Here is a 57,671-nt window from a genome sequence, read left to right on the forward strand (position 1 = left end):
TCTTCCACTTCTGGTGCCCACCCGTTAGAAAATATTTCTGTTCCTTTCCGGTAAACGAGGCCAGGTAAAGAAGTTAAAAGGGAAGGGGGGCCCCACTTAGTTAGGCCCGTAACAGGGTACCGAGGCGATGCTTCTTCCAATAGAGCAGAAAGAAATCGGGCCCAAGCGAGTTCTCCTTCCCCACGGATAATGAGATCTACCTGGGGATTAGCTTTAAGGAAGGCTTCGCTTTCAAAGGACACCTCCGGCCCTCCGAATACTATAAGTATCTCCGGCCGCACTTTTTTTAAGATGGCCGCCACCTCCAGGCTGGGTTTGATGTTCCATATATAGCAGGAGAAAGCCACTACCTCCGGGTGGCGGCGGTATATTTCTGCGGCTATGCTGGTAGGAAGGTCATTAATGGTAAATTCTAGGAGCTCTTGCTCTATAGGGTAAGAACGGCCTACAGCCCACAAGTAGCGAAGGGCCAGGGAAGAATGAATATATTTGGCGTTGAGGGTGGCAAGGATTACGCGCATAAAGAAACCTCTTTTCCTGCTAAGGGGTGATTTCCATTACTTCCAGGTTGTCCAAACAATCTTTGATAAGTTCTTCCACATTAAGCTTTCCTTCGGCCTCTTCCACTTTGTCTAGGCGGGGCTTGGTAGCCGGATGCCGGGGTACGAAGAGGGTGCAGCAGTCTTCATAGGGCTGAATGGAAATATCATAAGTTCCTATTTTGCGGGCAAGTTGCATGATCTCGGTTTTGTCCCAGGAGATAAGGGGACGGAGCACGGGGAGGCTTACGACTTTATTGATCACCGCTATACTTTCTAGGGTTTGGCTGGCTACTTGTCCCAGGCTTTCACCGGTAAGGAGGGCCAGAGCCCCTTCGCGTTCGGCGACCTTCTCTGCTATGCGGAACATCATCCTGCGCATGATGGTTACATACAACTCTTCAGGGCAATTGGCACGTATGGCCTTTTGGATAGCCGTAAAGGGTGCTATGATGAGCCGCAAGCTTCCCCCGTAGCGGGCCAGCACCCGGCACAGGTCGATAACTTTTTCTTTAGAGCGTTCACTGGTGAAGGGGAAGCTATAAAAATGAAGGCCTGAAATTTTTAGCCCCCTTTTTAGGCCCAGCCAGCCGGCCACCGGGCTATCCAGGCCTCCTGAGATGAGAAGGACTCCCCGGCCTGTGATGCCCACGGGAAGCCCTCCCGGTCCCGGGATGACCTGGGAATACAGGTAGGCCGCTTCATCCCGTATTTCTATATGTATCACCCGGTCCGGATTATGAACGTCTACGGGCTGGCCCGTGTTCGCCAGAAGGTAGCCTCCCACCAGGCGGTTTACCTCCGGGGACTGGTAAGGAAAGCCTTTATTAGATCTCCTCGTTTCGACTTTAAAGGTACGGCCGGGGGTGTTTCTAAGGAGATAGAGGGCCTTTTCCCGGAAAGCCCCAATGTCAAGGGGCGTCTCTATTACAGGGCTTAAGGAAACTATACCGAAGACACGTGTAAGCCTTTCTACTACCTCTTCGGCGTCCCCGTCAAATTTTACGAATATGCGACCAAAGGTATGTTCGATACGGCAAGAAGGAAGACCGGACAGAGCTTGACGGATGTTATTAAGGAGGCATTTTTCAAAGTCCCCGCGGTTTTTACCTTTTAGGCTTATCTCACCGTACCGGACCAGGACCGCAGTGTACACCCTTTATGTCCCCTTTCTTATTTTTCCTCGCACTTCTTTAAGCAGCTAAAGCCAGGGGCTGGCGGCTTTCAACCCCTCCAGGGAATCTAAAGCCTGCGCAGCTCTTCTACACACTCCTTGATAGTGCGGATGGCTTCTTCTATCTCTTCCTCCGTGGTAAGCCTGGAGAGGCTTATGCGTATGGCCCCTTCCAAATGACTTGAAGGCAAGCCCAGGGCTTTAAGTACATGGCTTGCTTCCTGCCTGCGGGAATGGCAGGCCGAACTTGTGGACACGTAAATACCCTTTTCTTCCAGCATGTGGACCAAGACTTCCGCTTTAACTCCGGGAAAAGAAATGTTAAGTATATGGGGTGCTCCGGCCCGGGGTTCCGGCCCGTTTAAATGGGCTCCGGGGATACCCTCCAGCAACCCTTCGGCAAGCCTTATCTTTAGCTGCGCCATCCTCTGGACGCTATCAGGTAAATTCTTCCTGGCTAGGGTGGCGGCCACGCCAAAACCTGCTATGCCCGGCACGTTTTCGGTTCCTGCCCTTAAATTCCTCTCCTGGTCTCCTCCCACAAGGAAGGGTTCGATACGCACTCCCTGGCGCAAGTACAAGGCTCCTACTCCCTTGGGGCCGTGGATTTTGTGGGCGCTTAAAGACACAGCGGCCAACCTTAACTTTTTTAGAGGCAGGGGAATCTTGCCGTATCCTTGAACATGGTCTACGTGAAACAGGGCAGGGCTCCGGGAGGCCACTATTTTTGCTATTTCCTCCAGGGGCTGAAGGCTGCCAACCTCGTTGTTTACGCTCATTACGCTCACCAAAATAGTATCTTCCCGCAAAGACCGCTCTAAAGATTCTAGGCGGACAATCCCCTGTTTATCCACAGGTAAGTAGGTCACGCTAAAACCTTCCTCTTCGAGACGGCGGCAGGCCTCGAGCACGGAAGCGTGCTCTATGGCCGTGGTAATAATGTGTCGCCCCCGGCGCTTTAAAGCGTGGGCCAGCCCCCTTAAAGCCCAATTGTTGGCTTCCGTACCGCCGGAGGTGAAGTAAACCTCCTCCGGCTGGGCCCCCAGAAGTTTTGCCACCTCTTCCCGGGCATTTCGCAGTATCCGTTCTGCCTCTACCCCCATACTGTGCAGGGAAGAAGGGTTGCCGTAAGTTTTTTCCATGGCCTCGCGGACGGCTTCGGCAACTTCCGGAAGAACCATGGTGGTGGCACTGTTATCTAGGTATATCACCTTTCTCATGGCAGCTCTCCCGCAGGCTAAATTTTGTAGTTCGATTCTTTCATCTAGTATACTATTTTTTTCACCTTGTAACCACTTAACGACCGGGATTCCCTGTCCCTCTCCCCGTGGCCAATTAGGCTGTAGCCAACCGGACCGGGCACGCATATCCATAAAGTAAAGCTTACTCGGCTGGTGGGAGTGTTCGCTTTATGTATCAAGTAGAGAAAGCCTTCGACCGTTACCGCCAGGAATTGATGGAGTTTCCCGGGGTGGTTGGAGTCGGTATAGGTAATAAATTGGTGCGCGGGCAGGATACCCGGCGGCCTGCCTTGGTGGTGCTGGTCAAGGAAAAGCTCCCCCTTTCTTCCCTTAAAAGGGGAGAGAGGATACCCAGAGTGCTGGGGAAGGCAGAGACAGACGTGTTAGAAGTGGGAGAGCTTCGCCTTTTGGGGAGGACCGATTACCAGCGGCCGGCCCAGCCGGGCATGAGCATCGGCCACTACCGGATCACAGCCGGAACCCTCGGCGCCGTGGTAAAGGACCGCCAAACCCAGGAACCTCTGATTTTGTCTAACAATCACGTTCTGGCCAATATTACCAACGGGCACGACGGGCGGGCGGCCATAGGAGACCCTATACTCCAGCCCGGCCCTTACGATGGAGGTAATAGAGATAATCATGTAATAGGCTATCTTGAGCGCTTTATCCCCCTTTATCCGGAGGTGGAGGAAGTAACCTGCGATAAGGCCCTGCGGCTGGAACGGATATTGAATGCCTTTCTTCAGTTATGGAGGACGGACTACCGCTTAACATTCCAAAAATTAAGGGCCACACCTAACAGGGTGGATGCTGCGGTGGCCCGCCCCGTAAAGCAGGGGGCTGTTGTTCCAGAAATTTTAGAACTGGGGCTTGTCCGGGGAGTGAGGGAGCCCCAGGTAGGGATGGAAGTGGTAAAGAGCGGCCGTTCTAGCGGCGTCACCCGTTCCAAGGTCCAGGTAATCCAGGCTACAGTTAGAGTTTTTCTAGATGAAGGGCTAAAAGGTATTTTTGAGGACCAGTTCATCACCGGCCCCCTGGCTAAGCCCGGGGACAGCGGTTCCCTGGTCCTGGACAAAGAAAATTATGCGGTGGGATTGCTCTTTGCCGGCTCCGATAAAACGTCAGTAAGCAATCGGATTAGTAATGTGCTGGAGACCCTCCAGGTTGAATTTTGAAATCTGGCGGCTTTTTATACGGGCGGATTTTTTACATGGTGAGCTGGCCCCCGGGCACATCGATTATTTTCATTATCTTTTCTTCTTCGCCGGTTAAAGCATTAAAGTAGATCAAGTACCGTTCTGCGTCGAGCTTAGTAGAGACTTCGTAGGTCAGGACCTCCCGTCCACCTCCGGTGGGAATAAGGGCCAAGCGGACGCCTTCTACCTTAAGATGAGGCTTCACCTTGGCCGTAACCTCCTTTGCAGTTAGCCGGGGTGCTGGGAGGTCCCGGTCATGGTGGGCCATAAAGAAGGGTGTGGCATCAAACCCGACTATTTCCCCGTTATCTAAGGCTACTTTCACCTTAACCTGATCCGGGTACAGGATGATATCCTTCTGCTTGGCTGCAAAGGTGAAGATCTGGGTGGAGCCTTGGGTTATGGTGTAAGTGGGCACCATATCAGGGAAGCCCTGGGACTTTAGGAAGGCCGTGGCCCGCTCCTGGGCAGCTTTAACGTCTATAGCAGGTGCGCCTACAGTTCGGGGATTTAAGAAGGAGATGATATGCCCTCCCTGCCTGCTCACATCTATGCGGGCCTGCCTATCCGGCTTTTTTTCGTCCACCAAGGATATACCAAAACATGGGATGCGGCCGTTGACCGGGTTTACGCCGGTTATGCGGTAAGTTGTTCCGCTGGCATCGTTGGCAAATTTTAAAGCATTTTTTTCAGCTGTGGGTTGGTCAACAGGGGTGGCGACCAAGCCCCAAGGCCGGGCTTTTTCCAGATGGTCGGAGAAGGGACCGTCATAATTTAGGCTGGGCAAACTTTGCAGGTGTCGGTCCGTGTTAACGAACCCCTCTAAAGGATGAGGAGTAGATTGCACCGGCCTTGCGCTCAGCCAGGCTATGGTGCGAGGGAGGGAAGGCATGTGGAGAGAATAAAAGCTACTCCACCTTATAGCTCGGGTAGCCACCTGGCCTTCTATGCTGTGTAAATCGGCCGCCAGTTTCCCCATCTCCTGACGCAGGCGGCTCAAATTTTGGATTTCTTCCTGGGAAAGGGACTGGCCTCGAGCCACTTTTTGGGCGAGGTATTGGCAATAGTCGGCCGTCTGGGCCAGAAATTTTCTGGTACCTACCAGGTTTATACCCGGGGTGGGCAACTGGCTTATAGAGCTTTGGGCGCCGGCTGCCTGGTTGGAGGCCTGCGTAAGGAGGGCAGCCGTTTGAGCTTGGGAGCTTGAGACCAGGGCTTTACCCAGGCTTACTTCGCTCTGCTCGACCTGGCTTAAGAGATTGTAAAAGTCGCGCTGGCCCGACCCTTCTACCGCATGTACTAAGGCCATGCGGTTAGCTCTTTCCCATAATCCCCAGCTTATAGCTGCAAGAAGCGACAACAACAGAACCCAGGATGTCCATTTTCTGTATTTCATGTACTTAGGCCCCCCTTTTTCGTTTACCGGGCGAAAATGTGGTTGCCAATTTGGGTTATAATGGTCCGGGTCCAAACCCAAGGGCTTACTGGCTTGGCCGGATTCCAGAAGAAAAGGGCACCATAAGTGGGATCCCAGCCGTTCAGGGCATCTATAGCCGCGCTGGTGGCCGTAGTGAGGTCAGTGACCTGCCAGATCAGGCCGTTATGGACGCTTTCGAAGGCCCAAGGTTCATAAATTACTCCGCTTATGGTAGGAGGGAAAAGGGGAGAGCGCACGCGGTTTAAGACTACAGCTCCGACCGCCACCTGCCCTTCATAAGGTTCACCCATGGCCTCTGCAGCTATAAGGCGGGCCAGTAAATTTATTTCGTCGCTGGTCGCTGTGGGCACTCCTGCCTGGGTAGGCTGGGTACGCTTTCCCGGTATTTGGCCTCCGGCCCATAGAGCACCTATTATAAGCAGTACGGCCAATCCAAGGGTCAAAATATACCTCCACCGCTTTAGCATGTTTTTAAGCCCTCCCTTTAATCCCTATTCCTTGCTGCTTTTATAGTGTGGCTGGAAGGGAGGGCTTTTATCCTTAAAAAGACAAGTATAAAAAGACCGGGCGTTTTAGCGTCCACGCCCGGTCGCACGCTGAGTCTCCTCCCCTGATTTTTCCTCCGGCTTTTCCTTGGGTTTAGTTTCTTTAGAACTCAAAAGAAGGTTAAATAAAGTATTGAGCAATGCGGGGTTTTTCCCCAGGCTTGTAGCCAGTTCGGCAGGGTTAAAACCTATCTCCTTTCCTTCCGCACCCTCTAGTACTGTTTTTAGAGCCTGCTTTAGGACCTGGCTTCCCTTGCTTTGTGCGGCACTTCCTCCATGCAGGAGTATGATTATTCCCAGAAGATCGATAAGCCCCAACAACCCCGCAAGTTCCGGTACGCTTAAGTTTTGCAGTTCTTTGGGGTTAAGGAGTTGCAATAACCCGGTTAAATCTGTATTCTCCAGAGTCTTCCCCTCCCTTTGGAGCTACCCCTGTTCTCCTTTTAATACACAATATATGCGAAGAAGGGTTTTTTCTGCACCAACCCCTGCCTCCTTACATATTTTGAAAACAAAGGTACGTTTAAGGGTTAAAGGGGTGGGAAAATGCCCGGCGAGCTAGTACACCCTAGTTTCTTAAATCTCATCCGGAGCCTGAAGCCTTATGTAGGGTATACGATGCTACAATATATAGAACTGGCTGAAGACTTGTTGGAACTTTTAAGCACAGAGAAGGCGCAGAAGGTCCAAAGCGGTTTTTTATCCCTCAGGGAGGAGAGGAAGTCGGCGCAGGTTAATGAGGGTGCGGCAGACGAAGGTACGGAAAATGAAGGCCTGCAGAGCCAAAATATGTGGACGGACAGTAAATTTTACGTTCGTGAACCTTATATACTGTTTTTGATTCTTATTCTGCTTATACTTTCCTTTCATTGAAAGTTTCTTTTCATTGATTAAGATTTTGGGCGAGGTGCTTCAAACTTAAAAGGCGACGCCTTAACTTGCTGCCTTGGCGTCGCCCTTGCTTTCGCTTTCTGCTTTGGCCTTTTCTTTATATTCTTTGCTGCGGTAATCGGTGGTATGGAAACCGGAACCTTTATAGATCACGCTTATTTTTCCGGTTATTAACCGTTTGACCGGACCACCGCAGGTAGGGCAGGTTGCCAGGGGTGGTTCGGTAATGCGCTGCTCTGTTTCAAAGGTCCCGCACTTATCACATTTGTACTCGTAAATCGGCACTGCCCCTCACCTCCGCGTAAGTGATCGCTAAAATCATTTATAATTCTTGACTCAGGAGGTTGTCAAGTGCAAAAACCTGGCGTATCCCCAGTTTTCGCTGGCGAAAGTCCGGCCTAGCTTGAAAGCGAAGGATTAAGCCTAAGTGATAGCTGATTCAAAGTCTATCCATGAAAGTCGTTGGGGCGAGCAAAGTTCAACTAGCCTTACCAGTGAAACTGGGGATAGCTCAGGTGCAAAAACCCGTTGACGGGTTACCGGCTCCAGCCTATAATCAAGTGGGAAACAGAACGCGTAAGGGGAAGAGAGTGTGAGAAGGGGTAGCAGGATTTTGCTTTTTTTGTTTCTGGCCCTCGGTGTAGCCGCAAGCTTAAAGATAGCGGTAGAAAGGGTAAAGATGGAAAGGGCCAACCGGTCGGTTGTACTGGCGGTTAATTACCAGGATATAGCTAAGCTTTCTTGGTGGACAGGCCTTGAGGAAGAAGAGGTCTTGGAACGTTTTAAGGCCCAGGGGGTGAACGGTGTTCTTTTTAAGGAGCAGACCCTTGGAGAACTTGTACCACGGTATTTAAGAGTTTACGGCCATGATGAAGTTACCCGCCTTTTTCCCGAGGCCGCACCTAGGTTTAGATCCGGTTTTCTGTATTTTGTAGGGGACCGGGCTGTTTTAGAAAGGGTGAAGTTCCATCTAGACAATAAGCTTCCCGTCCCCTCCGAGGTCGTCCGGGATGCTTCCACCGGGCAAATTTTAGCCCTGGGAGTACCCGATTCAAGCCTAGGGGAGATAGAAAAATTAGGGCTGGGCTTTCCTATGGATAAGTTAGATATGGCTATAGAAAAAGGGCTTTATATATTGCCCCAGCTTAAGGAGTGGCCTGTAAAACGGGCGAATTCCCTAGCGGCTATTTTAAACTCCATAGAAAAGTACAGCCCTTACACCGCGGCCTTGCTTTTTAATGACAGGGTGATCCCGGGTTACCCCGGAGCGCTGGCTACTCTGGCCGAGGAAGTAAAGAAAATGGGCGTCCCCCTCGGAATGATTGAATTTTTTTCCCAACAAGGTTTAAAGCAACTGGCACTTCTAGTGGATAAACAGGTAGTACGCGTACATTCCTTGGGGGAGGCGGCCAATATCTCCTGGGAGGAAGGAGTGGACAGGCTAACTTTAGCGGCCAGCGATAGAAATGTCCGCATTCTCATTCTCCCCCTTTTCTTCCAGGGTCCTCCCTCGTCCTGGCTGGACGCCAATCTAAAATATGTGGAGGCCGTGAGTTCTTCTTTAGCTAGAGAAGGGCTGGAGGGTGGGAAAGCTTCGCCCTTCCCAGGGTTTCCTACTTCTAGGCTTTTGTGGACTCTCGTCGTTTTAGGTGTATTAGCCGGAGGAGTATTGTTTTTAAGCGAGCTGGGATTTTCCCGTTTGGCCTGGGCGTTGGGAGTGCTGGGCTTTGGGGGGTGGCTTTTGGCTTTAGTTTGTGGCTACGCCACCCTGGCGCGCAAAATTATGGCCTTAGGCTCGGCTGTTATTTTTCCCACCCTGTCTGTGTGGCTGGCCTTTAAAGACGCCCGTCGGCCTTTGGGCTTAGCACCTTCCTTTAAATTAGTTTTACAGAGCACCTTGCTTTCTTTGGCCGGGGGGTTACTCCTGGCCGGACTTTTAAGCGATACGGTCTTTTTCCTTAAACTAGACCAGTTTATGGGTGTAAAGGTTGCCTTCGTGTTACCCTTGCTACTCTTCACGGCAGCCGCTGTCTACCATGAAGAAAAGGAAAATTTTGGGGCGGTATGGCGGAAATGGTTCGGCCAGAATTTGACGGTATTTATCTTTTTGCTTATTATTTTGGGGAGCTTGGTAGCCTTTCTCTACGTTAACCGCAGCGGCAATGAAAGTGTGGGCCTACTTCCACTGGAAGGGCAGGTGCGCATGGTCCTTGAACGGCTGCTATTAGTGAGGCCGCGTACCAAAGAATTTCTATTGGGCTACCCGGTGTTTTTACTCGCCTTAAGCTTTGGATACAAGCATAAATACCTACCCTTATGGCTTCTGGCCTTGGCAGGCCAGGTGTCCTTAGTGAATACCTTAGCCCATCTCCATACACCACTACTCATCTCTCTTTTACGCATTTTTAACGGGCTGTGGTTGGGGCTCCTTTTGGGGATAGTCTTGCTGGCTTCGGTTAAGGGAGCAAAAGCGATGATGAGAAGGTCTTAGGGGGCTGGGCCATGGCCAAAGTGGTCATTTCGGGTTATTACGGGTTCGGCAACCTGGGGGACGAGGCCATCCTTTACAGCATGGTCCAAAGCCTAAAAAATCTAGACCCCGGCTTGGAAATCGTGGTCCTCTCCCATGACCCCGCTGGAACAGAGAAAATATTGCCGGTCAAGGCTGTAGACAGGTGGCGGCTCCCGGAAGTTGTGCGGACTTTGCGCCGGGCGGATCTTTTGATAAGCGGGGGAGGGAGCTTGTTTCAAGATACCACCAGCGCCCGGAGCCTGCTATATTATCTGGGTATATTGGAGCTTGCCCGGGTGTTGGGCCGGCCCAGGATGGTCTATGCCCAGGGATTAGGGCCCCTAAAAAGGAGTTGGGCACGGTACCTTACGGCTAAGGTGCTAAACCGTGTCCAGCTTATAACCTTGCGGGACAGCCAATCCCACGCCCTGCTTCAAGAACTCGGCGTAAGGCAACCGGAAGTGAAGGTGACGGCGGACCCGGTTTTAGGGCTTAAGGTCGGTGATTTTAATCCGGAGGCGGGCCGCGGCAAGCTTTTGCGGCTGGGCCTTAAGGTAGGCTCTAAGCCCCTGGCCGGATTTTCTTTACGCCTGTGGCCCCTCCCAGAAGCTGCTTTGTATGCCCTGGCCCGGGCAGCCGATTACCTTATAGATCAAGGTTTTGAAGTTTTGTTCTTACCCTTCCACTTTCCGCGGGATGTAGAAGCCTGCTGGCAGGTACAGAGGCTTATGGAGCACCCAGCGGCGGTGATTAAGGAGAAACTCAGCCTGGAAGACGTTGTAGGGATAATCGGTTCTCTGGACCTCCTGGTGGGTATGCGCTTGCACGCTTTGATTTTGGCCGCGGTCCTGGGGGTGCCTTTTGTAGGGCTATCTTACGATCCTAAAGTAGAAGCCTTCTGCCGGCAGGTGGAAGGGCCCTGGATAGGTTTAAATCTTCTGGGTTGTGAGGACCTTGTAGCTATATTTAAGCGGGTATTATATGACCTGCCTTCCTTAAGGGAATCCTTGCGCCAGGCAGTAGACGAACTGCGGCCCCTGGCCCAGTCCAATGCTGTGCTGGCCCTAAAGCTTCTGTACGGTGAAACGGTACAAGGCAGGTAGCAGGCATGGAAAGCGAGATTAGAGGGGGGAGCTTGGGGCGTTTAGCCCGGGCTACCTTCACAGTATTTATACTAAATTTTGCCAGCCGGTTGCTGGGCTTTATCCGGGATGCGGTAATAGCCGGCAAGTTTGGGGCGGGACCCGAAACCGACGCCTACATGGTAGCTTATACCATACCTTATTTTTTGCAGACGGTTTTGGGCATGGCTTTTGTTACCGTCCTGGTTCCGGCCTTGACGGCCTACCTTGTCAAAGGAGAGCGGGAGGAAGCCTGGAAGGTAGCCAGCGCTTTAATTAATTGGACGGGCCTAATCCTGGTCGTCTTGGCTGTAGTGGGCGGCATACTGGCTCCCTTTTTGGTGGATCTTCTTGCCCCGGGTTTTCCCGCAAACGTCGAAGGGCTAGCCGTCCGGCTTACCAGGATTTTGTTTTTTTCCCTTCCTATCATGGGGACGGGTATGGTAGTTAGCGGGATTTTAAACTCGGGCTACCGTTTTACATCCCCGGCTTTAGCTCCGGCAGTAAGTAATATCATCATAATAGCTTCTGCCCTGTCTTTGGCCGGTTCCTTCGGCATTTACGGCTTGGCCCTAGGTACGGTGGCCAGTTTCCTGGCCTTCCTTTTTGTGCAGGTCCCCGAGCTTTCGCGGTTGGGTTTCCGTTATTTTTACCTTTTGCATTCCCGGCACCCCATGGTAAGGCGGGTGGGAATTTATTTGCCCCCCGTTATCTTTAGCTTAGCCGTAAACCAGGTTTACCAGGCCACCAACCGTTTTTTCGCTTCTCATCTAGCGCCAGGCAGTATCACGGCCCTTGACCTGGGCTTGAGGTTGGTAAGCGTGCCCTTGGGTGTTTTCGCCGCCGCGGTTTCCACTGCAGTTTTTCCCGCCCTTTCCGAAGAGGCCGCCAGGGGGAGAACACGGGAGATGGCTACTCTTACCTGTCGTGGTATATCTCTGGTGGCTTTTATGGTTTTACCCACGGCGGTAGCCTTCATAGTCCTGCGGGAGCCTCTGGTACGGCTTGTTTTCGAAAGAGGGGCCTTCGGGACGCACGCCACTTTGATGACTGCAGAGGTAGTTTTTTACGCTTCTTGGGGTCTTCTCGCCCAGGTCGCCCAGCCTATATTGCTGCGCACTTTTTATGCCTTGGGAGAGGTGGTGGTTCCGGCGGTAACGGGCCTGGCCTCCGTGGGGCTTAACGCCGTATTTAGCCTCCTTCTTGCCCCGGCTTTGGGGCACGGCGGCCTGGCCTTGTCCAACTCACTGGCGGCGAGTTTCTATGTTCTAGCTTTATATACCGCCCTTAAAATACGGCTTCCCTTTTTAGAGACCGGCGCCTTGTTAAAAAGAGGTGGTTCCGTAGGTCTAGCTTCTATTTTTATGGGGATTTTACTTTTTATACTTAGCAAGGCTTTATATGTTTTCGAGCCTTCCCAGGCCACTTGGGTTTTAGGCCTTAAGTTAGGCTTTTTGGCCGGGGCTTCCTTTATAATTTTCCTTGCCCTTGCCTCGGTATTTAAAGTTGAGGAAATAAGATTGTTGAGGGAGGTTGTGGGCCGGCGCTTTAGGGGGTTAATGAGATAAGGTGTTTTAAGCAGAAATTTTGCTTTCCGGGGAGGAAGTCTTCTTCAGGTAGCGAATACATACTTGTACTTGCCAAACTTGTGCTCATTAGATGCCTTTGCGGAAGCTTTTGTGGTGAACTACGGTAGCCTTGACGAAAGAACCCGGTTGCGTTAAATGAAAATAAGGAAGGGGAACCCTTGGTAGGGATGGATATTAAAACTATCCAGGAAATTTTACCTCACCGCTATCCTTTTTTGCTGGTGGACCGCATTTTAGAGATGGAGCCCGGTCGGCGGGCGGTGGGTCTAAAAAGCGTTACTGCCAACGAATGGTTTTTCCCGGGGCATTTTCCGGGTTACCCTGTCATGCCGGGAGTTCTTATTGTTGAGGCCCTGGCTCAGGTGGGGGCTGTAGCCTTGCTCAGCCAGCCGGGCTTTAAGGGGAAGATACCTTTTTTGGGAGGATTGGATAAGGTGCGTTTCCGCCGCCAGGTAGTTCCGGGTGACGTATTGAGGCTAGAGGTGGAGGTCCTCAAGTTCAAGGGGAAGGCAGGTAAGGCCCGGGGACGGGCTTGGGTGGGAGAAGAACTAGTGGCAGAAGGAGAGTTCCTTTTTGCCTTGGGGGACAGGGAGGAGCGGCCGTGAATTGGTGGGCTATAGTCCTGGCGTTTTTAATAAGTTTAATGCTTACCCCGGTGGTTAAAAAGCTGGCACCCCGGTTGGGAGCCCTGGACCGGCCCGATGCCAGGAAAGTCCATACCGGAGTGATACCCCGGCTAGGGGGCCTAGCCATTTTTGTAGGTTTTATAGCCGGTTACTTAGCTGTGGGAGGAGGAGAGCCTGCCTTCCGGGGCATGCTCTGGGGAGCAAGCCTGATATTTCTTGTGGGGCTGGCCGATGATATTCGCTCGTTGAACCCGCGCTGGAAGCTGGCCGGCCAGGTGGCGGCGGCCTTGCTCGTGGTGATTATGGGTGTGAGGGTGGAGTTCCTTACCAACCCTTTTAACGGGCTTTTATTTTTGGGACCCTTAGCCATCCCGGTGACCCTCCTGTGGCTAGTGGGCGTGACCAACGCCCTCAACCTGGTGGATGGCCTGGACGGCTTGGCCGGAGGTACGGCTTTCATTGCAGCGGTTACCATGTCTATAATAGCCTGGCTTCAGCAAGAAGTTGCTGTTGCCCTTTTAGCCCTGGTGTTGGCTGCCTCAATTTTGGGCTTTCTTCCTTACAATTTCCACCCGGCGAGCATCTTTATGGGCGATAGCGGTTCCATGTTTTTAGGCTTTACTTTAGCCTCTTTAGCTGTGCTGGGTCTAACTAAGACGGCCACGGTGATTTCTCTTTTTGTACCCGTGGTTATCCTGGGTTTACCTATACTGGACACTTTTTTAGCTATCGTGCGCCGCATTTTAAACCACCGCCCCCTTTTTCAGCCCGACAAAGGGCACTTGCACCATTGCTTGATGGCCCAGGGGCTCTCTCAGCGCCAGGCGGTCCTTATTATCTATGTTGTAAACATAATATTGGGGGCTAGTGCCATCCTGCTTACGCGGCTTGCCACCGACCAGGCGATGGTGATCCTTATTCTCTTAACATTTTTCGCCTTGTGGGGTGGCAATAAATTAGGAGTTACAGGTTACCGTTTCAAGCCATCTAAAACGCGGCGCAATGCGTTTCCTTTTTAAAGCCTTTTATATGCTGCCAAAGGGCAGGAGCCGGTGCTCTTTCCCTGTATTTTTTTCTTGTTAAGGGGACACTCTACATTAAAGACGTGGAATTTCAGGGAGGGAGCGCCTTGCGCGAGGTCATTTTAGAGGGCTTAGCTATACTGGCCTTTATTGTAGCAGGCATCGGCCTGCTCTTTTATCTGCACGACCGGGAGCTTCTTTAAAAACTTAAGGCGAGGAGGTTAGGCCCTTTGGCAGGTAGCCTAGAGGTAATTTTCCAGACCCTTTTAGCCTTTGCGGCCATCCTTATCTATACCCGCATTTTAGGAAAGCAGCAGGTTGGCCAGCTTACTTTTTTCGAGTACATCAACGGTATAACCTTTGGAAGTATAGCGGCCGCCTTGGCCACGGATATAGACCCCGACCGTACCTGGCTGCATTTCCTGGGTTTGACTCTTTTTGCTGCCCTGACTTGGGGAGCAGGTTATGTTGCCCTTATAAGCCGACCCACGCGTAAGCTTATTTCCGGTGAGCCCACGGTGGTCATCCATAACGGGAAAATCTTAGAGCAGAACATGCGCAAGATGCGCTACAATGTAGATGAATTGGCCATGCAGCTCAGGCAGAAGAATGTCTTCGATATAGCCGACGTAGAGTACGCTATTTTAGAGCCTGACGGTAATTTGAGCGTGCTTCTTAAGTCCCAAAAAAGGCCCCTAACCCCGGCGGATCTTAAACTACCTACCCGGTACGAAGGAGTGCCTACGGAGCTCGTTGTAGACGGGGAGATCCTGTTTGAAAATCTTAAACAAGTCAACCTTGATGAAAAATGGCTGGAGCAGCAGCTCAAAGCCCAAGGGGTAGAAGATATCAGCCAGGTTGATTACGCCGTATTGCGGAGCAACGGCTCCTTGTACGTCAACCTTAAGAAGGATCAGCTTACGATGCCGGTCGATATAACCGATGCCCCCAAAGCCCCTTGAAATAGGCGTTTTTTACTTAGGCTCCTCCATCACTGGTCCCCCAGGTTTGGCGGTAAAGCCCTTGAACATTGATATAAAATTTTGCGGAGTTAAAGGGGGGAGGCTTTTGAGTATTAAGTTTGGTACGGATGGCTGGCGGGCCATCATTGCCGACGAGTTTACTTTTTCCAACGTTCGCAAAGTCGTACAGGCTATAGCTGATTACTTATCGGAGGAGACGACCAATCGTCGGGTGGTGATAGGGTACGACCACCGTTTTCTGGCGGAGAATTTTGCTTCTGCCGCGGCTGAAGTCCTGGCCGGCAACGGATTTACTGTTTACCTTCCGGAGAGGGCGGTACCTACCCCGGTCACGGCCTTTGCAGTCAAAAGTTTAGGGGCTGCCGGGGCCATAATGTTTACGGCCAGCCACAACCCGCCCGAGTACCATGGCTTAAAGTTTATTCCCAGCTATGCCGGCCCGGCAGTTCCGGAAATCACAAACAAAATAGAGGAAAGGATAGCCCCAAATTTAGAGGTTAAGCAGGTTGATCTCAATGCGGCCCGCAAGGAAGGGTTAATCCAGCCTTTTGATCCCCGGGAAGATTATCTTAAGCATTTACAAGAACTGTTGGATACGGAGACCCTCGGGCGTTCCGGGTTAAAGATTGTAGTGGATCCTTTGTACGGAGCGGGTATAGGGTATCTCGAAAGCCTGCTTTCCCAGGCAGGGTGCCAGGTGGAAACCCTGCACAACTGGCGGGATCCCCTGTTCGGGGGGAAGCTACCAGATCCTAGCGCTAGGGGATTAGACGAGCTGGCGGAAAGGGTGCGCGTTCAGGGCGCCCATTTGGGGCTAGCTTTAGATGGCGATGCGGACCGCTTTGGAGTCGTCGATGCTGACGGTACATATCTTACGGCTAACCAGGTTCTTTTTTTGGTACTGGCTCATTTAGTCGAGACCAGGGGCCAAAGGGGCGGGGTGGGCCGGACGGTGGCCACCACCCATTTATTAGACCGGCTGGCCGGGGCATACGGCTTAGAAGTGGTGGAAACTCCGGTGGGATTTAAATATATAGGTCAGGCCTTATTGCATAAAGGCTGTATCCTGGGAGGAGAGGAGAGCGGTGGCTTAAGTATCAGGGGGCATATACCCGAAAAAGACGGGATCCTGGCCACGGCCCTGGTAGCAGAAATAAGGGCTAAGTTCGGTAGGCCTTTAAAAGAATACCTTGCTCAGCTTATGCAGCGGTACGGTCCCCTGGTGAGCGAAAGGCTCGATGTACACGTTTCACCTGAGGTAAAGGAAAAGGTTTTAAAGGAACTTACCTCCTATGAGCCTGCCAGGCTGGGGGGCCAACCCGTAGTTGACCGCATAACTATAGATGGGGTTAAGTTCTTGCTGGCTGATGGTAGCTGGGCTTTAATAAGGCCCTCGGGTACAGAGCCTTTGTTCCGCATATATGTCGAAGCCCCGCAGCAGGAGACCCTGCAGAAAATAAGGGAAGACCTAAAATCAGGTTTAGAAATTTAGGGCCGGACTTCAAGGTCCGGCCAAAAGTTTATGACTTGAAATAGGAAGCGTATTCCTCCGCGGAGAGGTCCCGGTAGCAACTGGGGCATAGGGCTCCTTTACGGGGGACTTCTACCGGTATTTCTCCCAGCACCCGTGTTATAAGACCGATGGGAGCTCCGCAGCGCAAGCAGGCATCAGCCGCCGGTTCCATACTCTTTCACCACCTTTATTTTTAATATGTTAAGCTGAAGTCCAGGGCATACCCCGGACAGGCTGGGAAGTGTTGTCAGGGATCCGTCTTCCGGCATAAGATGAAGTGCGGGAAAATGGAGGGGATGCCCTGTGGCTTTAGCAGCGTGGTATTTGGTAATCGCTTTTCTATTTATGGTAATGTTTTGGAATTTTACTTTCGTTTTCCGCTCAGAGAAGCTTAAGTCTTGTCTTCTACTTTTGGTGAAGGATCAAGAAGAAATTATAGAGGGGATCCTGCGATTTATCCTGTGGTGGCGCAGTTTAACGGGGTACTGGCTGGAGGTGGTGGTTGTAGACTGCGGCTCCACAGATGATACGCCGCGTATCCTCGAGCGTTTTAATTTTCCTTATCCGGTCTGCAGGGTTGAGGGTATTTTCGAAGGGAAGGGAAAAGAGAAGGCCGGTTTTTCCGATTGCTTACGAGGTTCTTATGAATTCTTTACCTGGGATCTAAGAGGCCTTGCTTCCGGTAGATTACCTTTTAAACAAATATCTACTTGTATGGGAAAAAATATAAAATTTAAGAAGGAAAGAGGGCGGGAATAGCGAATTGCTAATTGGCTGAATGGAAGGCAGGTAGGTATGGACAAAAAGGAGATTTTAACTTGGCGGCTGAGCTGGTTGCTGGTAGGAGCGGCAGCCTGTTTATTTGCCCTCTCGGAAAAGCATCCTGGTTTTCTTTACGGCCTGGCCCTGGGCGCTCTCCAAATAACCGCGGCTCTTTTGCCACCTTCTTTCTGGGAAGGCCGGGTTTTAAGGAGGCTTTTTGTTTATCTTACGAGTTTGCTTCTTAGTTGGGTATGGTTTGCTTTGCGCCAGACTTATTTAGGGGAAAGGGTGTATGAGAGTTTTTTGTCCCCCATTTTATTCTTACCCGTCGGGACGGCCCTTTTCCTGGACCGGCCCCGAGAGGCCCTTATTTTGATTTTTGCCATCTTTTTACCTATTTCCGGTGTGATCCTAAGGGGAGAGCCCTTAAAGTTGGCCTACCATCTGGTGCAATTAGCTGGCTGGGTAGCCTTAAGCCTGGCCGCTTGGCTTCTTTTCCGGTTTTTGCGCCACCAAAGAGAAGCGTTCTTGCAGCAAGAAGAGGAATTAAAAAGGTTAGAACGGGAATACAGGCTGCTTAAAGATAGGTTAGCGCGGGCCGAGTATTTAGCCATAACCGATCCTTTAACGGAGTTATATAACTTGCGCTATTTTGAACAGGTCCTCGAGGGATGGCTAAGGGAATTGCGTCCAGCCTCTAGGTTGAGCTTGCTCATGGTAGATATCGATTACTTTAAAGAAATAAACGATACCTTCGGGCACCAGGTGGGTAATAAAGTTTTGGTGGAAGTGGCCGGCCTCCTTAAACGGCACGTCAGGGAAAAGGATGTGGTAGCCAGGTACGGCGGGGAGGAATTCGCCCTCCTTCTTCTGGGAGCAGACCGGTACAAGGCCCAGCAAGTGGCTGAGCGTATCCGGAACGCAGTGGCTTCCTCTGTCTTCGCCTTGGACATGGGGTTCAAGGTTAGGCTTACGGTGAGCATCGGTATAGCCTCATGGCCAGAGGACGCGCATGACCAAAGGGAGCTTATACAGCGGGCCGACAGGGCCCTGTATATAGCTAAAAGTAGCGGGCGTAATATGATCTGTTCTTCAGGAGGGGAGGAAGCAGATGCCACCCTTCCTAAATAAAGTTTTCTGCGGGCAGGGTTATCTGTATTTTTTTATTTTGGGAGGCCGCCTGAGGGTGGGGTTTAGTCACCGTCCGGGCCTGGACCGGGGCTTTTGGGAGGCCAGGGGTGCCATCTCTTTCGGGCTGTTATCACCGCAGGTAAACCTGGGCGTGGCCCAATTTTTACTTGACAAGGTGTCTTCCCGGGGGCCGGGACAACTTTCACCTTACGGGCTTAAGTGCAAGCTAGAAGAGTGGGGCCGGCATTTCGGGTTGAGTTTTTCTTTTAAGCCGGCAGCCCCTGCTTTACCTTCTCCTCTGGAGGAGGAGTTAAAGTTTGTGCGGAATGTATTGTCAGGGCGGCTTCTCTTCCTGGAAGAAGTAGACCGCGCGCTAAGGGAAAATGGTCTAAGAGTTAAATCCGGCCTGCCCGATATTTTGCAATATCTTTACCTGCAAGGAGAATGCGAACTCTGGCCGGCGGTAGGATTCGACCGGCAAGGTCTGCCTTTTTGCCGGAGGTGCGGCGGGAGAGAAAAGCTGGTTAGAACCGGCTGTGGAGCCTGCAACAGCCGGTTTTGTTATGTGTGTGAAGGCTGCCTGGAACTGGGAGAGGCCCGTTCCTGCCGGGCCTTATATGCCCGGGCTGGGGCAAGAAAGAATTTCAGGAGAAATGTAACCCCTCGGCTTTCTTTTCCCCTACATCCCGCCCAGAGGGAAGCCTACGAGCGAGCGGCCGAGTTTGTAGCCAAAGGGCAAAAGCCGCGGTGCCTGGTCTGGGCCGTGTGTGGGGCGGGAAAAACCGAGGTGGCCTACGGGGCCATAGCTGCCGCCCTGGCCCAGGGCCGGGAAATTCTCTATACGTCCCCGCGGAGGGAGGTAGTTAAAGAGATATACCCGCGCCTTAAGGAAGCATTCCCTGGGGTTGAAATTGCGGTGCTGCACGGGGAAACAAGCTTAAAGTTTCCCCCTGCCGAGCTAACGGTAGCTACCGTACACCAGGTCTTGCGTTTTTACCAGCGCTTTGACCTGGTGGTCTTGGATGAGGTCGACGCTTTTCCTTTGACCGGTGACCCCCGGCTGTACTTCGCTTTAGAACGCTGCCGCAGGCCTTGCGGCCAAGTTCTATATCTTACGGCTACTCCAACCCCGGAATTGAGGGCGGGGGTCCGCCGGGGTACACTTCCCGTGATTTACCTGCCTGCCCGCTACCACGGGTATCCCCTCCCCGAACCTGAGCTAATAGTCATTAGGAACCTTGGGGTTAAGGTCGGAGGCCGGTTACCTCTTCCCTTACAAAGGTTTTTGGAGTTGAGCCTGGTAGCGGACCGGGCGCAGGTCATGGTTTTTGTCCCTACAGTAGAACTGGTCCAAGATACGGTGGACTGGCTCCGGGGCTTTTTCGGAGATGAAGACCGTGTCCGGGGATGTTATGCTGCCTCGGCACAGCGGGAGGAGGTGCTGGCTTCCTTCCGCCGGGGTGATTTTCCCGTGCTGGTGACCACTACAGTTATGGAGCGCGGGGTTACGCTGCGCCGCTTGAATGTTCTTGTGCTGTTCGCCGACCATCGCTATGTGTTCGACGAGAATACACTGATACAGTTAGCAGGCCGTGCGGGAAGAGCCCTGGAATATCCGCGGGCCAGGGTATTGTTTGTAGCCGGAAAGATAAGCCCGGAGATGGCTGAAGCCTTAGAGACCATAAGGCGGTTTAACCGCATGGCTTGGGAAAAGGGCTTTTTAAAGGCCTACAAATGAAAAAGGCTTTTTAAAAGGGGTGGAAAGGATGGGGAGGTGTTCCTTTTGCGGCAGGTGGTCGTACCGAGGTATCCTCTGCCCCAGGTGTACTTCGGCCCTTGAAGCATGGAAAAGGGAGTTTCCGATTTGCTCCCTATGCGGCCGTTTGATGGGTAGGGGAGTTTCACAACAACTTTGCCCTCAGTGCCAGGAAGAAAAACCCCCGTTTCGCCTGGCCCGGGCTGTGGGGCCCTACCGGGGGATGTTGAAAGATGTTATCTTAGACTTTAAATATAAGGGCAGGCGCTCCCTTAGCCAGCCCCTGGGATATCTTCTGGCTCAAGTAGTAGCGGCAGAACCACTCTTCGGAAAACCCCAGGTAATAATACCGGTTCCCTTGGCCCGGCAAAGACTAAAGGAACGGGCTTTTAATCAGGCAGAATTACTGGCCCGTGAAGTGGGGCGGCTTCTCGGTCTTAAGGTTGCCGAAGGCGTATTACTTAAAGAAAGGGATACCGTTCCGCAGGCCGGGCTCGGCCGGAAGGAGCGCTGGATAAACCTTAAGGATACCTTCGCGTTAAAACGCGCCTCGATAATAGAGGGACAAGATGTATTGCTTGTTGATGACGTGTTGACTACGGGGGCTACGGTAACCGCGTGTACCATTGTATTACTTCAGGCCGGCGCCCGCTCGGTATCCGTGGCCACTTTAGCTACAGGTATTCTTTAAGGAGTTTCTTTTAATAAGCGAGAAGATTCGACCGGTGTTATGCCCTATTTTCCCTGTTCCGACAATTTTTTTATCCTTCCACATAGCAGTCCACAATAAGAGTATAGGGTTTCCAAGTTATCAACAGAGTTATCCACGTTATCCACAGGCGAAAGGGTTGTAATGGAGGTTAAAACATGTTGTTTTCGACAAGACAGCATGTGACAGGAGAAATTTTAGTGGATAAACTTTGACACGGGCCGCCTTACGTGGTATAATGGCACTGCTTCTCGGGTTTTAAAAAGCCTGGGGGTAACATCTAAAATACGTTTTAGGGAGGAAGGTTGTTTTTTATGAAAATGCTGGGCAAAGTAAAGTGGTTTAGCCCGCAAAAGGGGTACGGATTTATTGCTGGTGAAGACGGGAAGGATGTGTTCGTGCATTACACGGCCATCCAAGAGAAGGGCTTTAAGAGCTTGGCCCCCGGACAAGAAGTAGAGTTTGAAGTTGTAGAAGGACCGCGTGGCCCCCAGGCGGCTAACGTGGTAAAGCGGTAGCAGCATGGATAACCAACATGTTAACTAAAGAATATAAAAAAGCCCCGACACATCGGGGCTTTTTTAATTGTGAACGGCAGGAAATTGACCTTGGAGCGGGAATAATATTTGGTAAAAAGTCTAAAGATGGCATGAGAGGTGTTAGGTTCATGCGGTTAACTGTGCGGGGAAAGAATTTTGAGGTTTCCGAGGCCCTTCGCCAGTACGCAGAAAAACGGCTGAAAAAACTGGAAAGATTTTTAGGCGAAGAGGTAGAAGTTCAGGTAACCATGTCGGTTAGCCGGGACAGGCATGTTGTAGAAGTTACAGTACCCCTGGACGGGTATTTACTTCGCGGAGAAGAAGCTACAGGAGATATGTATGGTTCCATAGACCTTGTTTTGGAGAAACTGGAAAAGCAGATGGAAAAATATAAAACCCGGTTGGCCAAGAAAGTTAAGGGAAATACCCTGAAGGAAGGGGCTTTACGGTCTCAACAAGAAGAAGAAGCGGAAGAACCTAGGGTGGTGCGGACCAAGCGCTTCCCCATCAAGCCCATGAGCGTGGAAGAGGCTATACTCCAGATGAACCTTTTAGGACATAACTTTTTCGTATTTGCCAACGCCGAAACGGAACAGGTGAACGTACTTTACCGGCGAAAGGATGGCAATTACGGGTTAATTGAGCCAGAGTTATAGAGTTATAAAAATATGTCAGGGGCATTTTAAGCTTCTTCTTTTTTGTCTTTTTAGCCTTCTCACAGAAGGGGAAAACTTGGATGAAGCGAAATTAACATAAAGTCTAAGATCATTAGGAGAAGGTGAAGGGGTAAATTGGTCGCTGAAAGATCTACAGAACAGATAGCCGCGACAGAATATGAGCGCGTAATATGCCAAGTTAAGGGAGTGCTCTCAGCCCGCCTGGTGACGAGCGCCGACGGGACCATAGAGGAGATCCACGTCCTGGCTGCGCCTGACCGTAATCCCAAACAAGTGGTGCGCGATATTGAAACTGCCGTTTTGGTTCAGCTGGGCACCACCTTGGACCGTAAAAAAATCAGTATAGCCCAATTAGAAGAAGGGGCCGGGGCAGACCGTGTGGGCGAAGCCAGTGTATCTTACGGGAAACCCCAGTGGACCAAGCTGAGGCTCGGTCGCCTAAGCCTTTTTCCCCAGGGTATCAACTTAGAAGCTAATGTAGCAGTAGAAATAGGTGAAGAAGGTGACCTCTACGAAGGAAGTGCTGTGGGTCCCAATTTGCCTGGGCAGAGCTGTTATTTAGTGGCCCAAGCCACCTTGGATGCCGTAAGAAAATATTTGGGAGAAAGTTGTGGGCTGGGTTTAGAGGATATTTTAAAACTAGAAGTGGCCCAAACCCAGGCAGTGCTGGCAGTGGTGAGCATGTTAAAGGATTGGAGGCGCGAGCGCCTAGCGGGGATAGCTTTTCTGGATGAATGCCCTGATGAGCTACAAGCTGCGGGCAAGGCTGTGCTGAGGGCACTGGCTAGCCGGTTTTGCTTACATGCAGCGGGGTTGGACTGAGACGATTGCCTTTCTACCGGAGGAAGTGTTACAATAAAAGCAGCCTTTTAAGAGCGGGTAAAAGGAAGTCGAGGGGGGTGTTCTTCCCCCTCGCTTTATTCCAAAGGGGAGATAACCCATGTTAGGGTTGCTTAAAACTTTATTGGACGATAATGCCCGGGAAATTAAGAAGCTCTCCCAAAAGGTACAGCGCATAAACGCTTTGGAGCCGGAGATCAGCGCTTTAAGGGATGAGGAGCTACAGGCCAAGACAGCCGAATTCCGCCGGCGCCTGGAACGAGGCGCCACTTTAGACGACCTTTTACCGGAAGCTTTTGCTGTAGTCCGGGAAGCTGCGCGCAGGGTCCTGGGCATGCGTCATTTTGATGTGCAGCTGATGGGAGGTATCGTGCTGCACCAGGGTCGCATTGCGGAGATGAAGACGGGAGAAGGGAAGACCCTCGTGGCGACTTTACCGGCCTACCTTAACGCTTTAACCGGCCGGGGTGTGCATATCGTCACGGTAAACGATTACCTGGCCCGGCGGGATAGCGAATGGATGGGCAAAGTCTACCGCTTTTTAGGCTTAAGTGTAGGATTGATCGTGCACGGGCTTAGCACCCAGGAACGGCGCAAGGCCTACGCCGCCGATATAACTTACGGCACCAACAACGAATTCGGCTTTGATTACCTGCGGGACAATATGGCCTTGCATCCTGACGAACTCGTCCAGCGAGAACTACATTACGCCATTATAGATGAAGTGGACAGCATACTCATAGATGAGGCGAGGACTCCCCTTATAATTTCGGGCCAGGCAGAAAAGCCTACAGAAATGTATTACAGGGTAGCCCGTATCATCCCTAAACTTAAGGCCGGTGAGGACTACCATGTAGATGAAAAAGCCAAAGTAGCTACTTTGACCGAGGCCGGTGTGGCCAAGGTAGAAAAGCTTTTGGGTATCGATAACTTATATGATGAAGCAAACATTGAGCTTGCACATCATGTACTTCAGGCCCTCAAGGCTCATACCCTTATGAAACGGGATCGCGATTATGTGGTAAAAGATGGTCAGGTTATAATTGTGGATGAATTTACCGGAAGGCTCATGTTCGGGCGCCGGTACAGCGATGGGCTCCACCAGGCCATCGAGGCCAAAGAAGGGGTAAAGATAGAGCGGGAGACCCAAACTTTAGCCACCATAACCTTTCAGAACTATTTCCGCATGTATGAGAAGCTTGCCGGAATGACGGGTACGGCCGCGACAGAAGAAGAAGAGTTTCGCAAGATCTACGGCCTGGATGTGGTAGTGATACCCACCCACAAGCCCATGATTCGCATCGATTATCCGGATGTAATCTACCGGACGGAAGAGGGCAAATTCCGCGCGGTAGTGGAGGAGATAGTCGAGCGGCACGCTAAAGGGCAGCCGGTGCTGGTGGGCACCACCTCCATTGAAAAATCGGAACGCTTGAGTGAAATGCTTAAAAAACGCGGGATACCCCACCAGGTGTTAAATGCCAAATATCATGAAAGGGAAGCGGAGATCATAGCCCAGGCCGGCCGCTTAGGTGCGGTGACCATCGCCACCAACATGGCGGGCCGGGGAACGGACATCATGCTGGGTGGAAATCCCGAGTACCTGGCTAAAGAGAGGATGCGCCGGGAGGGGTACCCGCCGGAGGTCATCGCCGAAGCTACGGGTTTCGGGCCTGTCTCTTCTCCTGAGGTGGAAGAAGCGCGGCGCGTCTTTAGGCAGTATTTAGAAGAAGCCCGGAAAGAAACGGAGGCCGAACATAAGAAGGTAGTGGCCCTGGGCGGCCTCCATATTATAGGGACGGAGCGCCACGAGAGCAGGCGTATCGACAACCAGCTTCGCGGGCGCGCAGGACGCCAGGGAGACCCGGGTTCCAGCCGGTTTTACCTCTCCCTTGAGGACGATCTCATGCGTCTTTTTGGAGCTGAGAACATTGCCGGGCTTTTGGACCGGTTGGGGATGGACGACAGCCATCCTATAGATCATCCCCTGGTATCCCGGTCTATAGAAGCGGCCCAGAAGAAGGTAGAAGCCCATAACTTTGAGCTGCGCAAACACGTTTTGGAATACGATGACGTATTAAACCAGCAGCGGGAAATTATCTACAGCCAGCGTCGTAAAGTTCTTATGGGCGAGAACCTGCGCCCGATCATTGAAGATATGATAACTACGGTTGTTGATCGTACTATAGAAAGATTTGCTGGAGATAGCAAGTATCCGGAAGAATGGGACTGGGAAGGATTCTTGGAGTATGCTGAAAAGCTTTTCCTGCCCGGTTGCGACCGGAGTTTGGCCGATGAGTTGCGTAAGATGAGTAAAGATGAGGTTTATACTTTCTTGCGGGAGGAAGCTCTCAAGCTTTACCGGCGGCGAGAAGAAGAGCTGGGTGCGGAAACCTTAAGAGAGCTTGAACGGGTTATCCTTCTTAGGGTAGTAGATGCCAAGTGGATGGACCATCTGGATGCTATGGATCAGCTTCGGCAGGGCATAGGCCTCCGCGCCTACGGCCAGCGAGATCCATTAGTGGAGTATAAATTTGAGGCTTACCAGATGTTTCAGGAAATGGTTGCCTCCATCCAGGAAGAAGTGGTGCGGTACCTGTACCACGTTAAATTGGTTGTACCCGAAGAAAGGCGCCCCAGAAGGGTCATAGAAAACCGCTATCAGGAGGAGGCTCCGCGGCAGCCCTTCCGCCGTGAACAGAAGATAGGCCGCAACGATCCTTGCCCCTGCGGAAGCGGTAAAAAATATAAGAAATGTTGCGGCGCCCTTAAAGGGGCTAGCGGGATGTAGTGGTCCACCTTTAGTTATTAAGGAGGGAGACTGTAATGCTGGAAGATTTAAAACCCCGCTTTGCAGAACTTAAAGGCCGCCTAGAAGAATTGAGGGTCTCTCTTTGACTGGGCTGGGAAGAAGGAAGAAATAGCTAGGCTAGAGGCGGAGATGAGTTCCCCGGACTTCTGGGAGGACCGAGAGCGGGTAGAAGAGGTTACCCGGCGGTTGAGCTCTTTAAAGGAGAAAGTACAGCTTCTGGAGGAATTAACCAACAAAACCCAAAGCCTTTACGAGCTTTGGGAATTGGCCGTAGTCGAAGGCGAGCAATCTTTAGAACCGGAGCTTAAGAAGGAACTGGAAAATCTGGAATACCGCGTAGAAAAGATAACCCTGGAAACCCTGCTCGCCGGACCTTATGACCGTAATAACGCCATATTATCGTTGCACCCGGGGGCGGGAGGAACAGAATCCCAAGACTGGGCGGCCATGCTCCTTAGGATGTATACCCGCTGGGCCGAAGAACACGGGTATGAGGTAGAGCTACTTGATTATCTAGAAGGAGAAGAGGCCGGTATAAAGAGCGCAACCCTGCTCATAAAAGGCGAAAATGCCTACGGCTATCTTAAGGCGGAGAAGGGAGTCCACCGCTTGGTACGTATTTCTCCCTTTGATGCCGCAGGGCGCCGGCATACCTCCTTCGCCTCTGTGGAGGTCATCCCGGAAGTAGAATTTGACCACGAAGTAGAGATAAGACCGGAGGACCTTAAAATAGATACCTTCCGCTCCCAGGGAGCGGGAGGCCAGCACGTTAATAAAACGGATTCCGCCGTTCGCATTACCCACTTACCTACGGGCATCGTAGTAACCTGCCAGAACGAGCGCTCCCAGCATGCCAACCGGCTTACCGCTTTAAAGATTTTAAGGGCTAAGCTTTTGGAAAGGAAGCTAAAGGAGCAGGAGGAGGAACTTGCCAAGCTTAAGGGTGAACAGAGGGAGATCGCCTGGGGAAATCAGATCCGCTCCTACGTCTTTCATCCCTATAGCCTGGTGAAGGATCACCGCACGGGGGTGGAGATAGGGAACGTCCAGGCCGTTATGGATGGCTGGCTGGATCCCTTTATTAACGCCTACTTGCGACAGCAGGCCGGTAAAGGGCCCTCCTAAAAGGAGGGCCCAATTTTTTCCTTGACAGCCTTTATCTTTTGCCTTAATATGGTATTAGTATTTTGGGTCTTTTGGGACATAACTTTAGGGATTTTTGGGTATCTTGGCTATCAGAAGGTTCTTGTGGAAGGGAGGAGGAAGTTTATGGTTTTACCCAGTAATTGGCAAGAAGCAAAGAAGCTGGTAGCAGAAAGGACCCTGGAAGAGGTTTTTAAATATATTGAGCGCAATCCTGAAGAAAATTTTCCCAGGCTCCTGAGCATTGCACGGCTTATAGCCCGCAAAGAAGAACATAAGCAGCAGATACAGGGTGTCCTTAAGGCTTATCAGGAAAATCCGGCTATACGGGCTTATGTAAACCGCCTTTTCACAGAACTCCATCCTAACATAAAAAAGCGTATGGTGTATAATTGGTTTGTAAACGCGATGCTTTTGGGTATCCCGCGCCAGCAGCAGGTAGAAGAAGAAACGGGCATCCACATCCCCAACTTTTTCCTGCTAGATCCTACCAGCGCCTGCAATCTACGCTGTTACGGCTGCTGGGCAGGGGAATATGCCAAGCATGATACCTTGGAGTTCGAATTGGTGGACCGGCTCTGCCGGGAGGCCAAGGAAGTCGGCATTTACTGGCTGGTCATGTCGGGAGGGGAGCCTTTCTTATGGCCGCACTTGTTTGAACTAGCCCGGCGGCATCAGGATATGGCCTTTATGCTTTACACCAACGGTACCCTTATAGACGATGATGTGGCCGACCGCATTATAGAAGTGGGCAATATTTCGCCGGCCATAAGTCTGGAAGGTTGGCGGGAGCGGACCGATGCTCGACGTGGGCGGGGAGTCTTCGACCGGGTAGTAGCCGCCATGGACCGCCTCCGTAAGCGGGGTGCAGTGTTCGGGGCTTCTATTACCATCACCAGGGAGAATGTAGAGGAAGTAACAAGCGACGAATTTGTGGATTTCCTTATTGAAAAAGGCGTGGCTTATGTGTGGACATTCCACTTTATCCCTGTGGGCCGGGATCCAGACCTCTCCTTGGTGATAACTCCCGAGCAGAGGGCTTACCTTGCCGAGCGCATTCCTTATCTGCGGACCCACAAACCCATTCAGATCGCTGATTTCTGGAATGACGGGGAACTGACGGGTGGATGCATTGCCGGCGGACGGCGCTACTTCCATATTACCGCTCGCGGTGATGTAGAGCCTTGTGCTTTTGTCCATTTTGCTGTAGATAATATTAAGGAGAAAACCCTGAAGGAGGTTCTGGCCTCTCCACTATTTCGAGCTTACCAGCGCCGCCAGCCCTTTAGCCGCAATCTTCTTCGTCCGTGCCCCATTATAGATGTGCCCGAGGCACTGAGGGAAATTGTGGCAGAGACGGGGGCCCGTCCTACCCACCCGGGGGCAGAGAAGGTTTTGGACGGCTCCATCGGCTCCTTCCTGGACATGAATTCTAAGCGCTGGGCGGAGGTGGCCGATAGCATTTGGCTCAAGCGTCACCCTGAGGACAGATCCAAAGATTTTACGGCAGCTAAATAAAGATAGGGGAGACTGGAGGAGTGCTTACCAAAAGGCGCCTGCAATTCTTAAATAAGATCAAGGCCTTGTATGAGGAAAGCGCAGCTCCGGTCCATTACGCTACGGTGGCGGAGAAGCTTAAAGTTAGCAAGTGGACGGCATATGACTTGCTGCGCGAACTGGAAAAGGACGGGTTTTTAAAAAGGGAGTACGTGGTCAATGCGACCGAAAAACTCCCAGGGCGTTCTATGATAATGTTTGTACCCACTGCCAAGGCCTACCAAATGGAGGGAGAGGAAGGGGAAGAGGGGAGCCTCCTCTACTGGTATCGGGACTGGCAGGAACTGAAAGAAAGGTTGCTCAAGATCTTTGCGGGGTTATCCCCGCAAGAGGCTAAAGCCGCAGTAACTCAGCTTCTTCAAGAGATAAAAGGCAAGGAACATCCTGTCATTTTAGCCACATATACCTTAACGGTGTTGTTGCTTTCCCTTAAGAGCTTCGGAGAAAAGGGTTTAAATTTAATGCGAGCCGCGCTACAGCGGCTGACCGTTCCCGAGATGGGCCTTGTTTTAGCGACGGGTACGGGGCTGGGGCTGGCAGCCCATGCTTCTTCCCAACATCCCTTCACGGCCCAGGTGGAGAGGCTGCTGCACCGTTTCTACGAGCAGCTAGACAAATTTACTCACCGGGAAAAAAAGCTCCTATCGGATTTTCTTAAAGAGGCCCTTGAACATTCCCTTGGATTAAGATAATTTTTAGCCCGGGGGAGGAATTCCCGGGCTTTTTCGTGTAGGAGCACGGAGGTTTCATGGAGAAGATAATAAGAAAAACTTCTGTAATGAACTATTTAGGTATCACGGCTGGCTGTGCCCTTACGGCGGTGGGGCTGGCCCTTTTTTTGGTACCCAATAGAATAGCTGCCGGTGGAGTGAGCGGCCTGGCTACGGTGCTCCATCATGTTCTAGGAGTTCCGGTAGGTTTAACCATGTTGGTTCTCAATGTTCCCTTATTTTTGGCCGGTCTTAAGGTATTGGGGTTCCACTTCGGCCTTAAAACTTTATACGGAACTGTAGTTCTTTCCCTTTTAACCGATTTTTTAGCCTGGGTGACCAGACCGCCTACTTTTAATCCTCTTCTGGCCTCTATTTACGGCGGCCTCCTTAGCGGTGTCGGGCTGGGGGTGGTTTTTCGCTACGGCGGTAGTACGGGAGGAACAGACCTGGCCGCCTTGCTTTTTCGGAAACTCTTACATATAAGTGCGGGGATGGGGCTCCTCGTTACAGACGCTTTTGTAATAAGCCTCGCAGGACTGGTCTTTAATATGGAGCTTGCCCTGTATGCTCTCCTTGCCCTTTTTCTTACCAGCCGGGCCATAGATGCCATCCAGGAAGGGAGCGGGTACGCTAAAGCAGCCATCATAATCTCAGATCGTAGCGAAGAGATCGCCCGCCATATTTTGACGGAGCTTGACCGGGGGGCGACCGGCCTTCAGGGCAGGGGGCTTTACACAGGTAGGGACCGGGAAATACTTTTGGTAGTGGTGCACCGTTCCGAAGTCACCCGGCTTAAAAATTTGGTGGCCACTTTAGATCCCCAGGCCTTTGTTATAGTTACCAATGTACATGAAGTATTAGGAGAGGGTTTTAGGGAATGGAGGGAAGTTTAGACTTGGAGCTCATAGAATTCCTGCAGGAAAAGGCTCGCCTCATCCGACGGGATATAATTACCATGATCGGGAAGGCGGGCTCAGGCCATCCCGGGGGATCCTTGTCGGGGGTGGAGATCGTTACAGCCTTATACTTTCACCTTATGCGGGTAGACCCCCAAAATCCCGATTGGCCCGACAGGGACCGTTTTATACTTTCTAAAGGGCACGCAGCACCCCTCCTTTATGCCGCTTTGGCCCGCCGGGGATACTTCCCACCGGAGGAACTGCTCACTTTAAGGAAGCTCGGCAGCCGGCTTCAGGGCCACCCTGACTGCAAATCCCTTCCCGGAGTAGAGATGTCCACGGGGTCTTTAGGCCAGGGGCTGGCGGTGGCCAACGGCCTGGCCTTGGCCGCCCGCCTTGACGGGCGCGACTTTCGTATCTACGTCCTACTCGGCGATGGCGAGCTACAAGAAGGAATGGTTTGGGAGGCGGCTATGGCTGCTTCCCATTATAAACTGGACCGCATAACGGCCTTCGTGGACCACAACCATCTTCAGATCGACGGCCGGGTAGAAGAGATAATGTCTCCGGAGCCTTTACCGGATAAATTCCGGGCCTTCGGCTGGGAAGTGCTGGCCATAGATGGCCACGATTTCCGCCAGATAATCCAGGCCGTGCATCATGCCTGGGAGACTAAAGGCAGGCCTACGGTTATCATAGCCGAGACCGTTAAAGGTAAAGGTGTATCCTTCATGGAAGACCAGGTAGGCTGGCACGGTGTGGCGCCGAAACCGGAAGAAGTGGAACGGGCCTTGGCTGAGCTGGATGTGCGGCAACCTTAACTTTGCGGAGGAGAGAGCATGTCTAAAAAGATCTCTACGCGTGAAGCCTATGGTCGGGCCCTGGTAGAGCTGGGGCACCAAGATGAACGTGTAGTAGTTTTGGATGCGGACCTTTCGAAGTCTACTAAAACCGAGTATTTTGCCAGGGAGTTTCCCCACCGGTTTTTTAATATGGGGATTGCTGAGCAGAGCCTTATGGGAACGGCAGCCGGGTTGGCGCTGGGAGGAAAGATACCTTTTGCCAGCACCTTTGCGGTATTTGCCACAGGCCGGGCCTTTGACCAGGTGCGCAATTCCATCGCTTATCCCAGGCTTAATGTCAAGATCGCGGCTACCCACGCGGGAATCACAGTAGGGGAGGACGGGGCTTCCCACCAGTCGGTAGAAGACCTGGCCCTGATGCGTGCAGTACCTAATATGATCGTGCTGGTGCCGGCTGATGCCGTAGAAGCCCGGCAGGCGGTATTCGCGGCGGCTAAATATGAAGGGCCTGTTTACCTCCGCCTGGGCCGGATGAACGTACCGGTGATATACGGCGATGATTACCGCTTTGAGATCGGCCGGGCCCACTGGCTCAAAAAAGGCCGGGATGTGACCATCATAGCCTGCGGGGTCATGGTGGCTTTAGCTTTAGAAGCCTCCCGGGATCTGGAGGGTGAGGGGCTAAGCGTGGGGGTGCTCAATATGAGCACGTTGAAACCCATCGATAAAGAGGCCGTGCTGGCGGCTGCGCAGGAGAGCAAGGCCTTGGTGACTGCCGAGGAACACAGTATCATCGGGGGATTGGGTAGCGCGGTGGCTGAGATACTGGCCGAAGAGAACCCCAAACCCCTAAAAAGGGTAGGGATCCCTGACACCTTCGGGGAATCTGGGAGCCCGGATGAGCTTATGCTTAAATATGGTTTGACGGCAGGAGATATCAAAAAAGCGGTAAGGGAAGTTCTACTACAAAAATAGACAGGCCAAGAGGAATTTAAAGACCGGTGTCGAAAACAACCCTCTAGGGTTGTTTCTTTTTTGGAGTTACCGGGGGTGGGGTAGAGGGTTGATACAGTTCTTCAACGTTACTAAGATTTACAAAGGAGATATTTACGCCCTTAAGGACATCACGGTAAAGATTGATAAAGGCGAGTTCGTATTTCTCGTAGGTCCGAGCGGTGCGGGCAAAACCACTTTTATCCGCCTGCTTTTCCGGGAGGAACTTCCTACCAAAGGACAGATACTCATCGCGGGCCGGAGCATAACCAGGCTGCGGTCCAAGGAGATCCCCTTTTTGCGCCGCAACATTGGCGTAGTTTTCCAGGATTTCCGCCTTCTGCCCGACAGGACCGTATATGAAAACGTAGCCTTTGCCCTCCAAGTTCTAGAGGTACCTCCCAAAGAGATAAAGGCCCGGGTGGAAGAGGTGCTAGCCCAGGTAGGCCTTTCAGGAAGAGCCCATCTCTTTCCCCACCAACTATCCGGGGGCGAGCAGCAGCGCACGGCTATTGCCCGGGCTATCGTAAACAGACCGCGCATTTTAGTAGCTGATGAACCGACGGGCAACCTAGACCCGGCCACCTCCCGCGAGATCATCTCTTTACTGCTGGATATCAACCGCCTGGGTACTACGGTGATCATGGCCACCCACGCTTGGGATATCGTCAATAGCTTAAAGAAGAGGGTTATCGCCTTGGATAAAGGCCGGCTGGTCCGCGACGATAAAGAAGGAGTTTACGGTTATGAGGCTTAGGACTTGGGGGTATTTTTTCCGCCAAGCCTTCCTCTCCTTATGGCGTAATGCCTGGATGAGTGTGGCGGCTAGCACTAGTGTGGCTGTAACTCTGTTCATCCTGGGTGCCTTTATCCTTCTAGTGTTGAATATCAACTTTATAGCCCTGGCCCTTCAGTCTAACCTGGAGATAGCTGTTTTCTTAAGGGTGGACACGCCGCGTTCCCAAGCACTAGCCTTAAAGCAGCAGATGGAGAGCTTGCCCGGGGTTAAAGAAGTAGAGCTTGTACCCAAGGAGCAAGGCCTTAAAATTTTAGCGCAGCAGCTGGGGGAAGAAGAACTCCTGGAAGCCACCGGTGGGGTAAATCCCTTACCCGATTACCTGCGTGTTAGGGTGGAGGACCCGGCCCGGATAGGGGAAGTGGCAGCCATCCTTCAGAACCTTCCGGCCGTAGAAAAAGTCAATTATGGCCAAGCAGTGGTAGAAAGGTTGCTGGCCGTTTTGCGCTGGGTGCGCTATTTGGGAGTAGGGATAATAGGGATGCTGGCCGTAGCTTCTCTGATGCTTCTAATGATCACCATCCGCCTGGCTGTCTATGCCCGGAGGCGGGAGATCAATATCATGAAATACGTAGGGGCGACCGATTGGTTCATTCGCTGGCCGTTCCTGTTGGAGGGCCTCTTTATAGGGCTTATAGGAGGAGGGATAGCGGCAGGGGTTTTGCTGTGGGGCTATACATCACTGACCTATAAAATCAAACTAAGCCTTTTCTTCCTTCCCCTCCTTGAAGATAACACCGTGCTTCACTATACCGCGCTGGGGCTGGTGGGCGGGGGAGCTTGTGTAGGTGCCGTGGGAAGCCTCCTGGCCATTCACCGTTTCCTAAAGGTTTAGCCGGTGTTCCTTGTAAATTTGTTAAAGGGAGGGAGAACTCCTTGCCGTTGCGCTTGACCGCCGGGTGTTTAGCAGTGCTCTTGCTCCTGCTCCTGTTCCCTGCTCCCATCCAGGGTTCTACCCTACAGGATCTTAAGGAGAAGCAGCAAGAGATTGAAGTAAAGATCAAGCAGCAAAACGAACTTTTGAAGAGCAAAGAGAGCGAAGGCCAAGAGCTTCTTGACCAATTGGAAAAACTAGAAGAAGAAATCAAGGCTAAAGAAGAGGAAGTTAACCGGCTAGAGCTAGAGCTTAAAGAAGCCCAGGCCAGGGTAGACCAGGCGGCTGAAGAACTGAACAAGGCAGAAGCTGCTTTAAGGCAACGCATGGATGTCTTACGTAACCGCTTAAAGGAAATTTACGAGAGGGGGCCCGTGAACTACCTAGAGGTGCTCCTTAATTCCACGAGTTTCAGCGACTTTTTGGTGCGCCTGGAGCTACTAGGGAAGGTTGCCCAGAACGATGTCCGGCTGGTGGAGGAAGTAAAACAGGAGCGGGCTAAGATAGCCGAACGCAAGGCGGCCCTGGAGGCTGAAAGGGATGCCCTGGCCGGGCTTAAGCGTCGTGCGGAAGGAGAGCGGGCCCTTTTGGCCTCCCGCCAGGCGGAAAAAAAACAGCTCTTGGCGCGGGTGGAAGAAGAAAAGCGGCGGGTGGCCCAGGCCTTAGATGAGCTGGAGGCTCTGTCCCGGCAGATCGCCCAGAAGATCCGGGAGATACAAGCCCAGAACAGGCGGCAACTCACCCCGCGGGGAACTAGCCAGTTTTTATGGCCGGTTCCCGGATATACAAGCATATCGTCGGGTTTCGGCTGGAGGATACACCCGTTACTTAAAACACCGCGCTTTCATGCCGGCATAGATATCCCCGCACCCTTAGGTACCGAAGTTATAGCCATAGAGGATGGGGTGGTTATCTCTACCGGGTACCTGGGCGGCTACGGTAACCATATCGTGATAGACCACGGTGGAGGCCTCTCCTCCATGTATTCCCACCTGTCGGCGATTTTGGTCCGGGAGGGCCAGGAAGTGAAGAGAGGACAAGTTATCGGCCGGGTAGGAAGCACTGGATGGAGCACAGGGCCCCATCTGGACTTTCAGATACTGCTTCAAGGAGAACCTACAGATCCCTTAAGATATTATTGAGGGAAGCCGTTTTTCCACTAGATGGACTAAAGCCGGCAGGGGTTACATATAATTGAGCGTAAATATTAGCAAGTAAGCTTAGGAGACAGGCGGTGACAGGTTTGCGCGTGAGCTTGCGCGGAATTGCTAGGCTTTTTTTGGCCCTGTGCGTGGTAACTACCCTATCTTTAACACTACTGGTCGTTACCTGCTATCCCAAGGTGGAGCAGGTAGTAAGGGTGTACACTCTCCTGCGGTTTCAGGCTCTAAATCCTCCTAGTCTGGACAGAATCTTTGAAGGGGCCATCAAGGGCATGGTAGAAGCCCTTGGTGACCCTTATTCTTCTTATCTTACTCCTCAAGTTTACCGGCAGCTGGAGGAGCACGTCCAGGGGACATATGGTGGTGTGGGCCTACTTATCACCCTGGAAGAAAAAGAAAAACGGCCTGTAGTGGTATCTCCCTTTAAGGGAACGCCGGCCCAGCGGGCAGGCATCAGTAGCGGGGATTATATCTTAGCTATAGACGGACAGGATACGGCCGGGATGGACCTGGAGACAGCCGCCAGCCTTATGCAGGGTGAGCCGGGGACTAAAGTGGAGCTGACCATCCTTAGGCCGGGGGAAAAAGAACCCCGGCGGGTTACTTTAGTGCGCGAGACCATAAAGATTCCTACTGTAGACGGTCAGATGTTGTCCGGTTATCCCGGGATAGGTTACATAAGCCTGACTATGTTTAATGAACAGACGGGTAAGGACCTGGACAAACTTTTAAATGAATTACGCCGTCAGGGGCTTAAAGCCCTCATCTTGGATTTGCGCAACAATCCCGGAGGATCCTTACAGGCAGCGATAGAAGTGGCCTCGTACTTTATACCTGAGGGTCCTGTAGCCTATATCGTAAGCCAAAAGAGAACGGAAGCCTTGCATTCTACAGGTAAGTATATTAAACTGCCGTTGGCGGTCCTGGTGAACAGGGGTAGCGCCAGCGCTGCCGAAATAGTAGCCGGAGCCATCAAAGATGCGGGGTCAGGGGTTTTGATAGGGGAAACCACCTTCGGTAAGGGTGTGGTTCAGACCATCTTTCCCTTAAAAGGTGGTGCTGCCGTTAAGCTCACCACCCACAAATATCTAACACCATCCAAGAGGGATATAGACAAAGTAGGGATTGCCCCTGATATACAGGTTAAACTGGAACCCCGGCTGGAGCAGGAGGTGCTGAGCCGGCCCCCGGACCTGGAACGGGACGCCCAGCTTAAGAAAGCTTTAGAAGTCTTGCAAGGAAAGATGGTTACCTCCCAAGCTGCCTGAACCTAGGAGGCGAAGGAACAGCCTTGTTACCTTTAAAGCAGATAGTGCCTTTTATCTTGCAGGCGCAACTCAGCCTGCTTGTAAGTCCTTTGTTTTGGCTCTTGGTACTCGTGATCGCTTACCAGTACCGACGTCTGGCCCGCCTTAAGGAAGAGCTCTTCGGGGTGCGTGGGGAGACGGCTTGGCAGCCTGTACTCACGGCCCTAGCTTATGGCGTGCTGGGGGGCTTAGGCGGAAGCTTTATTATGGTGCTGGTGGGCGTTTCTTTAAGCGGTATAGGAATTAACTACCTATGGATCGTAGCCTTGCTTCTCATGCTCGTTAACCCCCGCTTCCTGTGTTTTTCTTACGCTGGGGGCTTAATCTCCCTTGCTGCTCTTATCTTGGGCAGGCCGCAGGTAGACGTACCGCATCTTATGGGCCTCGTGGCCGTGCTGCACATGGTAGAGGCCTTTCTTATCCGGGTGAGCGGGCATTTGGGAGCTATCCCCGTATACACTAGCCACCAGGGCCGGGTGGTGGGAGCGTTTAATATGCAGAAATTTTGGCCCATACCCATCGCGGCCCTAGCTTTAATAACTTTGCCCCCCTGGCTTTCTCCAGGAGAAGTGGTTCCCATGCCCGATTGGTGGCCTCTCATCCGGCCGGCGGTTATGCCTGATCCCAAACAAGCATTGTTCGTGATATTGCCCGTAGCAGCAGGCCTGGGTTATGGTGATCTAGCTTTAAGCTCCCGGCCTGAAGAAAAAAGCAGGCTTTCGGCACGCAACCTGGCTCTCTATAGCCTCACTCTACTTGTTCTTTCCATCCTAGCCTCTTATTATAGATCGCTGACCTGGCTTTCTGCCCTCTTTGGACCGCTAGGGCATGAGTACATTATATGGTTAGGTCGCCGGGTGGAGAGCAAGGGTGAGCCCATCTACGTACCTTCCGAACTCGGTGCCCGTCTTTTGGATGTAATAAGGAACAGCCCGGCAGCAAGGCTGGGGCTAAGATCCGGAGACATACTGTTAAGGGTTAACGGGTACCCGGTACGGGACCGGGAGACTTTGAAGGCGGCCCTGGAAGGATCCTGGGAGCAGGTAGAGGTGGTATTCTACCGGGAAGGCGAGGGCGAAAAGGTAGCAAAGGTATATAAGCAGCCTTTAGAGCCCTTAGGGGTGATCCTGGTACCCGAACCGGGGGATAACCCGCAGGTTGAGCTCATGTCCTCCGGATGGCTGGCCAGATGGTGGAGGGAAAAGAGAAGATAATTTGTGGTATAATACTCCCGAGGGGGGGTGCCATGAACCGGTTTATACTTAAAGCTGATTTTGAGCCCCGAGGCGACCAGCCCAAGGCCATAGCTGCCCTGGTAGAGGGGTTGAAGAAAGGATACCGGCACCAGACCCTTTTGGGAGCCACGGGTACGGGCAAGACCTACACCATGGCCCAGATCATCCAGGCCGTTCAGCGGCCAACTTTGGTTTTAGCTCCTAACAAGACTCTAGCTGCTCAATTATGCGGGGAGTTTAAGGAATTTTTCCCTCACAATGCTGTAGAGTATTTCGTGAGCTACTACGATTATTACCAGCCCGAAGCCTATGTTCCCGAGACAGATACCTATATCGAAAAGGATAGTTCCATAAATGAGGAAATAGATAAGCTGCGCCACGCGGCTACCGCGGCCCTTTTTGAACGCCGTGACGTCATCATAGTAGCTAGCGTTTCCTGCATATACGGTTTAGGTTCCCCGGAGGATTACAGCAAACTCATGGTTTCTTTACGGGAGGGCCAGGAGTACGACCGGGATCTTATTCTACGCAAGCTAGTAGATATCCAGTATAGCCGCAATGAATACGAGCTTAAGCGGGGGACTTTTCGTGTCCGCGGGGATGTTTTAGAGATCTTCCCGGCTTCCTTTGATGCCCGGGCTATACGGGTAGAATTTTTCGGAGATGAAGTAGAAAGGATTTTGGAGATAGATACCTTAACGGGAGAGATCCTGGGCCGGCGGTATCACGTGGCCATCTTTCCGGCGAGCCACTATGTAGTAGAGCAACCCAAGCTGGAGCGAGCCCTGGCTAGCATAGAAGCCGAGCTGGAGGAGCGCCTTAGGGAGCTTAGGGCGGCGGGGAAGCTTTTGGAAGCCCAGAGGTTGGAGCAGCGCACCCGCTTCGACCTTGAGATGCTCCGGGAGGTAGGTTACTGTAAGGGGATCGAGAACTATTCCCGGCATCTTACCGGTCGTGCGCCGGGAGAGCCTCCTTATACTTTGCTGGATTATTTTCCACCTGATTTCCTGCTTTTTATCGACGAATCCCACATAGCAGTGCCCCAGATCGGGGGTATGTACGAGGGAGATTATTCGCGGAAGAAGACTTTGGTGGAATACGGCTTCCGGCTGCCGTCGGCTTTGGATAACCGGCCCTTAACCTTTGAGGAGTTTATGGCCCGGATAAACCAGGTTATCTATGTATCGGCCACTCCAGGGCCCTTTGAACTTGAACACTCGGAACAGGTAGTAGAACAGATTATCCGGCCCACCTACCTCGTGGATCCCGAGGTTATAGTCAGGCCTACGGCCGGTCAGGTCGACGATCTATTGCAAGAGATCCGGAAAAGAGTGGCTAAGAACCAGAGGGTGCTGGTCACCACCCTTACTAAAAGGATGGCCGAAGACCTGGCCGACTACCTCCAGGAGATGGGGGTCAAAGTCCGCTACCTCCATTCGGATATTAACGCCATCGAGCGCATGGAGATAATAAGGGATCTCAGGTTGGGGGTTTTTGATGTTCTGGTGGGCATAAACCTTCTCCGAGAAGGGTTGGACCTGCCCGAAGTTTCCTTGGTGGCCATTTTAGATGCTGATAAAGAAGGGTTTCTGCGTTCGGAGCGGTCCCTTATTCAGACCATCGGCCGGGCGGCGCGTAACGCCGAAGGCCAGGTTATTATGTATGCCGATACCATCACCGAATCCATGCGGCGGGCCATTGACGAGACCAACCGGCGGCGCCGCATCCAGATGGAGTACAACCGGCAGCACGGCATAACCCCCCAGACGGTTGTCAAGCCGGTGCGCGATATCATCGAAGCTACCAAGTCAGTGGATGAAAAGGTCGTCTCCCGGCCCCGGGTCAAAATCGAGGCAAGGGACGGCCGGAAGAGGATGGGCCGCAGGGAGCTTCGTTCTCTTATTAAGCGCTTGGAGAAGGAGATGCGGGAGGCCGCCAAGCGCTTGGAGTTTGAAAGGGCGGCCGAGCTCCGGGATGCCATTTTAGAGCTTAAGCTCCAGGCAGGATAACAAAGCCTTATGGCTTGCGACGTTCACCGGAGAATAGCTTACAGGAGAAGGAAATAAGAGGATATAAAAAAGATAGCTAAGGAAGGAGACAAAGACACAAGAAGAAATACTAAAGATACAAGAAAAGCATACAAGAAGAAGGAGATAACGGGAAGATAAATAAGGGAGTTAGCGGCAAGGGAGAACCTTTTATGTCTAAAGAAAAAATAATAGTTAAGGGTGCGCGCGCCCACAACTTAAAAAATATCGACGTAGAAATACCGCGGGATAAATTAGTTGTAATCACGGGGCTGTCTGGTTCGGGGAAATCCTCTTTGGCCTTCGATACCATTTACGCGGAGGGCCAGAGGAGGTATGTGGAGTCTTTGTCTGCTTATGCCCGCCAGTTCTTGGGTCAGATGAACAAGCCGGATGTGGACTATATAGAAGGATTATCCCCGGCCATTGCTATAGACCAGAAGGCGGCCAGCCACAACCCGCGGTCTACGGTGGGCACGGTAACGGAGATTTACGATTATCTCCGGCTCCTTTTCGCCCGTATAGGTCGGCCCCACTGCCCCCGCTGCGGCCGGCCTATAGTTCCCCAGACAGTATCTCAGATGGTGGATCGGCTCCTTACTTTTCCAGAGGATACTAGGATGCAGATCCTGGCTCCTGTGGTCCGCGGGCGCAAAGGGGAATACAAGCAGCTTTTGGAGGAGCTGCGGCGTAGTGGGTACGCCCGGGTACGTGTTGACGGTGAGGTGCGGGAGACTGCCGAGGAAATTAAGCTGGATAAAAATAAGAAGCATACCATAGAAGTTATAGTGGATCGTGTAAAGATACGCCCCGGGATCGCCCGTCGGCTGGCCGACTCTTTAGAGACCGCCTTGAAACTTTCTGAGGGTTTGGTTTTAGTCGAAGTAGTAGGTCAGGAAGAGATCTTGTTCAGCTCTGAATTTGCTTGCCCTGAGTGCGGTGTAAGCTTGCCGGAGATAGCCCCGAGGCTTTTTTCCTTTAACAGCCCTTACGGAGCGTGCCCTGCCTGTACGGGCCTGGGGACCAGCATGGAGGTGGATCCCGACCTGATAATACCCGATCCCAACCTAAGCCTGCGGGAAGGGGCCCTTGCGCCCTGGAGCGGAGGGGAAGGGTATTGGCATATTTTAGAGGCGGTAGCCGATCATTACGGCTTTAGTTTGGATGTACCGGTGCGGGAGCTTAAGCCGGAGCACTTAAAAATTATCCTTTACGGGAGCGGGCAGGAAAGGATAAGGTTTAGTTATATAAACCGCTACGGTGAGAGAAGGACCTGGGAGGCGCCCTTTGAAGGGGTTATTCCCGCCTTGGAGAGGCGCTACCGGGAGGCTCAGTCGGATTGGGCACGGGCGGAAATCGAAGAATACATGAGCCAGAAGCCCTGCCCCGTTTGCCGGGGAACCCGGCTTAAGCCCGAAGCTTTAGCCGTAACCGTGGGCGGGAAAAACATCCATGAAGTGACCAAGCTGTCCGTAGCTGAGGCGGAAGAGTTTTTTGCCAAACTTAATCTAACGGAAAAGGAGCAGATGATAGCCCATCAGATTTTAAAGGAAATTAGATCGCGGCTTAAGTTCTTGATGGATGTAGGTCTGGATTATCTTACCTTGGACCGCCCGGCGGCCACCCTATCTGGCGGCGAGGCCCAGCGCATTCGCCTGGCCACCCAGATTGGCTCGGGCTTGGTGGGTGTGCTTTACATCCTGGACGAGCCCAGTATAGGGCTCCACCAGCGGGATAATGCCCGGCTGATCCGGACCCTGAAGCAGCTCCGGGACTTGGGTAACACCGTTATCGTAGTAGAACACGATGAAGAAACCATCCGTGAGGCCGACTATATCATAGACATAGGGCCGGGTGCCGGTGCGGGCGGTGGCCAGGTGGTGGTAGCCGGGACGGTTACCGATGTGATGAATTGTCCGGCTTCCCTCACCGGGCAATATCTGAGCGGCAAAAAGCGCATACCGGTTCCGGCTTCTAGAAGAAAGCCGGGGGATAAATGGTTGGAAGTGCTGGGGGCAAGCGAGCATAACCTTAAAGATATCGATGTGCGTTTCCCCCTGGGAACCTTTATATGCGTAACCGGCGTTTCGGGTTCGGGTAAGAGCACCTTAGTCAACGACATCCTTTATCGCGCCTTAGCCCAAAGGCTGAACGGTGCCCGAACCGTTCCGGGCCGTTTCCGGGAATTAAGAGGCTTAGAGCACCTGGATAAAGTTATCGCCGTGGACCAGTCGCCTATAGGTCGCACCCCGCGTTCAAACCCCGCTACGTACACCGGGGTGATGGATGATATAAGAAGCCTTTTTGCGGCCACACCGGAAGCCCGGGCCCGGGGTTATAAGCCGGGCCGTTTCAGCTTTAATGTCAAGGGGGGGCGCTGTGAGGCCTGCAGCGGGGATGGTATCATAAAGATAGAGATGCACTTCCTGCCCGATGTGTACATTCCCTGTGAAGTATGTAAGGGCAAGAGGTACAATCGGGAAACCCTGGAAGTGAAGTATAAAGGAAAATCTATTGCAGATGTGCTGGATATGACTGTGGATGAGGCGGTAGAATTCTTTTCCGTCATACCGCGGCTGCACCGCAAGCTCCTCACCCTTCAAGATGTGGGCTTAGGGTATATTAAGTTAGGCCAGCCGGCTACCACTCTTTCGGGCGGGGAAGCCCAGCGGGTAAAACTTGCGGCCGAGCTTTCCCGCCGGAGCAACGGGCGCACCCTGTATATTCTTGATGAGCCTACGACTGGGCTCCATATGGCCGACGTACACCGCCTGTTAAATGTTCTACAGCGTCTGGTGGATGCAGGAAATACAGTAGTGGTCATTGAGCACAACCTGGACGTTATTAAATGCGCGGATTATATCATAGATCTAGGCCCGGAGGGCGGGGACCGGGGTGGCCGGGTGGTAGCCGTAGGGACGCCAGAAGAAATCTGCCAGGTGCCTACCTCCTATACCGGCCAGTTTTTAAAACCGGTGCTGGAAAGGGACCGGGCCGTCTCTGGGCAGGAGGTAAGGCAGGCAGTCTGATAGGGGGGGTAAAAATGACTACCTATTGGCCGACAGCAGGCAAAGAACATACGGAAGCCACGGTGAAATTGGCCGTGGAGAGGGCCAGAAGCCTAGGTCTTAAACACTTGGTGATCGCTTCCGTTACGGGTTACTCTGCCAAATTGCTCCTGGGGCAAAACGACTTAGAAGTAGTGTGCGTCACCCACCAGGCGGGCTTTGCACAACCGGGACAGCAGGAGATGCCTCAAGATGTGCGCCGGGAGTTAGAGGGGGGAGGGATCAAAGTTTTAACTACCACCCATCTTATGGCCGGGCTGGACCGGGCGTTGAGGCTTAAGTTCCAAGGTCTTTACCCTGCGGAGATCATTGCCAGCACTTTACGGCTATTCGGGCAGGGTACTAAAGTGGCAGTTGAGGTAGCTGGCATGGCCCTGGATGCCGGCCTTATACCGTACGGAGTGGATATCGTTGCTTTGGGCGGCACCAGCGAAGGGGTGGACACGGCGTTAGTGCTTCGTCCTGCGCATTCCCAAAACTTCTTTGACACAAAGATCAAGGAGATCATCTGCAAGCCACGGGAATTCTAGGGAGCCGGGGGAAAGCATGTTACTGGAGGAAAAGCTCGCCCATCTTCCCGACCATCCCGGTGTTTACCTAATGCGTGATGCCCGGGGGCAGGTAATATATGTGGGTAAGGCGGCCTCCTTGCGCAACCGTGTGCGCTCTTATTTCCACGGCCAACACCCGCCGCGCATCCAGGCCCTGGTGCGACAGGTGGCCGATGTGGAGTATATACTCACCGACAACGAAGTGGAGGCCCTGGCTCTGGAGTGCAACCTGATTAAAGAATACCGGCCGCGGTACAATATCAACCTCAAGGACGACAAAAGCTACCCTTATCTTCGCCTTACTTTACAGGAAGAGTTTCCGCACCTAGAGGTAACGCGGCGGGTAGTGCAGGATGGTTCACGGTATTTCGGCCCCTACACCCGCGTAGGGGCCCTTAAGGAAACTCTTAAGCTTTTAGGGAGCCTTTTTCCCGTACGCACCTGCCGGGATACTCCTTTAAAGCCCAAAAGCCGCCCTTGCCTTAATGCCCACCTGGGTAGGTGCCTTGCTCCCTGTACGGGAAAGGTAAGCGCCGCTGAATACCGGCAAGCCGTGCAGGAGATGGTACTTTTCCTGGAAGGCAAGCAAGGAGACCTAATACGGCGGCTAAGGGCAGAGATGGAGGAGGCTGCTGAAAAACTCGAATTTGAAAGGGCGGCACGCCTTAGGGACCGTATAAGGGCTATAGAAGAAGTCCTAGCCCACCAGAAGGTTATAAGCCCCGGCCGGGAGAACCGCGATTGCATAGCCCTGGCCCGGGAACAGAACGAAGCAGTAGGGATGATCTTTTTTATCCGGGAGGGGAAACTCATAGGCCGGGAGCACTTCTTCCTGGAAGGCCAGGCCGGGCTGGATGATAAAGAAGTGATGGCTGCCCTGGTAAAGCAATTTTACAGCCGGGGGATGGAGGTGCCGCCGGAGGTACTTCTCAGTGAAGAGGCTGAAGACCAAGAAACTATAGCCGCATGGCTCTCCGGGCTTAGGGGAAGTAAAGTCACCGTAAAAGTTCCCCGGCGCGGAGAGAAGGCGAAACTCATAAATATGGTGCGGGAAAACGCCCTTTCCGTCCTCCGGGAACACTTGTTGGCCCGGGAAAGGGAGGAGGCCGGCTTCCAGGAGGCGCTGGAGGAACTTAAAGAGGTTTTGGCCCTTCCTGCCTTGCCCCAACGGATGGAAGCTTTCGACATATCTAACCTGCAGGGGACGGAGATGGTAGGGTCCATGGTGGTTTTTATCGGAGGAAGGCCGGACCCTTCTTCCTACCGGCGCTTTCGCATTAAAGACGTACAAGGGCCAAACGACTTTGCTTCCCTAAAGGAGGTTTTATTCAGGCGTTTTAAGCGGCTGGCCCAAGGCGACCCCAAGTTTTCAGCCCGACCGGACCTGGTACTAATAGACGGGGGGCGGGGCCAGCTTTCGGCAGCCCGCGAAGTTATGCGTGAGCTAGGTGTAGAGGATATCCCGACCTTCAGCCTGGCCAAGGGGGAGGAGCTTATTTTCCGTGAGGGGGATGCCCGGCCCCTGGCCTTACCTAAGGACAGCGCCGCCCTGCGGCTCCTGCAGCGCCTCCGCGATGAGGCGCACCGGTTTGCTATTACCTACCACCGCCAGCGCAGAAGCAAGGGGGCCCTGGCCTCTGTGTTGGATGATATTCCTGGTGTAGGTCCCAAACGCAAGCGGGCCCTGCTCCGCCATTTCGGGTCTGTAGAGAACATCCGGCGGGCCAGCTTAGAGGATTTATTACAGGTGGAGGGCATGAATAAGGCCGTAGCGGCCAGGATCAAGGAAGTTCTGCGCTAAGGCGCGGAGATGCTAACAAGGAAGAGCTCCATGGGGGGAAAGAGATGACTTCACCTATTAAGCTTGTAGCCCTAGATCTCGACGGTACTCTTTTAAACAGCGACTCCGATTTAGAATACAGGGCCAAAGAAGCTGTCCGCCGGGTGCAGGAAAAAGGTGTTAAGGTTACCCTGGCCACCGGCCGCATGTTCCGTTCTGCCTTACCCTTCGCCCGGGAGCTAAACCTAAAGTTGCCGCTCATCGTCTACCACGGAGCTCTTATTAAAAACCCCGTTTCCGGGGAGGTTATGCGGGAGAAATTATTACCTTTGAGTATAGTAGAATTTTTAGTCGGCAGGGCCCGCGAGTACGGTTTTCCCTACAACGTCTATGTGGAAGATGAGCTGTATGTTGATGATATCCAGCCGGAGAACCTGGCCTATGCCGACAAGGCCCGGGTGCCCCTGCACAAGGTGGATGATATCCTGGGCTTTTTAAAAGAAAAAGCTCCTAAGGAACCCATTAAATTCGTGGCCCTGCACGACGGGCCTAAGCTAGACAGACTGGAAGAGGAAGTGCGCAAGGCGATAGGGCATAGGGTATATATAACCCGCTCCTTTCCTTATTTTTTGGAAGTTATCAGCCGGGAAGCCAGCAAAGCCAAAGGGCTGGAAATCCTTGCCCGGCACTTGGGCATAAGCCCTAAGGAAATTATGGTTATAGGTGATAGCTTTAATGATCTGGATATGTTTCACTTCGCCGGGCTTGCCGTGGCCATGGGCAATGCGCCACCGGCCGTCCGGGCTCAAGCTCATTATGTGGTGGCTACCAATGACGAGGGCGGAGTAGCGGAAGCTTTGACCAAATTTATCCTGGAGAGGTAACGCTTTATGGATAAGGGTGAGGAACGGCGCCTTGTAATCGTGACGGGTTTATCTGGAGCCGGTAAAACCCAGGCTATACGTTCCCTGGAGGATCTGGGCTTTTTTTGTATCGATAACTTGCCCCCATCTCTCGTACCCGGTTTGGTAGAGCTGTTGAACAAACAGGGACCGGGTCCGGAGGAAACCAGAAGAGTAGCCCTGGTTATGGATATCAGGGGGGGCAAGTTTTTCGCGGGTATGGAGGAAGCCCTGGATTATCTAGACCAACAGGGGTTTCCCTATGAGATCTTATTTTTAGAAGCTTCGGATGAAGTCCTGGTGCGGCGGTATAAGGAGACCAGGCGGCGTCACCCCCTGGCCGGGGAAAGCATCTTAGAGGGAATACTAGAGGAACGCCGGCGCTTAGAAAGTATTAAGGAACGGGCGAGCAAAATTATCGATACCTCCGAACTCACACCCCGCCAGCTTAAGGAGGAAATAACCGAACTATACGGGGCCCGGGGGCAGAAGCTTACCATAACTGTGGTGTCCTTCGGTTACAAGTACGGGTTACCTCTGGATGCTGACCTGGTAATGGATGTCCGGTTTTTGCCTAACCCTTATTACAACCCGGCCTTACGCCCTTTCACGGGTCACGACCGGTGTGTAGCTGATTTTGTACTGGGCGAACCGGCTGCCCAGGAGTTTTTGAACAAGTTTATGGACTTGTTACATTTTCTTATTCCCAATTATATTAAAGAAGGCAAATCTCACCTTGTGATAGCTATAGGATGCACAGGTGGCCAACACCGCTCGGTAACCCTGGCCAACAAAATAGGAGAGTTGCTCGAAAAGGAAGACTTTCGGGTTATCGTAAAGCACAGGGATGTAATACGGGCCTCCTTAAACCGCAGGAGGTGAGCCTTTTGCACAGCCTCAAGTGGTTATACCCCGGCCTTAAGATCAAACGCTTTATACTTTTGGCTGCTTTAGGCCTTTTTTTTCTTGTTTCTGGGGTAACTATAGCTTTGGGCTTAACCTTGCTCACCTCTGCGGAGCAGAGTCTGCTTTGGCTGGCTTATTATATTTTGCGCATAGGAATTTCCCCCGTAGCTACAGGTGTTTTCCTGGCCGGGTTGGGCTTCGTACTATTGTTGCTGGGCATTGACAGGTTGGTGCGGTCAGTTTTGCATGTTTTATGGCCGCGCCAGAAAAGCCCTTGGGAGGTTTTTTACCGGAGGCGCCTTTTAGAGGGCGGTCCCCGGATAGTGGCCATAGGCGGTGGTACGGGTTTAGGGGTCCTTTTACGCGGACTTAAAAACTATACGCGCAATCTTACCGCTATTGTTACGGTAGCTGATGATGGTGGAAGTTCTGGACGGTTGCGCGCGGAACTGGGCATACCTCCACCGGGGGATATCCGTAATTGCCTGGTGGCTCTCGCAGACACCGAATCTCTGATGGAAGAGCTTTTCAATTATCGCTTTCAAAAGGGAGAAGGGCTGGCAGGGCATAGTTTGGGGAATTTATTACTTGCGGCCATGACCGATATAGCAGGGGATTTTGACAGGGCTATAAGCGAGCTGGAGCGGGTCTTAGCGGTAGGCGGCCGGGTTGTCCCTTCCACCCTTACCCCTGTGGTCTTGGGCGCCGAGAGGGAGGACGGCACCATTGTATGGGGAGAGAGCCGCATCCCCTGCCCCGGACAGCGTATAAAGCGGGTCTTTTTGCATCCCCCTGATTGTAAGCCCCATGAGAAAGCCCTGGAAGCCATAGCCCGGGCCGAAGCTGTTATAATCGGGCCGGGAAGCCTTTATACCAGCGTCTTGCCCAATCTTTTAGTGCCCGGTATAGCCGAGGCCCTGCGCAAGGCCAAAGCTCCGGTGTTTTACATAAGCAATGTGATGACCCAGCCGGGCGAAACAGAGGGTTATACGGTGGCTGACCACGTGCGGGCCATAGAAGAGCATTGTGGCCCCGGCCTTATAGACTGCGTCATCGCCCATAGTGGTCCGGTATCCTGGGCCGCCCGGAGGCGTTACGGGGAAAGGGGTGCCCGTCCCGTTAAGGTGGATGCAGCGGCGGTGACCCGGATGGGAGTGGAGCTACGGAAAGCATGGCTGGTGGATGAAACTCTGGTAGTTAGGCACCATCCCGACCGCCTGGCCCAGGTGATCATGGAGGAGCTTTATAAGCGGCGGGTTTGGAAGCCGCGGGACAAATTTCGCTTTTTCGTCCAGAAAAGGATGGGTAAAGACCGCTTTCCTGCCTCCTTTGGGGCTTAGAGCAATCCTTCAAGAGTGGGGGTAATAAAGGTGCCGTTCTCCTTTTCGGCCCGGGTCAAAGAAGAACTAATCCATATCCAGGCCAAAGGCAAGTGTTGTTGCCTGGCCGAACTGGCCGCTTTGTGGCATTTTTCCTCCCCGCCCTCTTTAGGGGAGACCTTGCCTAAAGCTTCTATCATATTAGCCACGGAGAATGCCGCTTTAGCCCGCAAAGCGTACTCCCTAGCTAAGGAAGCAGGTCTCAGTACCAAAGTAGAAACCGTAGAACCCAAAACCCGGCGCAGAACCCGCTTGTATTGCTTGGTATCCCAGCAAGATGGGTACGAGAAAATCTTAAAAGGAAAGGAAAGGACCTTGTACCCTTGCTGCCGTCCGGCTTACCTTCGGGGAATTTTTTTGGCTTGCGGGTATGTGGCCAGCCCTTCAACAGGACATCATTTAGAACTGGTAGTGAAGAGTAAAGACCTTCGTTTTTTAAAGCGCCTTTTGGAAGAACTTGAGCTTGTCCCCGGGATTCACCAGCGTGGCCGGAGTGTATCCTTGTACCTTAAAGATAGCGATCAGGTTATACGCGCTTTAAGCCTCATGGGTGCCCACGCTGCGGTGTTAGAATACCAAAATGTTTTAGTTTACAAAGAGATGCGCAACCAGGTAAACCGCCTAGTAAACTGCGAGACGGCCAATTTAAGTAAAGCGGTGGAAGCAGGTTTAAGGCAGGTAGAGGCTATACGTTTTCTTGAAGCCAAAGTGGGTTTAGAAAATTTGCCGCGGGCTTTACGGGAAATAGCAGAAGTACGGTTGCGCTATCCAGAAGCCACCCTTAAGGAATTAGGGGAAATGCTTACTCCCCGTATCGGCAAATCGGGAGTTAACCACCGCCTGCGCCGCTTGGAAGAGTTAGCTAAAAGATTGACGGGCAGTGAAATAAAGGATGCGACGGGTCAAGAGCTTTCCGGTAAGTGAAGCTAATTCCATGGCCTATTGGTCCAAGATAACCCCCCTATGGCGGGTGGTCTGGAACTTTACCGTTATTGAAATAAGCCGCTTTATACCCTTTTTAAAGGTTAAAAACCTTCTCCTCCGGCTGGTGGGAATAAAGGTGGCGCCATCGGCTTCTGTAGGGTTGATGGCCATGTTTGACATACTGCGCCCTGACTTAATAAGCATAGGCGAAAATACCATCATAGGCTACAATGCTACTATCTTAACTCATGAGTTTCTGCCCCGGGAGTACCGCCTGGGCGAAGTGGAGATAGGTTCCTGGGTATTAGTTGGGGCCAACGCCACCATCCTTCCCGGGGTGAAGATCGGTGATGGAGCGGTGGTGGCGGCCGGAGCGGTAGTCACCAGGGATGTACCTTCCGGTGCCCTGGTGGCCGGAGTGCCGGCACGGGTGGTGGGGCGGGCAGGGGAGTAGCTACTTTAAAAGCCGTCGGTAGGCGGACCTGCCGGGAGGCCCGGATGTGGCGGGTAGGGGAGTAGCTGCGTTGCTAGAGGGGGGCCTAACCTTAAATTATTACTATGTTGCAGTTCCTTAAATATCTATTATGGGACGATCCCTTTCAACCCTTCTTTCTTAAAGGGCTTCTGGTGATAAATCTTTTGGGGTCACTTTATGGTTATTATTGGTATCATGAGCAACTTTTGGCTACTCCTCTGGTGTGGTGGATCTTTACACCGGACAGCCCCCTTTCCACTTCGTTTTTTACTTTAACTTTAACCTTATTGTTGCTGGATACGAGGGAGGGGAAAAGGACAAAGACTTGTAAAAGATGCGGTGAGAGAAGGCCGGAAGGCTTACCTATCTCTACAAGTTACTTAGGTAGGAGTTATTTAAGCAGGAAGACTCAAGAGATTTTAGGAGTTCTTGCTTGTGCTACGCTCATAAAGTACGGGCTATGGGCAGTGGTAGTTATCGGGGATTATTGGATAAAGAGAGGCCCTGTACAGCCCGTAGAAACCCTACTGTTTTTAAGTCATCTGGGTATGGTGGCTCAAGGTTATCTTTTTTTGCGCCACTGGCCCTTTTACTTCGGGCAGGGGGTTTTGGTTGGTGCCTGGCTTATTCTTAATGATTACGTCGATTATGCTCTGGGGTGGCACCCTTACCTGTTCAGGCCAGACCAGGAGCCCCTGGCGGCTGCTGCAGCCCTTGCTTTGAGCGCCTGCTGGTTTCTTTATTGTCTAGGCAGGAAAATAACCGCGAACAAAGAATATTAATATTAATACAAGGGGCAGAAAGAGGGTAGAAGGGATGCGGGCCGGCATAGGGCTGCACCTAGAACAGAGCCAAAAATTGGTTATGACTCCGGAATTAAGGCAGGCCATGGTTATTCTGCAGCTTTCTACCCTGGAGCTGAGCGAATACCTGGAGCAGGAGCTTCAAGAAAACCCTATTCTGGAGATAGGGGAAGAGGGCGAGTTTTCGGCCCCTGAAGGCCTGAACATACACCAGGAGGAAGGGGGCGAATTAAACCTAGACTGGGCAGAATATTTTGCCGATGGCAGCGACCTGGGCTTCGTATGGGGGCCCCGCGAAAAGCAAGAAGAACCTAACTTTAACAACTCCTTAGCCGCCGAAGGTCCAGGGCTTCACGATTATCTTCTTTTGCAGCTTAATTTAACCGTAAAGGATAAAAAGAGCTTATCCATCGGCAGCTTTCTTATTGGAAATATTGACCAGAACGGTTATTTAAAAATTTCAGTAAAGGAAGCGGCAGCGGCCCTTAAAGTCCATCCCGGCGAGGTTTGGCGGGTACTGGAAATAATTCAAGGGTTTGATCCGCCCGGCGTAGGCGCCCGGAATCTGGTGGAGTGTTTATTGTTACAGCTCCGCCATTATAAAGAAGTGCCCGTGGGGGCAGAAAAGATCATACAACATTTTCTGCCTGATGTGGCCCAGGGTAAGCTCACCAAGATCGCCCGTCAGCTAAATCTTAGCCTGGCCGAGGTGCAGGCCGCGGTAGACTTTATCCGGAGCCTGGACCCGAAACCCGGCCGTACCTTTGGGAGCCACCGGGACGTGCGCTATATAGTCCCCGACGTAATAGTGGAGCGGGCCGGGGACGATTATGTAGTGTTGATAAACGATGTGGCTACTCCCAGGGTGAGGATCAACCCCCATTACCAGGCCCTTTTGCGCCAGGGAGCTTGCGACCAAAAAACGCGCAAATTCCTGGAAGATAAATTGAATGCGGCTACCTGGATTATCCGCAGTATGGAGCACCGGCGGGTTACTTTATACCGCGTAGTACAGAGGATAGTTCAAGAGCAGCGGGAGTTCCTGGAGAAGGGGATAAAATATCTTAAGCCTTTAACCATGCGGCAGGTCGCAGAAGCGTTGGGGCTTCATGAGTCCACGGTTAGCCGGGCTACGGCCAATAAATATGTGCAAACCCCCCAGGGGTTGTTCGAATTAAAATTCTTCTTTGCCAATGGGATCGCCAAGAAAGACGGGGTGGCCGCGGCGGAAAGCATAAAAAAACTTATCGCCGAAGCCGTGGCCAAGGAGGATCCCTTCTCTCCGTTGACCGATCAGCAGCTTACGGAGCTTTTGAACAGGCAGGGTATACAGATTTCCCGCCGGACCGTGGCCAAGTACCGGGATGAACTGGGTATTCCTACGGCGGCACGGCGGAAGAGGTATAATTAAATACGGGTGAGCCTAGCGTACGAATCAGGTATGAAGAGGTGGCCGGGGGGTCACCTTTAAATTTTTTCTGGAAAAAGGATTTTGCCCGTAAATGTTGAATACAAAGAGGTGATTGTTGCCAACATCACGCTCATAATTTCCAGTTTCATCAGGTATAATAACGTTTTGAAAGGGGGATGTACATAGTGCCGGCAAAGGTTGCCATTAACGGTTTCGGCCGCATAGGTCGGCTGGTCATGCGTGCCTCTTTAAACAATCCCGAGGTAGAAGTTGTGGCCATAAACGATCTCACCGATGCCCAGACCAACGCCCACCTGCTAAAATACGATTCCGTCCACGGAAAACTCAACGTAGATGTTGAAGCCCGGGGAGACGTAATGATAGTGGGCGGCCGGGAAATAAAAGTTCTTTCCGAGAAAGATCCGGCCAAGCTTCCCTGGGGGGACCTAGGCATAGATATCGTAGTAGAATCTACAGGTGTTTTCACCGATGCAACCAAAGCTGCTGCCCACCGCCAGGCTGGCGCGAAGAAGGTCATTATTACTGCTCCGGCCAAAAATGAGGATATCACTATCGTTATGGGGGTCAATGAAGAAAAGTACGACCCCGCTCAGCATCATATAGTTTCTAACGCCTCCTGTACCACCAATTGCCTGGCACCTGTGGTAAAAGTACTGCACCAGCATTTCAAAGTGCTAAGGGGTCTTATGACCACCACCCACGCCTATACCAACGACCAGCGCATCCTGGACCTCGTGCACAAAGACCTGCGCCGGGCCCGGGCGGCCGGCATGTCTATAATTCCTACTACCACGGGCGCAGCCAAAGCTATCGGTTTGGTCCTGCCAGAACTTAAGGGTAAACTTAACGGGTTTGCCATGCGGGTGCCCACTCCCAACGTGTCCGTCGTAGATTTGGTAGTGGATGTAGAGAAAGCCACCACCGTAGAAGAGGTGAACGCAGCCCTCAAGGCAGCCGCGGAAGGAGAACTCAAAGGCATATTGGGTTACTGCGAGGAGCCCCTGGTCTCCCGGGATTTCAATGGCGATCCGCGCTCTTCCATCGTCGATGCCCTGTCCACCATGGTCATGGACGGTACCATGGTCAAGGTTATAGCCTGGTACGACAACGAATGGGGTTATTCCAACAGGGTGGTAGACCTGGCCGCCTATATGGCTTCCAAGGGGCTGTAAAGCTTGGGGAGCGGTCGCCGCAAGGCGGCCGTTCCCGTTGGAGCCTTAAAGTAATTTCTTCGAGGGGGGCTTTACCCGTGCAAAAGATGACCGTTAAAGATATAGACTGCGCCCAAAAAAGGGTGTTGGTGCGGGTCGATTTCAATGTGCCCATAGATAACGGTGAAGTGGCCGATGACACACGTATACGGGCTGCCCTGCCTACCATTCGCTACCTTATGGAGCAGGGGGCGAAGGTTATACTCGTCTCACATCTGGGGAGGCCTAAGGGTAAAGTAAATGAAGCTTTGCGCCTGAACCCTGTGGCCAGAAGGCTGTCCGAGCTCTTGGACAAGCCGGTAAAAAAGGTAGATGACTGCATAGGGCCGGAGGTTGAAAAGGCGATCAATAACCTTAAGCCGGGGGAAGTCCTGCTTTTAGAGAATATACGTTTTTATCCGGAAGAGGAGAAAAATGACCCTGAATTTGCCAGGAAACTGGCTTCCCTGGCTGATATTTATGTAAACGATGCCTTTGGCGCTGCTCACCGTGCCCATGCCTCTACCGAAGGAGTTGCCCGTTATCTTCCTTCCGTCGCTGGCTTCCTTATGCAGAAGGAAATTGAAATCATGGGCAAGGCTTTAGCCGACCCTGAGCGCCCCTTCGTCGCCATCCTGGGCGGGGCGAAGGTTTCCGACAAGATCGGCGTCATACGGAACCTCCTACATAAAGTAGATACCCTGCTTTTAGGCGGGGGAATGGCCAACACTTTCCTTAAGGCTAAAGGCTATTCTATGGGTAGATCCCTTGTGGAAGACGATAAAGTACCCTTGGCTTCTGAGCTTATGGAGGAAGCGCAGAGGAGAGGCGTACGGTTGCTTTTGCCCGTGGACCTGGTGGTTGCCCAGGAGCTTTCTGCAGATTCCCCCTACAAGGTGGTAACGGTAGGGGAGGTACCGGAAGGGTGGATGGCCGTAGATATCGGGCCGGAGACCAGGCAGGCCTTTGCCGAGGCTTTAAAAGGAGCCCGCACGGTAGTTTGGAACGGGCCCATGGGTGTCTTTGAAGTAGAACCCTTCGCCGCGGGGACCGAAGCCGTAGCCCGCGCGGTGGCCGAAGTAAATGGTACCACCATTGTAGGTGGGGGAGATTCTGTGGCCGCGGTGGAGAAGGTGGGGGTGGCTGGCCGTATAACCCACGTTTCCACTGGTGGCGGGGCGTCCCTGGAATTCTTGGAGGGGCGTGAGCTACCGGGGGTTGCAGCTCTTAAAGATAAGGTTTCGTAGGAAAAGGGGGAGGACCTTGCGCAGGACGATTATTGCCGGCAACTGGAAGATGTATAAGACGTCGGGAGAAGCCCGGCGCCTGGTGGAGGATTTAAAACCCCTCGTGGGTGCGAGTGAGGTAGAGATAGTAGTCTGCCCTCCTTTTACCGCCTTGGCCGCGGCGGCTAACGCTGCTTCCGGGTCCAATATAAGCGTGGGGGCCCAGGATATCTTCTGGGAGGATGAAGGCCCTTATACCGGTGAGGTTTCCGGGCCCATGCTAAAGGACCTGGGCTGCCGCTTCTGCATTATCGGGCACTCTGAGCGACGGCAGTATTTTGGTGAAACTGATGCTAACGTACGCAAGAAAGTGCGGGCTGCCTTCCGTTCGGGCCTAATCCCTATCGTATGTGTGGGGGAAACCCTGGCGGAAAGGGAAGAGGGGAAAACCCTGGAAGTGTGCCGGCGCCAGGTAGAAGAAGGGTTGGAAGGCCTTACTTCCGAGGAGGCCTCGAAATTGGTTGTGGCCTACGAGCCCGTCTGGGCCATAGGAACAGGTAGAACAGCGACTCCCCGGGATGCCCAGGAGGTCATAGGATTTATCCGGGAGCTTATAAGCAAGATGTACGGCGAGGATGCAGCCCGGCAGTGCCGTATCCAGTACGGAGGGAGTGTAAAACCGGAGAACATCGCTCCCTTCATGGAACAGCCGGATATAGATGGGGCCCTCGTGGGGGGAGCCAGCTTAGACCCTGTTTCCTTCGCGGCTATCGTAAATACGGCGGCAGAAGTTAAGAGAAGGCAAAAAATATAGCGAGGCTCAAACTTTATTTCTTAGGGAAAAGTCGTTTAACTTCAACTTGGAGGTGGCCAAAAGATGACCATTATCAATGATATTTTTGCCCGGGAGATATTGGATTCCCGGGGAAATCCTACAGTCGAAGTAGAGGTAGTCTTGGAGAGCGGGGCCAGGGGCCGGGCGGCGGTACCTTCGGGAGCTTCAACAGGCGCCCATGAGGCGATAGAACTGCGGGATAACGACCAAAGCCGTTACTTGGGTAAAGGAGTCCAGGAGGCGGTAAACAATGTGAATTCCATTATTGCCCCCGAGATAGTAGGGATGAATGCCTTAGAACAGCGGGCTGTAGACCAGCAGCTTATAGAGCTTGACGGCACCCCCAATAAGAGCAAATTAGGGGCCAATGCCATTCTAGGCGTTTCTCTAGCTGTAGCGAAGGCCGCGGCAGCCGCTTTGGACCTGCCGTTATACCGCTACCTGGGAGGAGTAAATGCCCACGTTTTACCCGTACCTCTAATGAATATCTTGAACGGAGGGAAACATGCCGATAACAACGTGGATATTCAAGAATTTATGATCCTACCGGTAGGGGCCGAAACCTTTGCTGAAGCTCTGCGCATGGGGGCCGAGGTTTTCCACCACCTTAAAGCGGTTTTAAAGAGTAAGGGGTTAAGCACAACTGTAGGGGACGAGGGCGGGTTTGCGCCCGACCTGCGCTCTAACGTGGAAGCTATAGAGGTTATACTCGAGGCCATCACCAAGGCGGGATACCGGCCTGGAAAGGACGTCTTCTTGGGGTTGGATGTAGCGGCTACTGAATTATATAAAGATGGCAAATATGTCTTTGCCGGGGAAGGGGTCACGCGTACCAGTGAGGAGATGGTCGAATTTTATGCTTCGCTGGTCGAGCAATACCCGTTGATATCTTTAGAAGATGGCCTGGCGGAAGATGACTGGGAAGGCTGGGAGCTTTTGACTAAGAGGCTCGGAGACAAGATCCAGCTCGTCGGCGACGATCTATTTGTAACTAATACGGAGCGGCTTCGCCAGGGGATAGAAAGGGGAGTGGCTAACTCCATCCTCATCAAGGTCAACCAGATCGGTACCTTGACGGAGACCTTAGAGGCTATAGAGATGGCCCAGCAAGCGGGATATACGGCTATCGTTTCCCACCGTTCGGGGGAGACGGAAGATACCACCATTGCCGATATCGTGGTGGCCACCAACGCAGGCCAGATAAAGACAGGCGCTCCCTCTCGTACGGACCGGGTAGCCAAATACAATCAACTATTACGGATCGAAGAAGAATTAGATGTGGCGGCCAGCTATGCCGGGCAAGGTGCCTTTTATAACCTCGAGAAGATGAGGTAGAGCAGGGCTTAGCGTTGAAATGTGTAGCCATATGTGCTACAATAAAAGCATTACATGACGGTATTGTGCTACACTAATTTTAACCCTTAACCAACATGCGGGCAGGAGCCTTTCTCTCTACTATAGTTACTGGAGGTACCGCCGGAGGTACCGCCCGGCCCGGACTGCTAGAGGGAGGTGAGGGATAGTGTTGAAGAGCTTACTGCTTTTCCTGCAAATCTTTGTAGCACTTGCCCTTATTGCTTCGATACTATTGCAATCGAGCCGTAGCGCAGGCGTTTCCGGGGTTATTGCCGGAGGAGCAGAAAGCCTTTTTGGTAAAAAGAAGGGTTTGGATGAATTCTTGGCCAAAATTTCTACCGGGCTGGCCGCAGCTTTCTTCATTTTTACCTTGCTACTATCCTTAGTTTAAATTTTACGGGACGCTTAGTCACGGAACGGGGGTAGGTATCCTTGGATCTGCGCTGGATGGCACCTTTGGCAGGTGTTCTGGCCCTGCTTTTTGCCTATTATCTTATTGTTAAAATCAACCGAGCGGATGCTGGTACTCCCCGCATGCAGGAGATAGCCGGAGCTATACAGGAAGGCGCCATGGCTTTTCTTTTGAGGGAATACCGTACCCTAGTGTTTTTCGTGCTGGGTATGGCAGCTTTAATTGTGATCACGGGAGTTTTGACTAAGGGCGCCGAAAGCATGCAGCCTGTGACAGCCGTTCCCTACGTCCTGGGAACCCTTTGCTCTGTAGGAGCCGGGTACATCGGGATGCGGGTGGCTACCAGAGCCAATGTACGTACCGCCAATGCTGCGCGCAAGAGTTTAAATGCGGCGCTAAATATTGCCTTTTCCGGCGGTTCAGTCATGGGGATGTGCGTGGTAGGTTTGGGCCTTTTAGGCCTGGGACTGGTTAATCTTCTTTTTTCAGACCCCAATATAATCAACGGCTTTGCCCTCGGAGCCAGTTCTATTGCCCTTTTTGCGAGGGTGGGCGGCGGTATCTACACCAAGGCTGCGGACGTAGGTGCTGACTTGGTAGGAAAGGTGGAGGCAGGGATCCCGGAAGACGATCCCAGAAACCCCGCTGTTATCGCTGACAATGTAGGGGATAATGTAGGCGATGTAGCTGGTATGGGCGCCGATTTGTTCGAATCTTACGTAGGGTCCATTGTATCGGGGATCGCGTTGGGGGCTGCGCTGAGTATCCCCAACGGTACCCTGGTTCCTCTGATGCTGGCAGCGGTAGGTATTGTGTCCTCCATTATCGGGGCCTTTTTCGTTCGCACCGGTGACCAGGGTAACCCGCAGAAAGCCCTGAACACAGGAACCATGGTAGCTAGCCTCTTGGCTATCATTGGTACTTATATCGTTATTACCGGGCTTCTGCCCGTGCGGTTCCAGGCGGGCAACAGCACCTACACGGAAACCGGGGTATTTTTGGCTACGGTGGCTGGCCTGGTAGCGGGTGTGCTTATCGGGCGCATAACCGAATATTACACTTCCGGGGATTATCAGCCGGTGAGGGAGATCGCCAAGGCTTCTCAGACCGGTACGGCTACCAATATTATAGTAGGCTTAAGCACCGGTATGCTTAGTACCACTCTGCCCATTATCGTGATCGTTATAGCCATACTTGCGGCATACAAATTCGCAGGCCTTTACGGCATTGCCCTGGCAGCGGTAGGTATGCTTTCTACCACAGGGACTACGGTAGCGGTAGACGCTTACGGTCCCATAGCTGACAA

General features: G+C 52.5%; 53 protein-coding genes (1 of these 53 running past the window's edge). 45 read left to right on the plus strand and 8 right to left on the minus strand.

Translation table 11 applies throughout. The features are described from left to right. The 3 genes from L5656_RS02615 to L5656_RS02625 form a co-directional block, all read right to left on the minus strand. On the minus strand, window positions 1-521 hold a 521-nt coding region (locus tag L5656_RS02615), incomplete at its 3' end, for a B12-binding domain-containing radical SAM protein (protein ID WP_297198614.1). 19 nt (window positions 522-540) lie between these two features. Next, window positions 541-1,695, minus strand: a complete 1,155-nt coding sequence (gene thiI, locus L5656_RS02620) for a tRNA uracil 4-sulfurtransferase ThiI (RefSeq protein WP_297198618.1) — start codon at window positions 1,693-1,695, stop codon at window positions 541-543. 86 nt (window positions 1,696-1,781) lie between these two features. Further along, a complete protein-coding gene (locus tag L5656_RS02625; RefSeq protein ID WP_297198621.1) occupies window positions 1,782-2,933 on the minus strand; it encodes a cysteine desulfurase family protein in 1,152 nt (383 codons plus the stop codon). A gap of 191 nt (window positions 2,934-3,124) precedes the next feature. Here L5656_RS02625 and L5656_RS02630 point away from each other — a divergent pair, with 191 nt between their 5' ends. Further along, a complete protein-coding gene (locus tag L5656_RS02630; RefSeq protein WP_297198624.1) occupies window positions 3,125-4,129 on the plus strand; it encodes a hypothetical protein in 1,005 nt (334 codons plus the stop codon). A gap of 31 nt (window positions 4,130-4,160) precedes the next feature. Here the strand turns inward: L5656_RS02630 and ypeB are convergent, their stop codons facing one another. The 3 genes from ypeB to L5656_RS02645 all read right to left on the minus strand — a co-directional run bounded on the left by ypeB (window position 4,161) and on the right by L5656_RS02645 (window position 6,511). After that, window positions 4,161-5,546, minus strand: a complete 1,386-nt coding sequence (gene ypeB, locus L5656_RS02635; RefSeq protein WP_297198627.1) for a germination protein YpeB — start codon at window positions 5,544-5,546, stop codon at window positions 4,161-4,163. Between the two features lie 23 nt (window positions 5,547-5,569). After that, window positions 5,570-6,055 carry a cell wall hydrolase gene (locus L5656_RS02640; RefSeq protein WP_297198630.1) on the minus strand — a complete coding sequence of 162 codons (486 nt, stop codon included), beginning with the start codon at window positions 6,053-6,055 and terminating at the stop codon, window positions 5,570-5,572. A gap of 105 nt (window positions 6,056-6,160) precedes the next feature. Next, the gene (locus tag L5656_RS02645) at window positions 6,161-6,511 is read right to left on the minus strand and encodes a hypothetical protein (RefSeq protein WP_297198633.1); all 351 of its coding nucleotides are present in this window, start codon (window positions 6,509-6,511) and stop codon (window positions 6,161-6,163) included. A 168-nt stretch (window positions 6,512-6,679) separates the two neighbouring features. Here L5656_RS02645 and L5656_RS02650 point away from each other — a divergent pair, with 168 nt between their 5' ends. Further along, the gene (locus L5656_RS02650) at window positions 6,680-7,006 is read left to right on the plus strand and encodes a hypothetical protein (protein ID WP_297198636.1); all 327 of its coding nucleotides are present in this window, start codon (window positions 6,680-6,682) and stop codon (window positions 7,004-7,006) included. Window positions 7,007-7,066: 60 nt separating this feature from the next. Here the strand turns inward: L5656_RS02650 and L5656_RS02655 are convergent, their stop codons facing one another. Continuing rightward, window positions 7,067-7,309, minus strand: a complete 243-nt coding sequence (locus L5656_RS02655) for an FmdB family zinc ribbon protein (protein WP_297198638.1) — start codon at window positions 7,307-7,309, stop codon at window positions 7,067-7,069. Between the two features lie 328 nt (window positions 7,310-7,637). On the opposite strand from L5656_RS02655, the gene L5656_RS02660 reads away from it, so the two are divergent. From L5656_RS02660 to L5656_RS02690, 7 genes are all read left to right on the plus strand, one after another. Beyond that, entirely contained in the window at window positions 7,638-9,515 is a 1,878-nt protein-coding gene (locus tag L5656_RS02660) for a DUF5693 family protein (protein WP_297198641.1), read from the plus strand. A gap of 11 nt (window positions 9,516-9,526) precedes the next feature. Beyond that, window positions 9,527-10,639, plus strand: coding sequence for a polysaccharide pyruvyl transferase CsaB (gene csaB / locus L5656_RS02665; protein WP_297198644.1), 1,113 nt, complete (start codon window positions 9,527-9,529; stop codon window positions 10,637-10,639). 5 nt (window positions 10,640-10,644) lie between these two features. Then, window positions 10,645-12,225, plus strand: a complete 1,581-nt coding sequence (gene murJ / locus L5656_RS02670) for a murein biosynthesis integral membrane protein MurJ (protein ID WP_297198647.1) — start codon at window positions 10,645-10,647, stop codon at window positions 12,223-12,225. 188 nt (window positions 12,226-12,413) lie between these two features. After that, window positions 12,414-12,851, plus strand: a complete 438-nt coding sequence (gene fabZ / locus L5656_RS02675; RefSeq protein WP_297198650.1) for a 3-hydroxyacyl-ACP dehydratase FabZ — start codon at window positions 12,414-12,416, stop codon at window positions 12,849-12,851. Continuing rightward, window positions 12,848-13,891 (plus strand): glycosyltransferase family 4 protein, encoded by a 1,044-nt coding sequence (locus L5656_RS02680; protein WP_297198654.1) that lies wholly within the window; start codon window positions 12,848-12,850, stop codon window positions 13,889-13,891. The genes fabZ and L5656_RS02680 overlap by 4 nt, the downstream gene beginning before the upstream one ends. A gap of 233 nt (window positions 13,892-14,124) precedes the next feature. After that, the gene (locus L5656_RS02685) at window positions 14,125-14,856 is read left to right on the plus strand and encodes a DUF421 domain-containing protein (protein ID WP_297198657.1); all 732 of its coding nucleotides are present in this window, start codon (window positions 14,125-14,127) and stop codon (window positions 14,854-14,856) included. Window positions 14,857-14,962: 106 nt separating this feature from the next. Beyond that, the gene (locus L5656_RS02690) at window positions 14,963-16,369 is read left to right on the plus strand and encodes a phosphoglucomutase/phosphomannomutase family protein (protein ID WP_297198661.1); all 1,407 of its coding nucleotides are present in this window, start codon (window positions 14,963-14,965) and stop codon (window positions 16,367-16,369) included. 28 nt (window positions 16,370-16,397) lie between these two features. Here the strand turns inward: L5656_RS02690 and L5656_RS02695 are convergent, their stop codons facing one another. Continuing rightward, entirely contained in the window at window positions 16,398-16,562 is a 165-nt protein-coding gene (locus L5656_RS02695) for a hypothetical protein (RefSeq protein ID WP_297198664.1), read from the minus strand. 131 nt (window positions 16,563-16,693) lie between these two features. Between L5656_RS02695 and L5656_RS02700 the strand changes: the two genes are divergently transcribed. From L5656_RS02700 to L5656_RS02875, 36 genes are all read left to right on the plus strand, one after another. Further along, a complete protein-coding gene (locus tag L5656_RS02700; protein WP_297198667.1) occupies window positions 16,694-17,149 on the plus strand; it encodes a hypothetical protein in 456 nt (151 codons plus the stop codon). 36 nt (window positions 17,150-17,185) lie between these two features. After that, the gene (locus L5656_RS02705; protein ID WP_297198671.1) at window positions 17,186-18,283 is read left to right on the plus strand and encodes a GGDEF domain-containing protein; all 1,098 of its coding nucleotides are present in this window, start codon (window positions 17,186-17,188) and stop codon (window positions 18,281-18,283) included. After that, window positions 18,264-20,021 carry a DEAD/DEAH box helicase gene (locus L5656_RS02710; RefSeq protein ID WP_297198674.1) on the plus strand — a complete coding sequence of 586 codons (1,758 nt, stop codon included), beginning with the start codon at window positions 18,264-18,266 and terminating at the stop codon, window positions 20,019-20,021. Before L5656_RS02705 ends, L5656_RS02710 begins: the two co-directional genes overlap by 20 nt. A 148-nt stretch (window positions 20,022-20,169) precedes the next feature. Next, window positions 20,170-20,730 (plus strand): ComF family protein, encoded by a 561-nt coding sequence (locus L5656_RS02715; RefSeq protein ID WP_297198676.1) that lies wholly within the window; start codon window positions 20,170-20,172, stop codon window positions 20,728-20,730. Window positions 20,731-21,068: 338 nt separating this feature from the next. Further along, entirely contained in the window at window positions 21,069-21,266 is a 198-nt protein-coding gene (locus L5656_RS02720) for a cold-shock protein (RefSeq protein ID WP_366017803.1), read from the plus strand. A gap of 149 nt (window positions 21,267-21,415) precedes the next feature. Continuing rightward, window positions 21,416-21,943: a ribosome hibernation-promoting factor, HPF/YfiA family gene (gene hpf, locus L5656_RS02725; RefSeq protein ID WP_297198681.1), complete on the plus strand. Its 528-nt coding sequence runs from the start codon at window positions 21,416-21,418 to the stop codon at window positions 21,941-21,943. Window positions 21,944-22,078: 135 nt separating this feature from the next. Then, window positions 22,079-22,786, plus strand: a complete 708-nt coding sequence (locus L5656_RS02730; RefSeq protein ID WP_297198684.1) for a hypothetical protein — start codon at window positions 22,079-22,081, stop codon at window positions 22,784-22,786. A 118-nt stretch (window positions 22,787-22,904) separates the two neighbouring features. After that, window positions 22,905-25,595, plus strand: a complete 2,691-nt coding sequence (gene secA / locus L5656_RS02735) for a preprotein translocase subunit SecA (protein WP_297198688.1) — start codon at window positions 22,905-22,907, stop codon at window positions 25,593-25,595. A 35-nt stretch (window positions 25,596-25,630) separates the two neighbouring features. After that, window positions 25,631-26,741, plus strand: a protein-coding gene (gene prfB / locus L5656_RS02740; protein ID WP_297198691.1) for a peptide chain release factor 2 whose coding sequence is annotated in 2 segments (ribosomal slippage) — window positions 25,631-25,699 and window positions 25,701-26,741 — 1,110 coding nt in all. Because the reading frame shifts where the segments join, the coding sequence is not laid out codon by codon here. A 144-nt stretch (window positions 26,742-26,885) separates the two neighbouring features. Further along, window positions 26,886-28,277, plus strand: coding sequence for a radical SAM protein (locus L5656_RS02745; protein ID WP_297198694.1), 1,392 nt, complete (start codon window positions 26,886-26,888; stop codon window positions 28,275-28,277). Between the two features lie 20 nt (window positions 28,278-28,297). Next, the gene (locus tag L5656_RS02750; RefSeq protein WP_297198697.1) at window positions 28,298-29,008 is read left to right on the plus strand and encodes an Lrp/AsnC family transcriptional regulator; all 711 of its coding nucleotides are present in this window, start codon (window positions 28,298-28,300) and stop codon (window positions 29,006-29,008) included. A gap of 56 nt (window positions 29,009-29,064) precedes the next feature. Then, a complete protein-coding gene (locus tag L5656_RS02755) occupies window positions 29,065-29,922 on the plus strand; it encodes a YitT family protein (protein ID WP_297198699.1) in 858 nt (285 codons plus the stop codon). Continuing rightward, complete coding sequence (locus tag L5656_RS02760; protein ID WP_297198702.1) at window positions 29,907-30,749, plus strand: transketolase; 843 nt, start codon at window positions 29,907-29,909, stop codon at window positions 30,747-30,749. Before L5656_RS02755 ends, L5656_RS02760 begins: the two co-directional genes overlap by 16 nt. 18 nt (window positions 30,750-30,767) lie before the next feature. Next, window positions 30,768-31,706 (plus strand): transketolase family protein, encoded by a 939-nt coding sequence (locus L5656_RS02765; RefSeq protein WP_297198705.1) that lies wholly within the window; start codon window positions 30,768-30,770, stop codon window positions 31,704-31,706. A gap of 88 nt (window positions 31,707-31,794) precedes the next feature. Beyond that, entirely contained in the window at window positions 31,795-32,481 is a 687-nt protein-coding gene (gene ftsE, locus L5656_RS02770; RefSeq protein ID WP_297198707.1) for a cell division ATP-binding protein FtsE, read from the plus strand. Next, window positions 32,471-33,355, plus strand: a complete 885-nt coding sequence (gene ftsX / locus L5656_RS02775) for a permease-like cell division protein FtsX (RefSeq protein WP_297198709.1) — start codon at window positions 32,471-32,473, stop codon at window positions 33,353-33,355. The genes ftsE and ftsX overlap by 11 nt, the downstream gene beginning before the upstream one ends. 41 nt (window positions 33,356-33,396) lie before the next feature. Continuing rightward, window positions 33,397-34,536: a murein hydrolase activator EnvC family protein gene (locus tag L5656_RS02780; RefSeq protein ID WP_297198713.1), complete on the plus strand. Its 1,140-nt coding sequence runs from the start codon at window positions 33,397-33,399 to the stop codon at window positions 34,534-34,536. 107 nt (window positions 34,537-34,643) lie between these two features. Further along, complete coding sequence (locus L5656_RS02785; RefSeq protein ID WP_297198771.1) at window positions 34,644-35,825, plus strand: S41 family peptidase; 1,182 nt, start codon at window positions 34,644-34,646, stop codon at window positions 35,823-35,825. Between the two features lie 23 nt (window positions 35,826-35,848). Continuing rightward, on the plus strand, window positions 35,849-37,078 hold the full coding sequence (locus L5656_RS02790; protein ID WP_297198716.1) for a PDZ domain-containing protein: 1,230 nt from the start codon (window positions 35,849-35,851) through the stop codon (window positions 37,076-37,078). Between the two features lie 32 nt (window positions 37,079-37,110). After that, window positions 37,111-39,108 carry an excinuclease ABC subunit UvrB gene (uvrB, locus tag L5656_RS02795; protein ID WP_297198719.1) on the plus strand — a complete coding sequence of 666 codons (1,998 nt, stop codon included), beginning with the start codon at window positions 37,111-37,113 and terminating at the stop codon, window positions 39,106-39,108. Window positions 39,109-39,299: 191 nt separating this feature from the next. Next, window positions 39,300-42,155: an excinuclease ABC subunit UvrA gene (uvrA, locus tag L5656_RS02800; RefSeq protein WP_297198722.1), complete on the plus strand. Its 2,856-nt coding sequence runs from the start codon at window positions 39,300-39,302 to the stop codon at window positions 42,153-42,155. 14 nt (window positions 42,156-42,169) lie between these two features. Beyond that, the gene (locus tag L5656_RS02805; RefSeq protein WP_297198725.1) at window positions 42,170-42,724 is read left to right on the plus strand and encodes a pyruvate kinase alpha/beta domain-containing protein; all 555 of its coding nucleotides are present in this window, start codon (window positions 42,170-42,172) and stop codon (window positions 42,722-42,724) included. A 16-nt stretch (window positions 42,725-42,740) separates the two neighbouring features. After that, on the plus strand, window positions 42,741-44,546 hold the full coding sequence (gene uvrC, locus L5656_RS02810) for an excinuclease ABC subunit UvrC (protein ID WP_297198728.1): 1,806 nt from the start codon (window positions 42,741-42,743) through the stop codon (window positions 44,544-44,546). A 44-nt stretch (window positions 44,547-44,590) separates the two neighbouring features. Then, on the plus strand, window positions 44,591-45,409 hold the full coding sequence (locus L5656_RS02815) for a Cof-type HAD-IIB family hydrolase (RefSeq protein WP_297198730.1): 819 nt from the start codon (window positions 44,591-44,593) through the stop codon (window positions 45,407-45,409). A gap of 6 nt (window positions 45,410-45,415) precedes the next feature. Beyond that, entirely contained in the window at window positions 45,416-46,309 is an 894-nt protein-coding gene (gene rapZ, locus L5656_RS02820; RefSeq protein WP_297198733.1) for an RNase adapter RapZ, read from the plus strand. A gap of 5 nt (window positions 46,310-46,314) precedes the next feature. After that, the gene (locus L5656_RS02825; RefSeq protein WP_297198736.1) at window positions 46,315-47,673 is read left to right on the plus strand and encodes a gluconeogenesis factor YvcK family protein; all 1,359 of its coding nucleotides are present in this window, start codon (window positions 46,315-46,317) and stop codon (window positions 47,671-47,673) included. Window positions 47,674-47,703: 30 nt separating this feature from the next. Beyond that, window positions 47,704-48,636, plus strand: a complete 933-nt coding sequence (gene whiA, locus L5656_RS02830) for a DNA-binding protein WhiA (protein WP_297198738.1) — start codon at window positions 47,704-47,706, stop codon at window positions 48,634-48,636. Then, window positions 48,605-49,090, plus strand: a complete 486-nt coding sequence (locus tag L5656_RS02835; protein WP_297198740.1) for an acyltransferase — start codon at window positions 48,605-48,607, stop codon at window positions 49,088-49,090. The genes whiA and L5656_RS02835 overlap by 32 nt, the downstream gene beginning before the upstream one ends. 185 nt (window positions 49,091-49,275) lie before the next feature. Further along, window positions 49,276-49,893, plus strand: coding sequence for a DUF1405 domain-containing protein (locus L5656_RS02840; RefSeq protein ID WP_297198742.1), 618 nt, complete (start codon window positions 49,276-49,278; stop codon window positions 49,891-49,893). 34 nt (window positions 49,894-49,927) lie between these two features. Then, window positions 49,928-51,325 carry an RNA polymerase factor sigma-54 gene (gene rpoN, locus L5656_RS02845; RefSeq protein ID WP_297198744.1) on the plus strand — a complete coding sequence of 466 codons (1,398 nt, stop codon included), beginning with the start codon at window positions 49,928-49,930 and terminating at the stop codon, window positions 51,323-51,325. A gap of 176 nt (window positions 51,326-51,501) precedes the next feature. Continuing rightward, on the plus strand, window positions 51,502-52,518 hold the full coding sequence (locus tag L5656_RS02850) for an ArsJ-associated glyceraldehyde-3-phosphate dehydrogenase (protein ID WP_297198746.1): 1,017 nt from the start codon (window positions 51,502-51,504) through the stop codon (window positions 52,516-52,518). 77 nt (window positions 52,519-52,595) lie between these two features. Next, window positions 52,596-53,783 carry a phosphoglycerate kinase gene (locus tag L5656_RS02855; RefSeq protein WP_366017802.1) on the plus strand — a complete coding sequence of 396 codons (1,188 nt, stop codon included), beginning with the start codon at window positions 52,596-52,598 and terminating at the stop codon, window positions 53,781-53,783. Window positions 53,784-53,799: 16 nt separating this feature from the next. Further along, complete coding sequence (gene tpiA / locus L5656_RS02860) at window positions 53,800-54,576, plus strand: triose-phosphate isomerase (protein ID WP_297198748.1); 777 nt, start codon at window positions 53,800-53,802, stop codon at window positions 54,574-54,576. Between the two features lie 63 nt (window positions 54,577-54,639). Then, complete coding sequence (eno, locus tag L5656_RS02865) at window positions 54,640-55,932, plus strand: phosphopyruvate hydratase (RefSeq protein WP_297198750.1); 1,293 nt, start codon at window positions 54,640-54,642, stop codon at window positions 55,930-55,932. Window positions 55,933-56,119: 187 nt separating this feature from the next. Then, window positions 56,120-56,344: a preprotein translocase subunit SecG gene (secG, locus tag L5656_RS02870; protein ID WP_297198751.1), complete on the plus strand. Its 225-nt coding sequence runs from the start codon at window positions 56,120-56,122 to the stop codon at window positions 56,342-56,344. A gap of 56 nt (window positions 56,345-56,400) precedes the next feature. Then, a protein-coding gene (locus L5656_RS02875; protein ID WP_366017804.1) for a sodium-translocating pyrophosphatase crosses the window boundary here: on the plus strand, window positions 56,401-57,671 show its 5' portion. It continues 739 nt past the right edge of the window; the window shows 1,271 of its 2,010 coding nt (coding positions 1-1,271); it begins with the start codon at window positions 56,401-56,403; its stop codon lies beyond the right edge, outside the window.

Origin of the sequence: Thermanaeromonas sp. (genome assembly GCF_021890735.1) — a bacterium.
In the GTDB taxonomy this organism is placed as follows: Bacteria; Bacillota; DSM-521; order Neomoorellales; family Neomoorellaceae; genus Thermanaeromonas.

Coding starts and splice junctions, on each gene's coding strand:
- L5656_RS02625 (WP_297198621.1), bottom strand. CDS start 2,933: ATGAGAAAGGTGATATACCTAGATAACAGTGCCACCACCATGGTTCTT.
- secA (WP_297198688.1), top strand. CDS start 22,905: ATGTTAGGGTTGCTTAAAACTTTATTGGACGATAATGCCCGGGAAATT.
- L5656_RS02630 (WP_297198624.1), top strand. CDS start 3,125: ATGTATCAAGTAGAGAAAGCCTTCGACCGTTACCGCCAGGAATTGATG.
- L5656_RS02710 (WP_297198674.1), top strand. CDS start 18,264: ATGCCACCCTTCCTAAATAAAGTTTTCTGCGGGCAGGGTTATCTGTAT.
- L5656_RS02815 (WP_297198730.1), top strand. CDS start 44,591: ATGACTTCACCTATTAAGCTTGTAGCCCTAGATCTCGACGGTACTCTT.
- L5656_RS02755 (WP_297198699.1), top strand. CDS start 29,065: ATGGAGAAGATAATAAGAAAAACTTCTGTAATGAACTATTTAGGTATC.
- L5656_RS02835 (WP_297198740.1), top strand. CDS start 48,605: ATGCGACGGGTCAAGAGCTTTCCGGTAAGTGAAGCTAATTCCATGGCC.
- uvrB (WP_297198719.1), top strand. CDS start 37,111: ATGAACCGGTTTATACTTAAAGCTGATTTTGAGCCCCGAGGCGACCAG.
- L5656_RS02805 (WP_297198725.1), top strand. CDS start 42,170: ATGACTACCTATTGGCCGACAGCAGGCAAAGAACATACGGAAGCCACG.
- L5656_RS02705 (WP_297198671.1), top strand. CDS start 17,186: ATGGACAAAAAGGAGATTTTAACTTGGCGGCTGAGCTGGTTGCTGGTA.
- fabZ (WP_297198650.1), top strand. CDS start 12,414: ATGGATATTAAAACTATCCAGGAAATTTTACCTCACCGCTATCCTTTT.
- ftsX (WP_297198709.1), top strand. CDS start 32,471: ATGAGGCTTAGGACTTGGGGGTATTTTTTCCGCCAAGCCTTCCTCTCC.
- L5656_RS02745 (WP_297198694.1), top strand. CDS start 26,886: ATGGTTTTACCCAGTAATTGGCAAGAAGCAAAGAAGCTGGTAGCAGAA.
- L5656_RS02640 (WP_297198630.1), bottom strand. CDS start 6,055: ATGCTAAAGCGGTGGAGGTATATTTTGACCCTTGGATTGGCCGTACTG.
- L5656_RS02850 (WP_297198746.1), top strand. CDS start 51,502: ATGTACATAGTGCCGGCAAAGGTTGCCATTAACGGTTTCGGCCGCATA.
- rpoN (WP_297198744.1), top strand. CDS start 49,928: ATGCGGGCCGGCATAGGGCTGCACCTAGAACAGAGCCAAAAATTGGTT.
- uvrA (WP_297198722.1), top strand. CDS start 39,300: ATGTCTAAAGAAAAAATAATAGTTAAGGGTGCGCGCGCCCACAACTTA.
- ypeB (WP_297198627.1), bottom strand. CDS start 5,546: ATGAAATACAGAAAATGGACATCCTGGGTTCTGTTGTTGTCGCTTCTT.
- L5656_RS02760 (WP_297198702.1), top strand. CDS start 29,907: ATGGAGGGAAGTTTAGACTTGGAGCTCATAGAATTCCTGCAGGAAAAG.
- eno (WP_297198750.1), top strand. CDS start 54,640: ATGACCATTATCAATGATATTTTTGCCCGGGAGATATTGGATTCCCGG.
- rapZ (WP_297198733.1), top strand. CDS start 45,416: ATGGATAAGGGTGAGGAACGGCGCCTTGTAATCGTGACGGGTTTATCT.
- L5656_RS02720 (WP_366017803.1), top strand. CDS start 21,069: ATGCTGGGCAAAGTAAAGTGGTTTAGCCCGCAAAAGGGGTACGGATTT.
- hpf (WP_297198681.1), top strand. CDS start 21,416: ATGCGGTTAACTGTGCGGGGAAAGAATTTTGAGGTTTCCGAGGCCCTT.
- uvrC (WP_297198728.1), top strand. CDS start 42,741: ATGTTACTGGAGGAAAAGCTCGCCCATCTTCCCGACCATCCCGGTGTT.
- murJ (WP_297198647.1), top strand. CDS start 10,645: ATGGAAAGCGAGATTAGAGGGGGGAGCTTGGGGCGTTTAGCCCGGGCT.
- L5656_RS02715 (WP_297198676.1), top strand. CDS start 20,170: ATGGGTAGGGGAGTTTCACAACAACTTTGCCCTCAGTGCCAGGAAGAA.
- L5656_RS02650 (WP_297198636.1), top strand. CDS start 6,680: ATGCCCGGCGAGCTAGTACACCCTAGTTTCTTAAATCTCATCCGGAGC.
- csaB (WP_297198644.1), top strand. CDS start 9,527: ATGGCCAAAGTGGTCATTTCGGGTTATTACGGGTTCGGCAACCTGGGG.
- L5656_RS02765 (WP_297198705.1), top strand. CDS start 30,768: ATGTCTAAAAAGATCTCTACGCGTGAAGCCTATGGTCGGGCCCTGGTA.
- L5656_RS02695 (WP_297198664.1), bottom strand. CDS start 16,562: ATGGAACCGGCGGCTGATGCCTGCTTGCGCTGCGGAGCTCCCATCGGT.